The 57,671-nt window shown below is 42.0% G+C and carries 36 protein-coding genes (2 of these 36 cut by a window edge); 31 read left to right on the forward strand and 5 right to left on the reverse strand.

The genetic code is table 11. From position 1 onward, the window contains the following. The 8 genes from E4F24_RS12550 to E4F24_RS12585 form a co-directional block, all read left to right on the forward strand. On the forward strand, window positions 1-508 hold the 3' end of the coding sequence (locus E4F24_RS12550; protein WP_140939319.1) for a FecR family protein. It extends 596 nt beyond the left edge of the window; 508 of the gene's 1,104 nt are visible here — the last part of the coding sequence; the start codon falls outside the window, past its left edge; its stop codon occupies window positions 506-508. A gap of 132 nt (window positions 509-640) precedes the next feature. Further along, a complete protein-coding gene (locus E4F24_RS12555) occupies window positions 641-4,096 on the forward strand; it encodes a TonB-dependent receptor (protein WP_140939322.1) in 3,456 nt (1,151 codons plus the stop codon). Between the two features lie 24 nt (window positions 4,097-4,120). Continuing rightward, window positions 4,121-5,905 carry a RagB/SusD family nutrient uptake outer membrane protein gene (locus E4F24_RS12560; protein WP_140939324.1) on the forward strand — a complete coding sequence of 595 codons (1,785 nt, stop codon included), beginning with the start codon at window positions 4,121-4,123 and terminating at the stop codon, window positions 5,903-5,905. A 31-nt stretch (window positions 5,906-5,936) separates the two neighbouring features. Next, window positions 5,937-6,794 carry a discoidin domain-containing protein gene (locus E4F24_RS12565; protein WP_140939326.1) on the forward strand — a complete coding sequence of 286 codons (858 nt, stop codon included), beginning with the start codon at window positions 5,937-5,939 and terminating at the stop codon, window positions 6,792-6,794. A gap of 43 nt (window positions 6,795-6,837) precedes the next feature. Further along, the gene (locus E4F24_RS12570) at window positions 6,838-9,135 is read left to right on the forward strand and encodes a M60 family metallopeptidase (RefSeq protein WP_140939328.1); all 2,298 of its coding nucleotides are present in this window, start codon (window positions 6,838-6,840) and stop codon (window positions 9,133-9,135) included. 107 nt (window positions 9,136-9,242) lie between these two features. Next, a complete protein-coding gene (locus tag E4F24_RS13850) occupies window positions 9,243-9,641 on the forward strand; it encodes a beta-xylosidase family glycoside hydrolase (RefSeq protein WP_216629181.1) in 399 nt (132 codons plus the stop codon). A gap of 441 nt (window positions 9,642-10,082) precedes the next feature. Further along, a complete protein-coding gene (locus tag E4F24_RS12580) occupies window positions 10,083-10,931 on the forward strand; it encodes a metallophosphoesterase family protein (RefSeq protein WP_140939330.1) in 849 nt (282 codons plus the stop codon). Between the two features lie 150 nt (window positions 10,932-11,081). Further along, window positions 11,082-12,365 (forward strand): Gfo/Idh/MocA family protein, encoded by a 1,284-nt coding sequence (locus E4F24_RS12585; RefSeq protein WP_140939332.1) that lies wholly within the window; start codon window positions 11,082-11,084, stop codon window positions 12,363-12,365. Between the two features lie 160 nt (window positions 12,366-12,525). Here the strand turns inward: E4F24_RS12585 and E4F24_RS12590 are convergent, their stop codons facing one another. Then, window positions 12,526-14,232, reverse strand: a complete 1,707-nt coding sequence (locus E4F24_RS12590; RefSeq protein WP_140939334.1) for an alpha-1,3-galactosidase-related protein — start codon at window positions 14,230-14,232, stop codon at window positions 12,526-12,528. A 5-nt stretch (window positions 14,233-14,237) separates the two neighbouring features. After that, window positions 14,238-16,460, reverse strand: a complete 2,223-nt coding sequence (locus E4F24_RS12595) for a glycoside hydrolase family 95 protein (protein ID WP_140939336.1) — start codon at window positions 16,458-16,460, stop codon at window positions 14,238-14,240. A gap of 228 nt (window positions 16,461-16,688) precedes the next feature. Between E4F24_RS12595 and E4F24_RS12600 the strand changes: the two genes are divergently transcribed. The 11 genes from E4F24_RS12600 to E4F24_RS12650 all read left to right on the forward strand — a co-directional run bounded on the left by E4F24_RS12600 (window position 16,689) and on the right by E4F24_RS12650 (window position 28,895). Then, on the forward strand, window positions 16,689-18,839 hold the full coding sequence (locus E4F24_RS12600) for a glycosyl hydrolase family 95 catalytic domain-containing protein (protein ID WP_140939338.1): 2,151 nt from the start codon (window positions 16,689-16,691) through the stop codon (window positions 18,837-18,839). Between the two features lie 28 nt (window positions 18,840-18,867). Continuing rightward, window positions 18,868-20,697, forward strand: a complete 1,830-nt coding sequence (locus tag E4F24_RS12605; RefSeq protein ID WP_140939340.1) for a glycoside hydrolase family 97 protein — start codon at window positions 18,868-18,870, stop codon at window positions 20,695-20,697. 165 nt (window positions 20,698-20,862) lie between these two features. Next, a complete protein-coding gene (locus E4F24_RS12610; RefSeq protein ID WP_140939342.1) occupies window positions 20,863-21,057 on the forward strand; it encodes a hypothetical protein in 195 nt (64 codons plus the stop codon). Window positions 21,058-21,195: 138 nt separating this feature from the next. Beyond that, a complete protein-coding gene (locus E4F24_RS12615) occupies window positions 21,196-21,732 on the forward strand; it encodes an RNA polymerase sigma-70 factor (protein WP_140939343.1) in 537 nt (178 codons plus the stop codon). Window positions 21,733-22,151: 419 nt separating this feature from the next. Continuing rightward, window positions 22,152-22,526: a transmembrane 220 family protein gene (locus E4F24_RS12620; protein ID WP_140939345.1), complete on the forward strand. Its 375-nt coding sequence runs from the start codon at window positions 22,152-22,154 to the stop codon at window positions 22,524-22,526. A 12-nt stretch (window positions 22,527-22,538) separates the two neighbouring features. Then, the gene (locus tag E4F24_RS12625; protein ID WP_140939347.1) at window positions 22,539-23,234 is read left to right on the forward strand and encodes an EboA domain-containing protein; all 696 of its coding nucleotides are present in this window, start codon (window positions 22,539-22,541) and stop codon (window positions 23,232-23,234) included. Window positions 23,235-23,245: 11 nt separating this feature from the next. After that, window positions 23,246-24,232 (forward strand): TatD family hydrolase, encoded by a 987-nt coding sequence (locus tag E4F24_RS12630; protein WP_140939349.1) that lies wholly within the window; start codon window positions 23,246-23,248, stop codon window positions 24,230-24,232. A gap of 13 nt (window positions 24,233-24,245) precedes the next feature. Further along, entirely contained in the window at window positions 24,246-25,127 is an 882-nt protein-coding gene (eboC, locus tag E4F24_RS12635; RefSeq protein WP_216629182.1) for a UbiA-like protein EboC, read from the forward strand. Between the two features lie 16 nt (window positions 25,128-25,143). Next, window positions 25,144-26,313, forward strand: a complete 1,170-nt coding sequence (locus E4F24_RS12640; protein WP_140939351.1) for a 3-dehydroquinate synthase — start codon at window positions 25,144-25,146, stop codon at window positions 26,311-26,313. A 10-nt stretch (window positions 26,314-26,323) separates the two neighbouring features. Beyond that, window positions 26,324-27,532: a metabolite traffic protein EboE gene (gene eboE, locus E4F24_RS12645; protein WP_140939353.1), complete on the forward strand. Its 1,209-nt coding sequence runs from the start codon at window positions 26,324-26,326 to the stop codon at window positions 27,530-27,532. 1 nt (window position 27,533) lies between these two features. Then, window positions 27,534-28,895 (forward strand): alkaline phosphatase family protein, encoded by a 1,362-nt coding sequence (locus tag E4F24_RS12650; protein WP_140939411.1) that lies wholly within the window; start codon window positions 27,534-27,536, stop codon window positions 28,893-28,895. 119 nt (window positions 28,896-29,014) lie between these two features. Here the strand turns inward: E4F24_RS12650 and E4F24_RS12655 are convergent, their stop codons facing one another. Both E4F24_RS12655 and E4F24_RS12660 read right to left on the reverse strand, forming a co-directional pair. Beyond that, window positions 29,015-31,051 carry a hypothetical protein gene (locus E4F24_RS12655; protein WP_140939355.1) on the reverse strand — a complete coding sequence of 679 codons (2,037 nt, stop codon included), beginning with the start codon at window positions 31,049-31,051 and terminating at the stop codon, window positions 29,015-29,017. Between the two features lie 21 nt (window positions 31,052-31,072). Continuing rightward, on the reverse strand, window positions 31,073-32,509 hold the full coding sequence (locus tag E4F24_RS12660; RefSeq protein WP_140939357.1) for a 3-keto-disaccharide hydrolase: 1,437 nt from the start codon (window positions 32,507-32,509) through the stop codon (window positions 31,073-31,075). A 289-nt stretch (window positions 32,510-32,798) separates the two neighbouring features. Here E4F24_RS12660 and E4F24_RS12665 point away from each other — a divergent pair, with 289 nt between their 5' ends. The 6 genes from E4F24_RS12665 to E4F24_RS12690 all read left to right on the forward strand — a co-directional run bounded on the left by E4F24_RS12665 (window position 32,799) and on the right by E4F24_RS12690 (window position 42,650). Next, complete coding sequence (locus E4F24_RS12665; RefSeq protein WP_140939359.1) at window positions 32,799-35,288, forward strand: ThuA domain-containing protein; 2,490 nt, start codon at window positions 32,799-32,801, stop codon at window positions 35,286-35,288. 40 nt (window positions 35,289-35,328) lie between these two features. Beyond that, window positions 35,329-37,998: a DUF7133 domain-containing protein gene (locus E4F24_RS12670; RefSeq protein ID WP_140939361.1), complete on the forward strand. Its 2,670-nt coding sequence runs from the start codon at window positions 35,329-35,331 to the stop codon at window positions 37,996-37,998. Window positions 37,999-38,567: 569 nt separating this feature from the next. Then, window positions 38,568-39,455 carry an aldo/keto reductase gene (locus E4F24_RS12675; RefSeq protein WP_140939363.1) on the forward strand — a complete coding sequence of 296 codons (888 nt, stop codon included), beginning with the start codon at window positions 38,568-38,570 and terminating at the stop codon, window positions 39,453-39,455. A gap of 6 nt (window positions 39,456-39,461) precedes the next feature. Then, complete coding sequence (locus tag E4F24_RS12680; RefSeq protein WP_140939365.1) at window positions 39,462-40,634, forward strand: enolase C-terminal domain-like protein; 1,173 nt, start codon at window positions 39,462-39,464, stop codon at window positions 40,632-40,634. 16 nt (window positions 40,635-40,650) lie between these two features. Then, window positions 40,651-42,210, forward strand: a complete 1,560-nt coding sequence (locus tag E4F24_RS12685; RefSeq protein ID WP_181182487.1) for an SLC5 family protein — start codon at window positions 40,651-40,653, stop codon at window positions 42,208-42,210. Window positions 42,211-42,218: 8 nt separating this feature from the next. Further along, window positions 42,219-42,650: an L-rhamnose mutarotase gene (locus E4F24_RS12690; RefSeq protein WP_140939369.1), complete on the forward strand. Its 432-nt coding sequence runs from the start codon at window positions 42,219-42,221 to the stop codon at window positions 42,648-42,650. Here the strand turns inward: E4F24_RS12690 and E4F24_RS12695 are convergent. Continuing rightward, on the reverse strand, window positions 42,647-43,522 hold the full coding sequence (locus E4F24_RS12695) for an AraC family transcriptional regulator (protein WP_140939372.1): 876 nt from the start codon (window positions 43,520-43,522) through the stop codon (window positions 42,647-42,649). The two genes, E4F24_RS12690 and E4F24_RS12695, sit on opposite strands and share 4 nt — an antisense overlap. A gap of 422 nt (window positions 43,523-43,944) precedes the next feature. Between E4F24_RS12695 and E4F24_RS12700 the strand changes: the two genes are divergently transcribed. The 6 genes from E4F24_RS12700 to E4F24_RS12725 form a co-directional block, all read left to right on the forward strand. After that, complete coding sequence (locus E4F24_RS12700; RefSeq protein ID WP_140939374.1) at window positions 43,945-47,184, forward strand: SusC/RagA family TonB-linked outer membrane protein; 3,240 nt, start codon at window positions 43,945-43,947, stop codon at window positions 47,182-47,184. Between the two features lie 25 nt (window positions 47,185-47,209). Further along, on the forward strand, window positions 47,210-49,069 hold the full coding sequence (locus tag E4F24_RS12705; RefSeq protein WP_140939376.1) for a RagB/SusD family nutrient uptake outer membrane protein: 1,860 nt from the start codon (window positions 47,210-47,212) through the stop codon (window positions 49,067-49,069). 42 nt (window positions 49,070-49,111) lie between these two features. Then, window positions 49,112-51,805 (forward strand): glycoside hydrolase family 38 N-terminal domain-containing protein, encoded by a 2,694-nt coding sequence (locus E4F24_RS12710; RefSeq protein WP_140939378.1) that lies wholly within the window; start codon window positions 49,112-49,114, stop codon window positions 51,803-51,805. 304 nt (window positions 51,806-52,109) lie between these two features. Then, on the forward strand, window positions 52,110-55,079 hold the full coding sequence (locus tag E4F24_RS12715) for a LamG-like jellyroll fold domain-containing protein (RefSeq protein WP_140939380.1): 2,970 nt from the start codon (window positions 52,110-52,112) through the stop codon (window positions 55,077-55,079). 59 nt (window positions 55,080-55,138) lie between these two features. Further along, window positions 55,139-57,367 carry a hypothetical protein gene (locus E4F24_RS12720; protein WP_140939382.1) on the forward strand — a complete coding sequence of 743 codons (2,229 nt, stop codon included), beginning with the start codon at window positions 55,139-55,141 and terminating at the stop codon, window positions 57,365-57,367. A 30-nt stretch (window positions 57,368-57,397) separates the two neighbouring features. Beyond that, window positions 57,398-57,671: the start of a hypothetical protein gene (locus E4F24_RS12725; RefSeq protein WP_140939384.1), read on the forward strand. The gene runs 2,018 nt beyond the window's last position; the window shows 274 of its 2,292 coding nt (coding positions 1-274); it begins with the start codon at window positions 57,398-57,400; its stop codon lies beyond the right edge, outside the window.

The raw sequence follows: 57,671 nt of genomic DNA on the forward strand, positions 1-57,671 counted from the left end.
AGTACATTTAGACGGAGAAGGATATTTTGAAGTTGTATCCAATAGAGAACATCTATTTAAAGTGCTGGCCTTGGGGACAGAGGTAAAAGTTACAGGTACCAAATTTAATGTACAAGCTTTTGAAGAGGATCACTGGGTCAAGACATCTTTGGTCGAAGGAAATGTTTCGTTCTATATGGATGATAAGACTTATCCGTTACGTCCTGGGCAACAGACTGTGGCCAATACAGACAAAAAAGAAGTAGTTACTCAGTCGTTTGATGCGGACAAGCTATTGTCTTGGAAAGAAGGCTATTTTGTGTTTGATAATATGGAGCTGTTCGAAGTGATGAAAACCGTATCCCGTTGGTACAATATTACTGTAGTGGCCCGGTCTCCGATAACGAATAAAAAAATTGGAGGAACATTTCCTAATAATGGCTCTTTATCCGACTTATTGGCGGACCTATCACTGCTGAGTGGAGTAGAATTTAAAATAGAAGGAAAGGAGGTGCTGATTATCAATTAACGCAACTAAGACTAAACCTGAAATCTATTACTAGGTAGACCAGAAGTGTTGGAAGCACTTCTGGTCAAGACAGCCGAAGCATAGATCTAAAATGTATTAATACCAATTTATTACTATTTAAATCTGAATCAAATGTATAAAAAATATACGGCATATTTCTATTGGTATGATTATGCCTTAATTAAGTATTTCGTTATGACCAAATTTACTGTTCTTATTATTTTATTAATGAGCAGTCAGGTGAATGCTAATGTGTTTGCGCAACGAATAAATATCAATGCAAAAAGCTTAACCCTAAAAGAGATTGTTTCTAAAATTAGCAAACAATCAGGGTATCACTTTTTGTATTTGGAAAAAGATTTGAAGCCGAACGATCGAGTGACCCTGCGCTTAGAAAACGTTTCATTACAACAGGCGTTGGACAAAGTGCTTTCGGATAATGGCTTACATTATACCATAAGAAGTAATCGGATTATTATTGAAGAGGTAAAAGTGGCTGATGTCAAATTCGTTGCAGAACAACGGTTAGAACAACAGCGTACGATTAAAGGGCATGTTGTAGATAGTAAGGGCAATAAACTTGTTGGTGTGACGGTCACGTTACGAAATGGTTTGGCTACGTCTACCAACGGAGATGGCGCGTTTGAAATAGTCGCCAAAGCGAACGATGTTATACAGTTCGACCTTATCGGATTTGAACCACAGGTGTTGACAGTGGGCGAGACCAACAATTATACGGTGACAATGTCCGAAAAAATTGGCGATCTCGACGAAGTTGTTGTTGTGGGGTACGGAACACAGAAGAAAGCTAGTGTGGTCGGTGCTGTTCAGACCATCAAAGTAGATGATCTACGCGTTCCGAGTTCTAATTTATCCACAGGATTTGCCGGTCGCCTAGCAGGTGTTGTAGCTGTACAGCGTTCTGGCGAACCAGGAGCGGACGGTGCAGACTTTTGGATTAGAGGGATTTCCACTTTTAGTGGTATGACTTCACCGCTGATCGTGATTGATGGGGTACAAGCATCGTCAGGAGATTTGAATGCGTTGGATCCTGAGGTTATCGAGAGTTTTTCCATTTTAAAAGATGCGACAGCTACTGCGCTTTACGGAACCAGGGGAGCCAACGGTGTGATGATCGTTACGACCAAATCGGGAAGAGATTTGGACAAACCTATTATCAACGGACGGTTTGAAACATCATATACTTCACCGATCAAAGTGCCCCACTTTGTAAATGGCGTTAACTATATGAAGATGTATAACGAAGCCATTTCGACGAGAAAAACAGGTGAAATACTGTATCCGATTGACAAAATAGATGGCACCAGTAGAGGATTAGATCCTTATGCCTTTCCCGATGTAGACTGGTATAATGAGCTATTTAGGAAAGGTGCAACGACCCAAAATCTGAATTTTAGCGTGCGAGGTGGGGGAAAAAAAATGGACTACTTTAGCAATGTATCCTACAATCGGGAGGCGGGTATGCTGCGTGATGTGAAGGACTTCTCTTACGATAATAATCTTAAAATTAATCGTTATGTACTTCAGAATAATATAAATGTACATCTGACCCCAACAACCCGAGCAACGGTAAAGGTTAATGCACAGCTGAGAGACTATCATGGACCACAAATGAGGGCCACTGATATCTTCGGCTTGATCATGGAGGCCAATCCTGTAGATTTTCCTATGCGTTATCCGAATGATCCGGAATATAGTTATATCAAGTGGGGAGGAAGGAGCGGGGGAGCTTATAATAATGGTTTTAGGAACCCCTATGCAGAAATGGTAAGAGGTTATAGTGATAATTTTCAAAGTACCGTTACGGGGCAGATTGAATTAAATCAGAAGTTGGATTTCTTGACCAAAGGAATGTCTGCCAGTGCATTATTCTCGTTTAAAAATTGGAGTTCGACAAATACCTCGAGGTCCGGAGGATACAATCAGTTTGAAATAGCGAAGTATATCTGGAATCCGGAAGGTACTGCTTTAGATCAATATACTTTACGTCGAGTGGGAGCCGAACGGGTTACTACACTTAATACGAATAATAGTTCGACGGGGGATAGACAGATTTATGTGCAAGGTATGTTGAATTATGACCGCACATTTGGCCAATATCATAATATTACAGGTATGCTCCTGTATAATCAAGAGGAATATAATGTAAATAGTCCATCCGGATTGATTCAATCACTTCCGAAACGCAAGCAAGGGATAGCCGGACGTGCAACTTATGGGTATGACAATAGATACTTAGGGGAGTTAAACTTCGGTTACAACGGTACAGAAAATTTTGCAAAAGGCCATCGTTTTGGCTTTTTTCCTTCTGTAGGATTGGGGTATGTCATCAGTCAGGAAAGTTATTTTAAGAACTTGGTTCAGACTATTACGAATTTGAAAATCAGGGGATCATGGGGGTTAGTTGGAAATGATCAAATTAGTGGAGACCGATACCTCTACTTGTCAGACATCGCGTTGGAAAATGGTGATCTCGGTTATACAACAGGTCGTGATCAGAATATTTCAAAAAATGGACCTAAGTATTTTCGTTTTGCAAATCCCAATATTACTTGGGAGATCGGTGAGAAGATCAACTTGGGGCTGGATTTGAGTATTAAAAATAGCTTCAATGTTACTGTTGATTTTTTCAGAGAGACCCGAAGGGATATTTTCATGGAAAGACGTAGTATTCCTGAATTTGTAGGTATTAGTCCCAAAGACAAATGGATTGATTTAACCACGAAGGTCTATGGTAATTTGGGAAAAGTAAAAAATAAAGGTTTTGATTTATCTCTTGATTATGCTAAACAACTATCAGACAGTTTCTCGGCAAGTTTCAAAGGTACCTTTACCTATGCCAAAAATGTGATATTGGAGTATGATGAACCTTCGTTTTCGAGGTACCCTAATTTGTCGAGAGTAGGACATTCCACATCTACTCCTTTGCTTTATATTGCAGAACGTTTATTTATCGATGATGCGGAAGTAGAGAATAGCCCAACTCAGAATATAGGAGGTTTTATTCGTGCAGGAGATATTAAATACCGAAATATAGCGGATGTCACCGGTATGTATGACGATATAATCGATGCGAATGATCGACGTTATGTAGGAAGTCCAGAGATTCCGGAAATTGTATATGGATTTGGACCTTCGTTCCGCTATAAGAAATTTGATTTCTCGTTTTTCCTTCAGGGAGTTGCGAATACTTCCATTGTGATGAGCGGTTTCCATCCCTTCGGTACTGATGGGACAAGGAATGTTCTAGAATTTATAGCGGATGATTATTGGAGCGAAGGACAAAATCCTGATATCTATGCGAAGTATCCTCGTTTAAGTAAGATGGACAACCGTAATAACACAGTTGCATCGACATACTGGTTGAGAGATGGTGCTTTTCTCAAACTGAAAAACGCGGAGATAGGATTCAATCACCGGATGTTCCGAATTTATTTACGAGGATCTAACCTATTGACTTTCTCTAAGTTCAAATACTGGGATCCGGAACAAGGTGGAGGGAATGGTTTGAGATATCCGACACAACGGGTAGCAAATATAGGCATACAGGTAAATTTCAATAAGTAATATCCATTTTAAAATCGATTTGTGATGAAATATTCAATTATACTATTATTATTTACTTTTTTAGGCTTGTCAAGTTGCAACTATCTTGACGTTGTTCCTGATGAAAGACCCACAGAAGCAGACGCTTTTAAAGATAAGAATTCAGCTGAACGCTTTCTCTATTCTTGCTATTCTTTTATGCCCAAAGAACGTCAAGGAGCCAACCTTTATCAAACTTCTGAAATAGCTGCCATGAATGACTTAGAGTATTTGCTAGGTACATACTCTGCAGCTAATGTGGGTAATTTTACGTTTTGGAGTCGCATGTATGGCGGTATACGCCGTTGTTACACTTTGCTCAACAATGTGGATAAGGTACCACACATGGAAGAAGAGCTTAAGTCAGTATACAAGGCTGAAGCGAAGTTTTTGATTGCTTATTATCATTTTATACTGCTTAAGGCTTATGGTCCCATTATTTTGGCAAAAGATGAATATGCACTGGATATTCGAGCAGGGGAATATCCAAAGCGCAGTCATTTTGACGAATGTGTTAATTGGATTGTTGCCTTGTATGATGAGGCCTTTAATGACTTGTTGGAAAAGCAAGCTACAACCTACTATGGACGAGCTACAAAGACTGCGGCAAAAGCTTTAAAGGGAAGATTGTTGTTATATGCGGCATCTCCACTTTTTAATGGAAACGATGCTTTTTTTGGCAATAGTTTAAAAGATCCCGAAACCGGAGAAGCACTTATGAGTTTAACCAAGGAAGATGGCAAATGGGAACGCGCATACATTGCTTGTTTAGAAGCAGCTAGTTACGCAGAGCAGAATGGATATCTTCTGTATGAGGGTGTTCCGACCGAAGAATTGCCCTACCCTTCAAATGCTACCGAGTGGAGTTTGCGCATGACATTTGTAGACCGTAATTCCAGTGAGGTAATCTGGGCAGATCCTAGACAAGAAGGTTTTTATGAATACCAGAATAATGCAACACCACGTCACCCCACAGATGATGGGGCATCATGGAACAATTTGGCTCCAACACTCACTTCTGTAAAAATGTTCTATACTGAGAATGGTTTGCCGATCGAGGAAGATCCACAGTACTTTACCGCAAATCAATACTATTCTACTGGTCTCTATAATGGACGAAGCACAGCAAACTTACATTTAAAGCGAGAGCCTCGATTTTATGCTTGGATTGCGTTTCAAAATGGTTGGTATGAAATGTCGCGGGATGGTGAGAAGAGAATTGTAACGGAATTTAGAAATGAAGATCCTCATGGTAAGGGGAATCGGTCCAGAAATTACTCGATGTCAGGCTATTTAGTTAAGAAAGGCGTAGGGCTTTCTTACGACACCAGAAATGGATATCCAAACTATCCATGGCCTTTGATTCGTCTGGCAGAACTGTACTTAAATATCGCAGAGGCAGCAATTGAAAGTAATAAACTTGATATTGGAAAGGATTACCTTGATAAGGTTAGAAAGAGAGCGGGAATTCCTACCGTGAATGATGCCTGGGCTTCTGTAGCGTCATTGACGAAGGATAAGTTGAGGCAGGTCGTTCGTCAAGAGCGAGCTATTGAATTATTCATGGAGGGACAGTTGGGATGGGATATCAAACGTTGGAAAGTAGCGGAACAATATATGGGGAAGAATCCGAAAGGAATGAACCTGAATGGTGCAACTGATGAGGCTTTTTTCAAAGAAACTGAAATCGAACAGGCTTGGAAGTTTGTGGCCCCTAAAAATTATCTGCTTCCTATACAAGATAAGGAAATAAATATAAATAATAAGCTTGTTCAAAATCCAGGCTATTAAAAGAAGACAACCCTTAAAAAAAGATCATATTATGAAAGCTATAAGGACCGTATTATCATTTATGGCGCTGCTGGTATTTTTTTCTTGTAATCATAAGGAGGAAGCAGCGTTGCCATCAGATGTAAAGAATTTGAGAGCCGAACCCCGAATAGGAGGTGTCATGTTACGTTGGGATAACCCTTCTGATATGAATTTTATGTACGTAACGATAACCTATAAAATACCTAAGACAGGCCAATTGATAAGAACCAATGTCAGTCACTTTGCGGATTCGTTGTTGGTTGAAAATCTATTGGCAAAAGACGGGGAGTATACCTTTGAACTAAGTACCGTAGGGGAGAGTAAGGGGGTCAGCCCCAATAGCCTGACCGTTAGTGCTACAGCACTCCGTAAGCCGCCGGTGATTACGGAATATTCGGAAAAAATTGATTTTGAAGTTGGTGCCCTTTCTGCCAATGCTTCAGATCCTTCTGAGGGAAATCTGGCCAATCTTATTGATGGAAATCTCACAACTTTTTACCACACCAATTGGCATGAGGTAATTCCCTATCCACATTGGATACAATTCGATCTGAGCGAACCTGTCGAAAGTGTGAAGTATATTTCTTGGAATAGAAGTGGCAGTGGTGGAGGCAATGCGGATGAGGTATCTATAACAGGGAGCAATGACGGCAGTGAATGGGTAGAATTGGGAAGGGTGCTGTCTGACGAGTTGCCTAGTACGGGAGGAGCAAGATTCGAATCATCCATTTTCTCTAAGGAGGGAATGACCTTTCAGAAAATCCGTTATAATGCTATACGTGGACGAGGAGGCAATACTTGGTTTCACATGGCCGAGATAGAGCTTCATAAAGCCTGGTTTGTCGTCGAGGATCCAGAAAGTGAGTAGAGGATTTTATGTCGATAAATACATTAAATAATTTGAAATTGTTATGAACATAAGAATAATATTGTTATTTCTGGTATTGTTGAGCCAACTGGCACAATGTAAAAATAAGACCCCTATTATTGAGGAACCTATTCCTGAAAAGTATGAACCTACGAAACCTGAAGGTATCGAAGGAGATATACAGCTTAAAATAGGAACGGGAGAAGCATCTTCTGCCCAATCAGGCGAGGGGATTGGAATGTCTTTTGATGGGGATCCCGCGACTATTTATCATTCCCCTTGGTCTAATACCCAATTCCCGGTTACACTCACGTATACATTTGAAAAACCAGAACATGTAGATTATTTGGTATATAAACCGAGATCCGGTAGCGATAATGGACTATTTGGTAACTTTGAACTTTGGTTTACAACTAAAAGTAATCCCGAATATAAAAAAATAGGAAATTATGATTTTAAGGAACAGCACAAGCTTTCCACCGTTGTATTTCCGAAAACGCTGGAAGATGTAACATCATTTAAGTTCGTTGTAACATCTGGAAGAAATAATTTTGTAAGCTGCGCCGAAATGGAGTTTTTTAGACGAGGACAGGGCTTAGAAGGGCTTTCCCTTATTTTTGCAGATGCACTCTGTACGGAGCTAAAACACGGCATTACATCCGCGCAGATCAATGCAATGTCAAATCCGTTCTTTAAGACCATTGCCTTAAGCATGTTGTATGATAAATACCCAAAAGATTTTCGAATTCAAGAGTATCAGGCCTATCCTACCTTAGGGAGTACTTCACAGTTGCTGAAAATAAGTGGATATAACCCCTTTGAGAATCCTACAGGTATTTATTTCTCATCGGGTTCGGAAGCAGTACTTCTTGTGGGTGATACCAAAGGAGAGCAAATCTCACTTCGTGTACATGATTTTAATAGCCATACCGATGGGTACTACCATTTGCAAACCGGCTTAAATAAGATTAAAATAACGACTAGTGGACTAGGGTATATTCATTTTTATACGGACAACTATCAAAATATTCCGGCAGTAAAGATCCATATTCCGAATGCGAAAGTAAATGGATATTTTGATAAGGCGAAGCACAAGAGTACCGATTGGGATCGATTACTCAATGCATCCGTATCCAGTTTTTTTGATATAAAAGGAGACTACATCAATCTTGCATATTCTACAGCAGAGCTCAAACAGCACTGTGCTGATGGGCTAGCGTTGATTAACCTGTATGACGAGATTGCCAAAATGGAATACGATATCATGGGGTTGACAAAGTACAACAGAATTCCTAAGAATCACATGTTTGCAAGGACTGTCGAGTCCGGTTTATTTGCCGATGGTTGGGGAGCGGGATTTGCTCGAGGTTTTATGTATGAACTGGCTAATCCGGAGAAAGCAAAAGCTGGCGGTGCCTGGGCTATTGCCCATGAGTTGGGGCATGTTAACCAAATACGTCCGGGATTGAAATGGGTAAGTACTACAGAGGTCACCAATAATATTTATTCTGTATTGGTACGGTACGATTTCACGCCTAACAACATGCCTTTAGAGCATGAACGTGTCAATGATGGAGATGACAACAAAGTATTAGGAGGCCGATTCAACTCCTTTTTGAACTATGGTGTTGTCAAAGGAGAGCAATGGCTTTGTCAACGTGGACAGGATAAGATGGTAGGTTATGAAAATGGTGGCGATCATTTTGTTAAATTATGCCCTTTATGGCAGTTGTTGTTGTACTATCGTATAGCACAAGGTACGCCTTGGCATACCCCCGATTGGTACGCTGATGTGGCCGAGATCGTCAGAAATACAAATGAGTCTGGGATGAGTAATGGTCAGCTGCAGCTTAATTTTATGAAAAATGTTTGTGATGTCGTTAAAGAGGATCTTACGGATTTCTTTATCAAGGTTGGTATGTTGAAACCTATAGACAAGGAAATGGATGATTATAGCAGGGGACGACTTACAATTACACAAGCAGACTGTGATCAGTTGATCCAATATGCTAAAAAGTATAAAAAACCACAAAGCCCGGTTATCTATTATTTGACAGCTAATAGTTTAGATGCTTATCAAAAGCGTCTTTCCGTGTCCGGAAATTATAATCAGGGCATAGCGATGGATGCCATACAAGGTTTCTGTAAAATCAGCCATAGTGTCTGGAAAAATGTAGCTGTTTTTGAAACGTACCAAGGAGACGAATTGGTTAAAGTCGCCATGGTTGGAACCGATTCCGAAGACCAGAGTTCTACCGTGTTGCGTTATCCACAAGGATCTACACGGATAGAAGCTGTGGCTTGGGATGGTCAGCGGACATTGGTATATGGACAACGATAATCAATACTATGAATATAATTAATTTAGTTTTTAGAAGAAAGGGAGTCCTTGTGTATTGTGCTATACAATCACGATATTAAATGCTGGTTATAGTATAAATGAAAAATATGATAGAGAAAGATTACAGAAGGCAGTTATGTCTGCTCCTTAGTTTGGTATTGATGTTGTTCTCTTTTACACAATCTGTAGCACAGCAGGTATGGAGTCCGGATAATGGTAATGGCACATTTACCAATCCTCTGATGTGGGGAGACTGGCCGGATCCGGATATTATTCGGGTGGGAGATAAATTTTGGGTAAGGGCACGTGTTACAGATAAGGAATTTGTTGCCAAGTTTTATTATAGTACGGATGGTGAAAATTTTTATGTAATAGGGAACGAACTAAAGATGCAGTTGGGGTTACCGTGGACAGCCAATCGTTTTGCTTTGTTTAACTATAGTAAGACTAATGAAGGGATAGGTGGCTATGCGGATTTTAATTGGTTTAGATTTACTAACAAATAAAAAATATCCGGTCTATAATACTTTTTCAAATCAAGATCATTTTTAGGAATAAATTTCTATATGGAAGGCTCTGACTATAGAGCCTTCCATTTTTGTTAGATTTTTTTGCCGGAGAGTATGTAGAAAGTATTAAACAAAAAAAGAGAACTAGGGAAACCCTAGGCTGTGTCGTCTTGTAGACTGAGATCAAACAACTGACATCGTTTAAGGATTGGTTGTCGAACGAAGGGTAATCCGTAAAAACAACTTAAAAATCCGTTAAAGTAATTTAAATATTATTTGTAGTTAATGTTGTGTGAGGGTCTCAGTGGATATATGTTTGATGACAGACATACATCAGCGGAATTGTGTTGACCCTGCGTTCTATTGTCGTACTATTTCCGTAATTCAAATGATCTTAAATCCTAATCTGAAGGAAGTATTTAATTGGAAATAATATATATGAAACATTTTTTTTTGACCGTAGCGCTGACTGCAGTTGTTTATCTGACACATGCGCAGCAGAAATTTTCTTTTGCATTTTTTACGGATCTACATCTGAATACGAGTACCGAGACAAAGTGTTTTGATGCGCTTGGTCAGGCAATTCAGAGTGCAAAATCCAAAAAGGTAGATTTTGTTTTAAGTGGTGGAGACAATGTGGATGTAGATGCCTACAAGGCGGAGCAGTTGCCACAGGCCAGAAGTATGTTTCAGCGGTACAAAGATCAGGTGGATGCCTCAAAGCTAAAATGGTATTACAGTATCGGCAATCATGACCGTTTCTGGCATTATGAAGGTAAGCATGGCTCCGGACTGTTTGAATCTGTGTTTGGACAAAGTTATTATAGTTTTGAACACAAAGGTTGGCGCTTTGTCGTGCTCAATTCTACTCAAGTCTGCGATGGCAAGTATTGTGTAGATGACGAGCAGCGCCTCTGGTTGGAGCAGGTGCTAGCGCAGACATCCAAAGATCAGCCTATTGTTGTGGTGACGCATGTTCCATTCTTGTCGTTATACTACCCAGTCTTAGAGGGACGTTATACAGACGCGGACACATTTGCTAATCAAAAGGCGATATTTGACCTATTTGGTAGTCACAATCTGAAACTGGTATTGCAGGGACATCAGCATTTGTATGAAGAAATTAAAGTCAAAGGAGTACAATTTATTACTGCTGGTGCTATCAGTGCGAGTTGGTGGGGAGGCCCTTTCCACGGTACGCAGGAAGGTTATCTCAAAGTCGACTTGGATGGAGATAAGTTTAAATGGGAGTATATCGACTACGGTTGGACTGTTAGTGGAAAATAGTGTAACCTTAATGATATAGTATACGACTTCGTTTTTTTGATATATTTACAGTTGTACCTAGGGTGTGTAATGTTTTGGTATATTAGGTCTATCATTAAGACGTGTTGTGTGTGTCGAAGGGATTCAATTACTATAAATCAAATACTAAATATGGACAGAAGAGATTTTATTGATAAAAGTATAAAGGCCGGCTTAGCCTTTTCTATCGTCCCACGGTCGGTGTTGGGAGGGGCTAATTTTGTAGCTCCCAGTGACCGGATCAACTTGGGATATATTGGTGTGGGTAAGCAATCGTACTGGTTAATGCAGGAGCTTGCCAAATGTAAAGAAGTATTGATACAAGCGGCCAGTGATGTAGACGCTAGAAAATTAGCTAACTTTATTTCGGAAACGAACAAAGTACAAGTCAATCTAGGGAAACCATCTGTCCAAATGAAAGGATATGGGCTGTATCGCGAGTTGTTGGAGAATAAGGATATTGATGCTGTAGTCATCGCTACACCAGATCATTGGCATGCTCAGATTGCTGTGGACGCGGCAAAGGCTGGCAAGGATATCTATTGTGAAAAGCCGTTGGCGCTGACCATAGCTGAAGGTAGGGCGATGGTCAATGCGAGTAGGAAGTATAAACGTGTATTTCAGACGGGGAGTATGCAACGCTCTTCTTTTAATTTCAGACAAGCAGTAGAGTTGATCCGGAATGGTTATATCGGTGAGATAAAGGAAGTCAACGTAGAGATAGGTGAGCCTGTCAAGCAGTGCGATCTACCTTCTATGCCTGCCCCCAAAGAGTTGGATTGGGATTTGTGGGTAGGGCCATCACCGTACAGGGGCTATCATCCTATATTGGCACCCGAATTGGGTGATTCGAGTTGGGCGGGATGGCGTTGGTATCGTGATTTTGGAGGAGGTCATGTGACGGATTGGGGTGCGCATATGTTTGATGTAGTACAATGGGCTTTGGATATGGATAATAGTGGTCCGGTATTGTTCAACCCACCGAAAATGCCCCTTGCACAAAGTGGACTCTCCTACATGTATAAAAATGGGATAAAGGTCAATCATACCAAATGGGGTGCGCATAATGCGATACAATTTATTGGTACGGAAGGCATCATTGAAGTGAGTCGTTCATTCATCCGCAGCAATAAAGATGGTCTGGCATCATTAAAATTTGGTGATCGGGACAAGCGAGTATACTTCAGTGATAACCATTATCAGGATTGGATCGATGCCATCAAAAAGCGGTCGAAACCGATCTGTGATGTAGAGATAGGGCATAGGACGAGTACCGTCTGCAACGCAGTCAATATCGCCTACGAATTGCAAAAGGACCTGAAATGGGACCCAAAGAAGGAAGAGTTTGACAATGAATTTGCAAACCTGATGAGAAGTAGACCCTATCGTGGCGACTGGGACTTCAATGCTTTTTAGAAAAAAATAGATTAGTAATAACATAAAAGAGCAAGGGCTACACGTGCATTAAGTACGTGTAGCTTTTTTTATAGTATATACAGTTACATCTCGTTTCTTATGGCTGAAGCCATAAGAATATTGAGGTTTTATTAGCATTTGGTACGAATAATAACAGGCTTTACTGTTTTATAATTTCCTGGTTACCTTCTATTGTTACATCAATGCAGTCTTTGGTAGCTATGCTTTGTACATCGGCCTTGGGTTTACTAATAAGGTTGTTGTAGATATGGAGGCCTTCAACAGATTTGGCATAAACAGCGGTTTGATTTTTTAACACAAATCTGTTATTGAAAATAGCAATATCCCGATGTACGTACTTTTCAAGCTTACTACTTTCCGGATTGATATAGATTACAGGTTCGCCACATTCAATGAATTGATTGTCATGGATCCTGACCTGATGTACCGGCCCCGATTCGTACCAGCTTCGGGCATCGTTAGCGATGAGAATGGCACTCATTGGTGTTCTGAAAAAAACGTTGTGGCTTATCTCTACGGGTTTTCGTGTAGTAACTAATATTCCTCGTGTAGGAATCCTCGCAAAATAACAGTTGCGGATCGACACATGGGGTGTCCATGTGATATTCTCTACCACCAGTGCTTTTCTTTCTCTGAGTTCTGGCGAAATAGATTTATCCAAGGTCAGGATGATTTCAGTTTGACTGATTTTATTGACCTGCTTTACGGCAAATTCTTTTAAAGCTGTAAGCGATTCAGAATCTACGATTTCGATCTTATCACCTTTAAAAAATGCTTCAAAGCCATAGGATTCAGGGTGTCTAAAAGATACTTTGATCTGCTTATCAGAAATAAATTCATCTATCTTTAAATGCGTTCCATGTATGTTGATGGGATCATCCTGTGCACCTTCGAATCGACAGTTTTCAATTTGGATCAAGCCTTTGCATCCTGACATTTGAACGAAATCAGCAAACCCGGCACAGGTTCGTCCCGAGTTTAGTGCTGGTTCGCAGTTCAGGTTTGACAATGTAATGTTTTCAGAATATTGGCCTACTATTCCGAAGTTCCCAAGAAAATGGAGGTTTATATTCTCCAGTATTATGTTTTTACTCTTCAATATGGAGCCTACCACTTCATCCCGAAACCCATCCCGCAATTGGTAGACCTGACCTGCTCTCACATGCGGGGCTTTTTCATACCATATTTTCAACGTTCCATCTTGACGGTTTTCGATTTTTTGAATACCGCTCATTGGACTTGTACATCGGTCGGAAGTATTAAGATTAGGATCGTATATCTGGGCTATCCCCCCTTCAAACTGCCATTGATGCCCACTCCATATAATTCGGTTGTTTTGGATGGTATACTTAGCAGAAGAGTGAGGCTTCAGCACCAGATAAGTGGATGTCGCCTCCAAAACCTCTGCCTCTACAACAGTAGGGTCAACGGCATCAATACTGAAATTTTTAAGCACAATATTTTCACAACTATCTATAAAAAAGCTGGTCATTTTGCCATGTGTCATGAAAAGAGAATTACCCCCATCTATGGTCAGGTTTTTTATCCCTTTGATATAGATCGCGATATGTTTAATAGCCGATGGATTGTGGTTTTTGTTGGTGGTGTTGGATACAAAATAAGGTTTTTGGACCGTATGCTCTCTGTAAAATTCATACTGCCGCGTCTCAAATTTCAATACAGTAGGTTTACCCTTTCTACTTTTTACCAACCGTAAGGATTCTTCGAGTTGTTGGTGTACATTGGATGAGTGGCTATTGATAAGTAGCGTGTCGCTGCACCATGCTGTTGCGCTCACGAGGCAGCAGCATAATGTAAGTGCAAGACGTTGTAGATAGGTATTCAATGTCATTATTTTTTAGTTATTAAATGATATGTTTTGTGTGCTTTTACGGGCCAGGAAGTGATGTAATAGCCAAATTCATCCAGTTTGGATACTGCATTACGCTGTTTTATCTTTAGTGGTACATTGGTCCTGATGGTACAAATACCATCAACGGAGGCAGTTATTGTTGCGTTGGTCAGTTGCCTCTTGTTCCAGTTCATATCCACGGTGTACCCTCCACGGGATTTGAGCCCCGATATACTACCTTTCTGCCATTCTTTGGGCAAGGCAGGTAGTAAGTGGATCTCGTCCATCTGACTTTGGATAAGCATCTCCGATAACCCAGCTGTAAGCCCGAAATTGGCCTCGATTTGAAAAGGGGGGCCATTGAATAAGTTTTTATATAAGCCTCCTTTTTCCGTATGGGTATCAGCCAGACTGATGGATTTGATGGCTCTTTTGAACAGGGCGTGGGCTTTGTCTCCATCTTGTAGACGAGCCCAGAAGGCTGTTTTCCATGCGAGTCCCCATCCTGGTCCATCATCACCCCGTGCTTCCAGACTTTTTCTCGCGGCTTGTGCATATACAGGGGTTTTGAAAGACGAGATTGCTGTACCCGGATAGAGTGCAATTAAATGGGAAACGTGCCGATGTTGATCTTTGGGATCATCATTCTGAATGCGCCATTCACGCAGTTGTCCCCAGCTTCCAACCGCCATGCCTTTATCAAGTTTGGTATATGCAGCTTGTAATTGCTGTTGAAAGTCATCGTTTAACTGGAGCACCTTTCCGGCGTATAGGGTATTTTGGAACAATTCGTTGATGAGCTGTTGCACATACGCGATACCATCTTCCCACGGTCCGTGTTCGGGAGACCATTCGTTTGGAGCCAATAGTTGCCCATCAGACCCCGTAATGAGTCGATCCAGCCAAAATTCACATGCAGCCTTGAGTACAGGGTAGGCTTTTTGCTGCAGATAATCTCTATTGGGAGAAAAAGCATAGTGATCCCATGTATGCAGGGCATACCATGCATTGGCAGGCCTGTTCCAGTTCCAGTCGGAGTATCCAAAGATATTGTTTTGGGTCTTCATGGTCCATCCGCGGGCCTGGTTTTCGTTGGCCATCTTTCTCCATGAAGGCTGTATCTGCGCTTCATTATAGATGTAGTTGATAAATGGGAGGTGGCATTCGGAGAGGTTGGTCACTTCTACCGGCCAATAATTCATTTGGACATTGATATTGGAGTGGATGTCTGACTCCCATGGTGGTGTATTGCTGTCGTTCCAGATCCCCTGTAAATTGGAGGGTTGATCCAGATTAGGGCGCGAGCTCGCAATACTGAGATATCGCCCATACTGAAATAATAAGATGTCTACCCAAGGGTCGTATTGTCCCTTCCGATAGCTATCCATGAGCCGATCGGTGGTTTGTGTATTTTTTGTGTCACCTAGATTAAAGTGTACACGATTGAAGAGTTTGCCATGATCGGCTATATGTCTTTTTTTGATTTGCTGATAACCCTGTTTCTGTGCCTTTTGAATAGTGTTGGTAAGAGCGGATGCCCAGTCATTGGCGGTAGTGTATGTAGGGGTGATGGGGTCATAACTGGTATTGGCAGCCAAGTAGATTGTCACCTGATCGGCATTGCTCACCTGTATTTTATCGATATCTTTTCGGATACTGCCTCCCTCCGGTACAACAGTTAATAGTGCGGTATAGTCCAGAATGGTCAATTTGCCGGAGAGTGTCATTTGTTGATCGCCAACTGCCACCACTTCGTTGTGATCTCCCTTGAGCCGGATGGCAAAATTGAGTTTACCCTTTTTGTTTGCTGACAGCCGGATTGCGATGACATCATCTGGGTAGCTGGCAAGGTACTCATGGGTATATTGTACATCGTGTATGGTATAATTGACATAAGCAATGGCTTTTTCGAGATCCAGACTTCGGTTGTAGTTGTCTACGGTGCCGATGTGGTCAAAATTCAGTTCGATACGTCCAAAGCTTTGATAGGCACCTCTTTGGGTCGGACTGCCGGTCCAAAAGGATTTATCATTAAATTGAATAATTTCGTGGACGGGATCACCGTATATCATAGCACCAAAGCGGCCATTGCCTATGGGGATTCCTTCTGTCATTCCGTGCTGTGCAGGCTGGTCATAGCGCAAGGCTAGGTTCTGGCCTGATACGGGAATGATACTCCATAAACATGTTAGGATAGGAAGTAACTTTAGGATAGATCTCATAAAATAAATATTTGTATTTTAAGTTTTGCACCCATTGACAGAGGTTATTAACTAATTAGTCGACTCAGAAGGGGAGAGCCCTAGTGTGTTACTCTTTTTAATTTTAAAGGTTACATTTTCAGTCCATCTAAACATTCGCTAGGGTTAAACACGGCTGAGTCGTCTTGTAGTACAAGGTCGGTGCATCGACAGTAACCATTGGAAAGTTATATAAAATAAATCCTTCAAATGAAAAGATACTTTATTATTTTGATTTCACTGTTCCTTGCAATCCCTGTGTATGCACAACCAACAGCTTATAAAAACCGTTGGGAAAAAGCTCCTTCCCGTATTCCGCACAACAGTTCTGTGGATGCTCCGCTAATGGGGAATGGAGATTTGACTATGAGTGTCGGATATAAGAATGGAAAATTAAGTTATTACTTGTCAAAGAATGATTTTTGGCGTTTGCGCTCCAAAGCCGATGGCTTATCAGGGCCACGGGTAGTTGGGATTCTTGACTTAAAGATTGAGGGGTTTAATGATGCGAGTTTTTCTGCCGAGCAGTTATTGAACAATGGAATTACATCCAGTTGGTTGAAAAATCAACAGCAAGGATTAGAAGCAAAGTCGTGGGTGTCAGCAACAGATAATTTGATATTTATTGAACTCACAGCTACTGGAAAAGCAGTAAAAGTTTCAATAGGATTGACGGCACCAGACAATAGTATGGCTAATTTGAAGACCGGGAAATCAGAAGGTATTGATTGGTTGAATCGTTCCTTTCAGGATCATGTAGACATTTCTACAGAAGTAGCTGTCGCCATAAAGCAGCTTAATTACACTTCAGATACGATTAATATTGAGCTGGGAAAGCCATTGATTCTAGCTCTTGCTGTAGAAAGTAATTTCAAAGCGAAAGATCCGCTAGCCCATGTGCTTAGTCAAATTAAAAAGATTAATACGAGGTCTGTTACTAAAATAGCACAAAAACACAATCAATGGTGGGAAAGGTATTGGAACCGATCTTCGGTAATGGTTGCGGATAGCGTTTTAATGAAAGCATATTACCAAGGGTTGTATACCATGGCAGCTTGCAGCCGTGATCCTAAATTTCCGCCAGGCTTATTCGGTTGGGTAACTACTGAGACCCCTATGTGGAACGGGGACTATCATTTGAATTACAATTTTCAGGCTCCTTTTTATGGATTGTTTTCAGCCAATCGTTTAGATCAGGCGATACCGCATGATGCGCCGCTTCTGGACTTTATGCTTAGGGGTGAATGGTATGCAAAAAACGTGACCGATACCCGGGGGATATTGTATCCTGTTGGGATTGGTCCATTGGGTATTGAAGTAACAAGGGATTTTGAACAATATATGCATGGTCCCAACTTTGAGAAAGGTGGTCTGTTTTTCGGACAACGATCAAATGCGGCTTATGGTCTTCTGAACATGGCCCAACATTGGCGTACCACCCATGATGCGTCTTATGGAAAAAAGATATATCCCTATGCACTTGCAGTTGCAAGTTTTTGGGAAGATTATTTGAAGTATGAGGGTGGTAAGTACGTGATTTATGGTGATGCGATCCATGAAGGCTCAGGCAAGGACAAGAATCCGATTTTATCTCTTGGACTTGTCCGAAATACATTTGATCTGATGATTGATTTAAGTTCTGCTTTAAAACTCGATGAAAAGCGGCAAGAGAAATGGAAAGATATTTTAAATAAGTTAAGTGATTTTCCTGTTCAGACCCGAAATGGGGTGAAGGTTTTCCGCTATACCGAAGAAGGGACGGCTTGGTGGAATGATAATGGTTTAGGGATACAGCATATTTATCCGGCTAATGCTATTACTTTGGACGATAAGGATGAATTGCTGACCATTGCGCGTAATACCATCGGGGAAATGAAAAGATGGCATGATTCAAACACAAGCAATAGCTTTTTTGCGGCAGCGATTCGAGTAGGTTATGATCCAGTTGTCATCATGGATGAGTTGCATAAATATGCTTTAAGAACCTATCCAAATGGTTTTGATTTGAATAATCCTCATGGTATCGAAAATAGTTGTACAGTAGCGAATGCGTTAAATGAAATGTTGTGCATGAGTGCCGGGAATGTGATCCGTTTGTTCAATATTCCGAAAGGGCAAGATGCAAGCTTTAAGAATATCCGTGCATGGGGAGCTTTTTTGGTATCTGCTCGTTTGGATAAAGGTCAGGTTTCTGAAGTTAAAATCAAGAGTGAAAAAGGAAAGCCCTGTATGATTATTAATCCATGGCCAGACAAGAAGGTTTTGTTAATTAGAAATGGCAAGAAAGCCGAAGTGCTCTATGGAAATCGAATTTATTTTAATACAAAAATTAATGAACTTATAGAGATGCAATCATTATAATCGATATAAATATATAGTCAATTCCCAAATGAAAAAAACAATTACCCTTATAGTTATGCTTTTTGCCTTGCGAATGGCGTATGCAGCAGAAAGGTATGCTGTCAAATCTCCTGACGGCTCTGTCTCGATTGAAATTATGATTCGGAACCATGATCTGTATTATAAAGTGTTTAAAGAAGGTATGCTCGTCATGGATAATTCTAAATTGAACTGGATCGTTGATGGCCGGGAGCTTGGAAGCCAAGTGAATGGAATTGAAGTTTCCAAGAAGTATAAAGGGAAGAATGAATATCAACTATTAGGAGGACATTCCCTTGCAAAAGATCATTATCATGGGACAACCTATCGGATAAGTTCAGCATCGGTTCCGGGCTTTGTACTTGAAGTGAGAGCGTTCAATGATGGGGTCGCGATTCGGTATTCGACCGAAAATCAACGTACGGTAGAGGTGGGAGATCTAACGTCGTTTACTATTCCCACAAATACGAAGGTATGGCTGCAAGAAAACACAAAGCATTACGAAGGCGATTACAAGAAAAGCGGTGTGGAGACGCTTGCTATTGGACAGGTCGCCGGTCCTCCGGTTGTAATAGAATATCCCGAGTCAGATTTGTATGCAGCCATTACCGAGGCGGGCTTATATGATTTTGCCGGGATGTCATTGCAGGTTTCACAAGAGCGTACCTTCGAAACTCGGCTTGATGGTAAGACCTTTAAATCTGGTCATATCCAGACTCCTTGGCGCGTTATTATGGTCGGTAGCCTTAATACCTTGGTCAACAATGATATTATCACGAATTTGTCGGACAGTCCTCCTGTTGGGCTTTTTAAAAACTCCGCCAATTGGTTGAAACCCGGAAAATGTGTTTGGAGTTGGCTTACGGGGACAGGTGTTTCATTTGAGAACATGAAAAGATTCTCAAAACTGGCCAGCGAGCTAGGGATAGAATATAATTTGGTTGACGAGGGTTGGAGCAGTTGGGAAGAGGGCGGTAAAGATGGATGGGAACTTATGCGGGAGCTTGTTGATTATTCCGCGGAGCGAAATGTAAAAATATGGGCTTGGAAAGCTTATCCAGATAGAAAGGGTATCCCAGGGCTGCAGACACCAGAAAGAAGGAAATCGTTTTTTGAAAAGTGTAAAGAAATAGGTGTTATGGGACTGAAGATAGATTTTTTTGATAGTGAAGCGGCCGACATCACCACCTACTTTAAAGAAACGCTGGAAGAAGCTGCACAATATGGATTGATGATCAATTTTCACGGCTGCAATAAGCCAACGGGATTAAACAGGACATATCCAAATGAAATGACCCGTGAGGGTATAAAGGGATATGAGTATGGCATGAGCATCGATTGCAATGTCACACTTCCATTTACACGATTGCTGGTAGGGCATGGCGATGCCACCCCGTTAGTTCTAAATCCGGGACAGATGAAAGGGACGACTGAATCCCATCAGATAGCAAGCGCGATTATCTATTCATCACCCTTGCTATGTTTGGCGGCACATCCAACGGAAATTATTGAAAATCCGAATAGAAAATTTATATCCGAATTACCTGTTGTTTGGGATGAAACAATCGTTTTGCCTCCAAGTAAAATAGGGGACATCGCTTTAATGGCCAAGCGTAGTGGAAAGGATTGGTACATCGCAGGCATGACAAAAGAAGCAAAAGTGCTCTCTATTGATTGCGCATTTTTAGGAAAGGGCAAATACACGATACACAAAATTCAGGATGTAACAGGTCAGCAAAAAAGTGCTTCGGCCGGGGAGCTGACCATCACTAAAAACGATAAATTTCAAATAGAAATGAATCGAGGAGGGGGGATTGTAGCCAAAATATCTCCTTTGTAATCTTAAAAATGGAATAATCCGCTCAAGCGTGAATTGAAAAATAACCCGGAGGACAATATATGGAAGGATTGCCTTTTGATCACAAAGTGATAATACAGGCATTTTTTTGGATCCACTAGGGCACACTTTTGATTAATCGTCTTAGCGCATACGAATGGAAATCTAATGGAACAACTTTTATTAAGATATATTAGTGGGATAGCCAGTCTTCAGGAAAGGCGTGAAGTGATGGTCTGGATAGAAGCCGATCCGAAACACAAGGTCGAGTATGAAGATCTCTTGACCGTGTATATACTGTCAATTTGGAATGATCCAGACACGTGCAATACACCTCCGCCCGGTATGGAAGAAACTCTTTAATACACTAGCAGTCGTTTGGGCGTTCAAGGTCTTTTGCAAATAAAACATAAGTAATAGTCAAATTATGAGTAGATAAGTAGCCGCTATATTTGAATCTTTACAGTAAACAATTTATCCTTTATTTCTTATAATTGTGTAATGGAGCGGATAACACAGGATTTTAATCGATTATTTAAGGAATATCATCAGCGATCTTTTCTATTTGCGAGATCTTTCGTACATGTGAATGAAGTAGCAGAAGATATTGCTTCGGATGCGCTGATCGTGCTATGGGAGCGGACGAGGATAGAGGTCGTGGAGTCTCCAAAGAGTTTCCTGTTCAGAGTGATTAAAAACAAAGCCTTAGATTATCTAAAACATCAAAAGATTCATCGGAAATTGATTTCATCTATAGACGACTGGGACGGAATAGACTTGCAGTTGCGTATAGATACCTTAGAAAAAATGGATGAGGAATTTCTTTTTTTTAAGGAAATACAGGAAATAACACAAAGAGCTTTGGACTCTTTGCCCAAGAAGACCAGAGAAGTATTTGTATTGAGCCGGCAACAACAACTCAGTGGCAAAGAAATAGCGGAGCAGTTGGGGATTACGGTCAAAGGGGTGGAGTATCATATTACAAAGACACTTAGGGTGTTAAAGATCAATCTTAAAGATTATTTGAATGTCTTGTAATTTTATTTTGGCTTCTGTTGTAAATTCTGATCAAAGTGACTGCAACATGCTTACTATATCACCGGAAGGAGGGAGCCGAGTATAGATCAATACCTTCCGTAGATGTCCCGTACAAGATGATACAGTAGCGTGCAGTGATACGGATTAATGAAATTTCAAAATGTGTGCCACTTATCAGCCGACTATTTGGAAGGGATATTATGTTTTTTTACGTCGATGCTTCAGGTTGTAAAATGGTATTTTTAAATCTAGGTGTCAAAGCTAGAATAAATGGGCTGTATATGAAGGCGGAATCTCCAATGCGTAATACACTTATTTTTTGTCATGTTTTTTTTGTAATTTGAACGCATAAATCAGATTAATAATCTGTTTATTTGTGTTAATTTAATAATAGAAATTCATTGATTCAGCCTGATACTATGGTGTTAATTGTTTTGAACCTTATTTTTTGCCTTGCATTTATTGGATTTGCGTATGTAAATCTCAATGATAAAGATTCGTGGCTATGGATACCCATCTATATGTTGGCTTCCATTTGTTGCGGATTAGCTGTTTTTCATTTTTATTATCCATTGATTTACTTGGGTGCCATTCTATTTTATCTTGTTTATGCCATTATTCTCTTTTTTGCCAAAGATGGTGTATTGGATTGGTTGATGAAATATCGTAGGCCAAGTCTTGTTGAAAGTATGCAAGCAACTAAACCTTATATTGAGAAAACGAGGGAATTTTTTGGTCTGCTCATAGTTAGTGCTGCACTGGGCATGAACTATTTTGTTGCTGTTAATTTATAAAAAATCAAACCTGTGGTCGATATAGAAAAGAAGAAAAAACTTGATAAGCTATTCCAACACATCATCCAACAAAATCTCAGTTCCGATGCGTGGGCTTGGTTGGCCGATAAAGCGGAGCGTATCAAAACTGAAGAAAAGACACTACAGTTAAATCTGAGTTTTGCGCGGTTGCCCAGAATGTCGGGTAAAAGTAACCTGATCGTACAGCCTGAAGACTTGGCGAAAATAGCTGCCTTATTACCCGGCTTTTCTTTACAGGGATGGACAGTTGATCGGCTGGCCCGTGTCTGGTTGTTGATGCAGCTACCGGATGTGGATAAGATGGTGTACCTGAAGAAAATCAAAAACTTATTTACGGCAGCGGAGATGAATGAACTGGTTGCACTCTATTCGGCTCTTCCTTTCTTACAGTACACCGAAGAGTGGGTCAGCCACTGTGAAGAGGGCATTCGTAGCAACATAGGTACAGTATTGGAAGCTATAATGTATCACAATCCCTATCCGGCTCATGCGCTTTCAGCAGCTGCATGGAACCAAATGGTTTTAAAAGCTTTTTTTACCGAAAAAGATGTCGATCAAATCACTGGATTAAAGGAAAGAGCAAATCAAGCCCTAACACAGACGTTGAAAGATTATGTCGAAGAACGTTTGGCTGCTCATAGAACGGTTCATCCGAAAATCTATGAATTATTAGAATTAGGGAAATAAAAGAGAGAATTATGTGCTGTAATGACAATATACAAGAAAGAAATGCAGGAGAAAGAGACCAAAGCGCTCTGGATTTAAATGATATTAGTGGGATGCGTTTTTTTGACCCACATATCCACATGACCGCTCGTACTACGGATGACTACCAAGCTATGGTGGATGCAGGTATCATCGCTATTATAGAGCCCGCTTTTTGGTTGGGACAGCCCCGTACGGGAGTGGATAGTTTTAAGGATTACTACAGTAGCCTGATCGGTTGGGAAAGATTTAGGTCTTCACAGTTTGGTATTAAGCACTATTGTACAATAGGCCTCAATTCGCGTGAGGCCAACAATGAAGCACTAGCAGAACAGGTGATGGAGCTATTGCCACAGTTTATTTTCAAAGAAGGAGTGGTGGGAATCGGAGAAATTGGTTTTGACGACCAGACGGCTGCCGAAGAAAAATATTTCAGGCTGCAGTTGGAGCTTGCCAAAGAGGCTGGTTTGCCTGTGCAGATCCATACGCCACATCGAGATAAGAAAAAGGGTACGCAACGTAGTATGGATATTGCGATCGAGCACGGTCTCTCGCCCTATTCGGTCATTGTGGACCACAATAATGAAGAAACAGTGAAAGAAGTGTTGGACAGGGGTTTTTGGGCTGCATTTACGATTTATCCTTTTACAAAAATGGGTAATGAGCGTATGGTGGAGGTCGTAAAGCAATATGGTTCCGAAAGGATCATGATCAACTCCGCTGCCGATTGGGGGATTTCCGATCCATTGGCTGTACCTAAAACTGCCGCATTGATGAAAAAATCGGGTATTGCGCTACCGGATATCGAATTGGTGAGTTTCCGAAATGCAATTACAGCTTTTGGTCAAAGCGGGCAGATCAATGAAAACGATTTTATTACGGTAAAAAATATAGATCAGTCTCAAAAATTTGAAAGTAATTCGATCTTGCGAGGTGGTCAGCAACCTCGCATTGATAAAAATTCGATCATCATCAAATAATTAAGCTACTGTATTGAAAAAGTTATTAGGCTATATGAGGTTGATGCGGCCTGCAAATGTCGTTACGGCGATAGCCGATGTACTTGCAGGTGTCGCCATATCGGGCTATCTATCAACAATGGGATGGTCCCCATTACCAATATTACTACTCTGTATCTCAACCATAGGTATGTACAGTGGAGGCATTATCTTTAATGATGTCTTTGATTTAGAATTAGACCGAGTTGAACGCCCCGAACGGCCCATACCAAGTGGTGTTATCAGCAAAGGAGAGGCCACTGTATTTGGAATTTTATTTTTCGGAATGGGGATAGGAACCGCCTATTTACTAGGTCTAACTTCGACGGTACTAGCTATCGCGATTATGTTGGCTTGCCTCCTATATAATAGGTGGGCAAAACATCATGTACTGTTAGGTCCACTTAATATGGGGCTTTGTCGTGGATTGAACCTGTTACTGGGTGTCAGTATCATAAGTAGTGAAGTAAGTCAATGGTGGTTTTTGGCAATAGTGCCTGTCATCTACATTGCATCCATTACGATGATTAGTAGAGGTGAAGTGCACGGAGGAAGTAAAAGGATGCTTTATGTTGCAGGCATACTTTACGCTGCTGTTATCGCTAGTATCTTGTTTTTTGCTGGGATAAGAGGAAATATGTCCATCACTATATTGTTTATTGTTCCGTTTGCATGGATGATTTTTAAACCGCTTATAAAAGCGATAGATAATCCCATAGGACCCAATATAGGGAAAGCTGTTAAAGCAGGTGTGATTGCATTGATTTTAATGAATGCAGCTTGGGCCAGTGTTTTTGCAGACTGGAAAATTGCACTGGCCATTGTTTTTTTATTACCATTATCCATTTTACTAAGTAAAGCTTTCGCTGTTACTTAATTAGTGAGTTGCAATTATGAGTTTTTTAGAACAGTCTTTTAGTGTAAAATTTGAATATAAGATACATTTTACTCAATCGTTATTTGACATCAGTAATCCTACCTTGGCAAACTTCTTTAAAGAGAGTCAAACAGGTGTAGTACGTAAAATATTTTTTGTACTCGATCAAGGCGTTTCTGATGCACACCCAGGTCTTGTGTCTAGCATTCAAGCATATTTTGATCAATATCAAGAAATTCAGCTGATTCAGGAGATGTTGATTATTCCCGGAGGAGAAGCGTCCAAGAATGATACTGCACTATTTGATCGTTTGGTTGAGGTGGTAGATCGTTTCGGTATTGATCGACATTCTTATATTGCTGCAATTGGTGGAGGTGCGGTGCTCGACCTTGTGGGTTATGCCGCTGCGGTATCACACCGTGGTATCAAGCATATTCGCATACCTACTACAGTGCTTTCACAAAACGACTCAGGTATAGGTGTTAAGAATGGTATAAATTACAAAGGCAAGAAAAACTTTTTGGGCACTTTTTCCCCGCCTGCAGTGGTGTTTAATGATGATCGGTTTTTATCAACATTAGCCGATAGAGATTGGCGGTCGGGGATCTCGGAAGCTGTTAAGGTAGCATTGATAAAAGACCCGGCATTCTTCTCTTGGATTGAGGAGCATGCGACTCAATTGGTAGCCCGTGATTTGGATACCATGAATTACTTGATTGTACGCTGTGCCGAATTGCACCTGAACCATATTGCATCTGCCGATCCATTTGAGATGGGCTCAGCGAGACCTTTGGATTTTGGACATTGGAGTGCACATAAATTGGAGCAGTTGAGTAATTTTAATGTTTTACATGGTGAGGCCGTTGCGATGGGGATAGCGTTGGATAGTGCCTATTCTTTCCTGACCCGACTATTGAGCGAAGATAAATTATTGCGGATATTGAATCTGTTGCTTCGTTTATCTTTTGATCTTTCTAACCCTTTAATCCGGATCCAGAATGAAGAATCGCCGATACTTCGTGGCTTAACGGAGTTTCAGGAGCATCTTGGCGGAAAACTGACCATCACTTTGCTGACCGATTTGGGGACTGGAAAAGAAGTTCATGAAATGGATCATCAAATGTTGATCCGGGCAAGTCAATATGTTTCGGATTTTACGCGTAAAGCAACTGTTTTACCTCTTTAGTAATAACAAAATGAAAGTTAACACAGGCCATTTGACTTATTGTACCAATATCCATCCCGGAAAAAATTGGGCGGATGATTTCAAGGCGTTAAAAGATAATTTTTCGATTATCAAACAGTCCGTTTCGCCAGATAAGCCGCTTGGAATAGGACTTCGGCTGTCCAATATATCGAGTTTAGAGCTTATTCAGGAAGATAACTTAACAGCATTCAAGCATTGGCTGACGAAAAATGACGCCTATGTCTTTACCATGAATGGTTTCCCTTATGGAGAGTTTCACCATACAGTAGTCAAAGCGGATGTACATACGCCTGATTGGACTACTGAAGCACGGAAAGACTATACCATACGACTGTTCAGTATTCTCCAGTCGTTATTGCCTGAAGGCATGATTGGGGGGATTTCTACCTCTCCGCTTAGTTACAGACATTGGTTTACCACTACGGCTGATGTAGCGGAGGCAAAGAGAAAGGCGACTTTAAATATAATCGATGTCATCAAAGAATTGATTTCAATTGCTAATAGCACGGGTAGGATTATGCACCTTGATCTCGAACCTGAGCCAGATGGAATATTGGAAACAGGGAGAGAATTTATCGATTGGTATACCGATGATCTGCTCTCTATGGCAGTTCCGGATATTGTAGCTTCATTTGGAGTCTCTGCTTCGGAGGCAGAATTGTTAATTAAGCAACATCTTTGTCTTTGCTATGATGTCTGTCATTTTGCGATTGGTTATGAAGAGCACGCCATGGTGTTAAATGAATTGAAAGAAAAGAATATTCAAGTCGGTAAGATTCAGATATCAGCGGCGTTGAAAGCAGATCTGGATCAAGCTGAGGTACAACGTACTGCCGTGAAAAATAGTTTTCAAAAGTTTAATGAGCCAACTTATCTGCATCAAGTTGTCGCTTTAAAAAAGGATGGCGATTTGATTCGTTATCCGGATCTCACACCCGCACTAGCTGATTTTGAACATCAAGATGTTGTCCAGTGGCGAGCTCATTTTCATGTCCCTATATCCGTTCATGATATCGGTGCGTTACAGTCAACACAGCAGGATATCATTGAAGTATTGCATCTACAAAAGAACGAACCTTTTACCGAACATTTGGAAGTGGAGACCTATACCTGGGAAGTATTACCAGAGCAATTAAAAATACCAATTGCAGCGTCCATCAGCAATGAGCTGGAATGGGTCATTAAAAGTAATGTATAAGATGAAGAAAACGGTTGTGATTGATGTAGTGGGCTTATCCGCAAATTTGATAGGAAAGTATACGCCATTCTTAAAACAGTATATAGAAGATAAAAATCTGGCAGCTATAGCACCTATGTTACCTGCGGTAACGACCAGTGTACAGTCTACTTATCTGACAGGTAAACAGCCAACCGAGCACGGTATCGTGGGAAATGGTTGGTACGATGATGTAGATGCTGAAATCAAATTCTGGAAGCAGTCCAATAAATTGGTTCTTGCTGAAAAGATCTGGGACAAAGCCAAAAAAGAAGATCCAAATTTTACCTGTGCCAATCTATTTTGGTGGTACAATATGTATTCCGATGTGGACTATAGCGTAACACCTCGTCCTAACTATCTGGCCGATGGTCGGAAACTGCCCGACTGCTATGCCCAGCCCGCCGAACTGCGTGATATTTTACAGGAAAAGCTTGGTCAGTTTCCGCTGTTTCAATTTTGGGGCCCGGGAGCCAATATCCAATCCAGCAAATGGATTGCGGAGGCATCCATGATCACCGAAGAGCTTTACGATCCAACACTTTCGTTGATCTATTTACCACATTTGGATTATTGTCTGCAGAAATTTGGAAATGATTGGTCTAATATCGGTAAAGAACTGGAGGAGATCGATACGTTGATAAAGGAGTTGGTGGCGTTCTATGAGAAAAAAGGAGCTAATATCATTATTCTTTCCGAATACGGTATTGTACCTGTAGACCATCCCATACATATCAACAGGATATTTAGACAAGCCGGATTATTGCAGGTACGTGTAGAGCGTGGTTTGGAATTATTAGATGCAGGGGCTTCCCAAGCCTTTGTCGTGGCCGATCATCAGGTAGCACATGTTTATATCAACGATAAGTCGGTTCTACCTGAGGTGAAAGAAATCCTGGATAAAATACCAGGGATTGCGCTGGTGCTTGATAAAGAGGGGAAGAAGGCGTATGGCATAGATCATGCGCGTGCCGGAGATTTTGTGTTGGTTGCCGATCAGAAAAGTTGGTTTACCTATTACTTCTGGCTCGATGATGCCAAAGCACCTGACTATGCCAGATGTGTCGATATCCATAAGAAGCCGGGATATGATCCTGTAGAAATGTTTATGTCTTCGAAGTATCGTGCATTATATAAACTCCTGAGAAAAAAAGCAGGATTTCGCTATGTAATGGATGTAATACCTTTGAATGCCAATCTGGTAAAAGGTTCACATGGCAGCGTCAATACACCTTCCGAATTTCATCCTGTTTTGATTACAGATACGGATTTAAATAACAGCAATATACAGGCAACGGAGGTTTATGGATTAATTTGGAAATCTTTGCATAGCGAAAAGAATTAATGCTGTTGGCAATTTTATAATATAATCAAGAATCTACAAGATTCTTTCCAATACAAACAAAGCCATTCCCTAAAACGAATGGCTTTGTTTGTATTAAAATATTGATAATTATCAACTCATTATCTCAATGAGTTGATATAAGCTGCCATTTTTAAGCCGTCAGCTTTAGATACCTGTGGCATAGGTGGCATTTCCGTCGCATAACCCGGCCAGTTTTCTGGTTGTGGGTTATAGATGAGTTGCAGAATTTTTTCATTTGAATATTTGCGTTTAGCAATTTCTGTAAAAGACGGCCCTATTTGCTTTTTTGTAGGGTGATGACAAGCCAAACAAGTATTACGGGTTAGTAAACCACTTACTTCTTGGTAAGTTGGAGCTTTCGCAACCGCCGATTTGACTTCGCTGGTTTTCGCAGCAGGTTTAGCTTCGTTTGCTTTTGCAGTTCCACTCGCTTTTGCTGTTCCGCTTGCCTTTACTTCCGTCGTTTTTTTGCTAGCAACCACTTTGTTGCTACTTGGAATGGCTTTTTCGACCGGAGCTGGAGTTACCTCCACCACGGCGTCATTTGTAGAGTTCCGGGTACTCAGTGTAGCCAAGGCTAACTTCTCACCTGTAGGTATCGCGTTCAATGTATAATAAGCGTCAGGATGAATAATAGAGTAGAAATTTTGCTTCTCCCGTATGCCATCCACATTAATGACATGGATATAGTTCTCACGGAGGCCATCTACTACGATTCTTGCTCTAAGTCCATCGGGAGATACCTTGACCCCTTTTATGTTTAAGGTTTCGTTATTAACCGGAGGTGAACCATATACCGGGTGATATTTGTAGATAAAACTTTCAACACGATACGAAGCCAAATCTTCTGCCGAAGTCAGGTCTATCGGTTGGGTAAATTCGATTTCAAAACCATCAGGCATTGCCCGCACGGCTTTCATATCAAATGGGATTTTATTGTTGTACACCAGACGTTCAAGACCTTCATTTGCATCACCGGCAGAACCCCAGCCACGGTTGGTTTCACCAACAAATAAAGATCCATCTTGTCCCCATGCCATTCTCAACACCCCTGACCGAAATCCACTTCTGAATAGAAATGCGGCTCCCTGTTCCTCACCATTTACAGTCTCTAAGAACACCCGAGAGATGATACTCATTCCCTGGTCGCCAACTAATAATTGACCTTCAAACGGTCCGAATGTACCTTTAGGGATTTTTACGGGCTCAGAATTTGAAATACCAAGGATACCATGCGGGAGCCATACCGCAGGTAAGCGGATTTCCGGAATTTCTTTTTTCATTTCAAAAACCGTTTTGAAATTCTCGTTGACTCTGTTTTCAGGCTTGATGTATCGTCCTTGTTCGTTTTTGATGCGACGTTCATCTACTTTAGAATAGAACGATTCAGAAGACAATTTCAAAGGCGAATCAGGTCTTTTTGTCCATGTTAAGCTGGCAGGATGTCCCATAAAGTCACCTTTACTTACCTTCCATAGACCTCCGGAACCAACCCAGTCGCCTTGGTTTTCGGTGTAATAAAGTTGGTCATCTATGACATTGAGACCTGCAGGTGATCGTACACCTGCAGCCCAGGGCTGCATTTTGCCATCTTCTGTAATATTCATAATCCAGCCACGCATAGGGACACGGCTTTCTGCACGCCACCATTCTTCGTCCCCGAAAGCCACATTTCCGGATACGAAAAATGTTCCATCTGATGCTATTTTAGGTCCGAAACTGTACTCATGATAATGTCCGCTAAGTGGCCAAGCATATACAGTTTCATAGACATCTGCTTTACCGTCCATGTTTTTGTCGATGAGCTTCGTTAACTCACCTCTTTGTGCCACATACAACGCACCATCTTTGTAAGCCAGGCCCAAGATCTCATGAAGACCAGTTGCAAATTTTCGAAAGTATGGTCTGTTGCTTGTTGGGTTTTCTACAATAAATACATCACCCCGACGGGTGGATATGCCTAGATCTCCGTTAGGTAAAGTAACCAGTCCGCCAACCTCTAAAACAGGTCCTTCGGGCATTCTTACTTTCATGATCTTAAAAAAGTCTTCTTCTTTCGGTGTTTCTTGCGCTTGGGAAACAGTATAACCAAAGCTCAAAGCTAGCATTGCCAGCATTCTAAAGGTGTGTTTCATATAATATCTGTACGCTCTCAATTAGAATGAAATAGAATAATTTAATTGTTTGTCAAGGAGGATGATTAGTTCTTTTCCTCCATTAGCATCTCGGATAATAGGTTTTGGAGCCCCTTTATCAAGTTCAAGGTAATAAGATTGCCCATCTACGAGATAGTAACCTTTTGTTAGTTCTTCAATTGAGCTTGCATTAGCCAATAAAAAATAAAGGTTTGCTACAGGCTTGTCAATCTTTACGGATCTGCTCAAGCTTTTACCATTGTTGGATACCGTGATGATATCAGTCACCTCTGTACCATAGATATTATATTTAAATTGAGGTCTATCTTCATTATCGATGACATAACCCTTCGTTCTAAATCCGGTACCAGTGCTATCTGCTGGCCACGATGCCTGATTGTTTGTTAGCTGAGCCAAAGCCGGAGTAGGGGTCTTTACAAAAGAAGTTATCGCTCCACGAGCTTTAGAAGTACCGTTTCCTCTACCGTCCCACATTGGTGTAGCGTCAATAAATTCACCATGCCAAGCTTGCAATAGTAAACCATTGTGCAGATCATAACTATAATGTGTTTTTAACGGACTGCCTACTGATATTGCATGTACAGCAATTTGTTTTGGAGCATAATTAACAAAACTTCGAATCATCGTATTGGATGGAGCATCTATATAGATAGGGTCAGCACCGCCACCAGCTCTGTTGTTTCCATTGAGCAGTTCTTCCGGAAGTTTTGATATTTTAATATTTCTAAATGCAACAGAGCCATGGTCTCCTTGAAGACGTAGCGGTCCTAAAGGTTTTTCTTTATCAGCAGCCCCGCGAGTTGGTCCGAACAATTCAACATTATCCTGTACGATCACCCCATTGAGCTCGACAGCTAATATTCTTGCATTCGCAGTTTTGTTTCCTGTAGCATCAAATTGTGGTGCTTGAAATGCAATTTTCAGGTGCTGCCATAGGCCAGGTGCTTTGCTGGCATTTTGACGAGGAGCGTAACCCTCGAAACCTTTAGCGCCTTCAGGTCTCGTGTCATCCCAACGTTCGTAAATACCACCATTGTCAGATGAGAGGGGATTCAACACACCCCAGGAATCTTTAAGTTGCACTTCATAATTTCCTTGCAGGTAAATACCTGAATTTGAATTGTTAGCCATTAAATAATCCAGCTCGATAATTATGTTTCCGTGAACTGCATTCGTTAACAGGTCAGATCCCTTCACTTTATCGGAGGTGATGTTGACGAGGATACCCGATCCTTTTGAAGATCTTAATCCGTTTTCATTTTTAAGATCGGCTACTACATTATCTGCAATAGACCAGCTTTTGCTTGCAGCATGAAACGCTGAAAGATCATTAAGTTTAATTTCTGATTGATCGGTTAGCTGTTGAGCGAATACCAATGCTGTTCCATAAAAGTAGCATAGTGCGGCTGTACCGAATTTCAGGTAGTTTGATTTCATATTATTAGATTTAGGACATCGATATATACCATATAGTTTTGGATGAATAATATTCTATTTATGATTTAGTGCTTATATATTGAATTGTTAAAGTTAATAATTAACCTAGGTTTAATGAAAGGCTAGTATTCATTTATGATTGAAACAGCAAAATTACATGTATTTTAGTTAAAATAATACTACTTTAGGCAGTGCAATAATTGGAATCTTTGAAATAGTATTGAGATCGCTAAATTAGCGAAGTGATAAAACAAAAAGAATACAACCAAATACGAATAAAATAAAACTAATGATGATTAAAACATTTTTATCAAAGATCTTGTTATTGCTGATTTCTATAGCAGTGCTAAGCTCTTGCCAAGAAAAGCGGTCTGGAAAACCCAGGATATTGGTATTTAGTAAAACAGCCGGCTTCCGTCACGATTCAATTGAAAAAGGAAATGCTGCACTGCTAAAGTTGGGTCTCGAAAATAACTTTGATGTAGATACCACAACGAATGCAGATTGGTTTACCGAGGATTCGTTAAAGCAGTATTCAGCAATCATTTTTTTAAATACGACCGGCGATCTTTTGAACCATTATCAGGAAGCCGACTTTGAACGTTATATACAAGCAGGCGGAGGATTTGTCGGTATCCATGGCGCTGCTGACGCTGAATACGATTGGGGATGGTATGGCAGGCTGGTAGGAGGATATTTTGTAACGCATCCTGAAGTCAAGGAAGGAAAGTTGACCATCTTGGATAAAAAACATCCGGCCACAAAATCTCTTCCGGATACCTGGGTACATACGGATGAGTGGTATGTCTTTAAAAAGTTGTATAAATCGACCAATAAATTGATGAGCATAGATAAAGCGGTATATGCCAATCCGGAAGAAATGGACGAGACACCCATGGCCTGGTACCATGATTTTGACGGAGGCCGATCTTTTTATACTGGTTTAGGCCATCAAGATGAAGATTATACAGACTCCTTATTTCTGAAGCATATATTAGGTGGTATTGAATACGCAATCGGCAATAATTACCAATTGGATTACAGTAAAGCCAAGACAAAACGGGTTCCCGAAGAGGAGCGATTTACCAAAGTGCCATTAGCAGTAGGTGAATTTTTCGAACCAACAGAAATGGCTATTTTGCCCAATCTGGATATTCTGGTCTCTCAACGCCGGGGCGAATTATTACTCTATAGTCAGGATACAAAAAAAGTGAGTCAAGTAGGCTTGTTGGACGTGTACCATAAAACAGAAGCGCCCAATGTGAATGCGGAGGAAGGTTTCATGGGCCTGGTTCTTGACCCGGACTTTGCCGATAATCACTATATCTACACATTCTATAGTCCTAAGGATACTTCCGTTAACCGTTTGTCCCGATTTGAGTTTAAAGACAATAAACTGGACATGGCATCGGAAAAAGTTGTTCTTGAATTCTATTCCCAACGGGATATCTGTTGCCATACAGGTGGTTCTCTCGCTTTTGGAAAAGACAGAATACTCTACCTGTCTACGGGTGATAATGCCACACCATTTGATGAAAAAGGTGAAAAATTTGTCAACAATGGTTATTCTCCACAGGATGATCGCCCCGGGCATGAGCAATATGATGCAGCACGTAGTTCTGGCAATAGCAATGATCTGCGCGGAAAAATATTAAGGATAAAGCTGAAAAAAGATGGTTCATATAAGATTCCAAAAGGAAATCTATTTGCGGAAGGACAAGCAAATACAAAGCCTGAGATCTATGTCATGGGTAACCGAAATCCCTATCGGATCTCGGTCGATAAGAAAACGGGTTTCCTTTATTGGGGAGAAGTAGGCCCGGATGCGAGTGGCGATAATGACAGCAGGGGCCCAAGAGGTTATGACGAGGTGAACCAAGCGCGGGAAGCCGGTTTTTACGGATGGCCATTTTTCGTGGGCAATAATTACGCATATCATCCGTACGATTATGCAACAGGGGTGAGTGGGGTATCTTATAATCCCGATAAGCCAATAAATAACTCCCGCAATAATACCGGTATCAAAGAACTACCTCCGGCGCAGCCTGCTTTTATCTGGTATCCTTATGGTAATTCCCCGGATTTTCCGCAAGTGGGTTCTGGTGGACGCAACGCCATGGCCGGCCCTGTGTACTATTCGGATATGGCACCAAAAGAGAATCGTTATCCGGATTATTATGACGGGAAATTTTTTATGTACGATTGGATCCGGGGATGGATCAAAGTCGTGACAATGCTGCCAAATGGCGACTTTGATAAGATGGAGCCTTTTATGCCGAACACAAAATTAGCTTCGCCGATCGATATGGAGCTGGGACCTGATGGGAAAATATATATATTAGAATATGGTAACGGTTGGTTCAGTAAAAATGCTGATGCAGCCCTGTCGAGAATTGATTATAATGGAGGCGCGTTGGCTTCACAACGTGTTGTTAAACCTATAGCAGCAAAAAAATCACCTGCCGATTCCATTTATAAAGATATGGATAAAGCCAATGGAGAGTTGGGGCATAAAGAGGGCACCGGTACACCCAAAGGAGAAGCCTTGATATTGGACTCCGACTGCAAAGCATGCCACGCCACGGATAAGAAATCTGTAGGGCCTTCTTATAGAGAGATCGCCAAGCAATATAAAGACAATAAAGATGCCTTACCTTTGTTATCCGGGAAAATTGTCAAAGGTGGTAGTGGTGTTTGGGGCGAGGTGGCCATGCCGGCACACCCCTCGTTAAAAGAAGAAGAAGTAAACGAAATGGTAAAATGGATCCTATCCTTATAATGGGTAGCGCTATCTATTCAAGTAATAACAATGCATTAAAATGAAAAGAACACTAAATTTAATCCTCTTCCCATTATTATTAGGGTTTACCCATCTGGGCGAAAACCCGGAACAACAAGTAATAAAAAAAATCGGGAATTATTCCTTTACCCGACAAGCACAAGATAGCCTGAAGACTTTATCTGGAGCTCCGGCAGATTTAATTATGACACACTTTACAGGTCCGGACCTAACCCCGAGCCCGGCTTGTTTGGCGGTCGCACCTACGGGCGAAGTTTACGTTGGAGTAGATATGATAGGCTCATTGGGGAAAGATATGGGAAAAGGGTTTATCCGCCGATTTGTAGATACCGACAACGACGGGAAAATGGATAAGCATACCGATTTTGCCCGCGTGGATAACCCCAGAGGTATATTTGTCTTAGGCGACCAGATTTTTGTATTGCATACCACATTCAATGCCACGACAGGAATAGCGACGGGAATGGACCTGGTTGTTTTTGAAGATAAGAATCAGGACGGTGTTGCCGATGGAGCGGCCAAACCACTTGTTGTCGGCTTGAGCAACGCCAAATACATCCAGGAGCGCGGTACTGACCACGCGACCAATGGGATCAGAATGGGGATCGATGGTTGGATATACATTGCTGTTGGTGACTTTGGATTTCACAATGCAACGGGTACCGATGGTAAAAAACTGACCATGTTGGGCGGGGGTATTTTACGTGTGCGTCCTGACGGTACGGAAATGGAAGTATATACCCATGGTTTACGTAATATCTATGATGTAGCCATCGACCCTTATATGAATATTTTCACGAGAGACAATACCAATGATGGTGGCGGATGGGATATCCGTTTCTCCCATCAGATTCAATCGGGAGAGTACGGTTATCCGTTATTATTTCAGAATTTCACCGAAGAGATTATCCCGGCTTTAGCCATGCTGGGTGGTGGATCGGGTACGGGTTCCTTATATATGGACGAAGATACCTGGCCAGCGAAGTACAATAACGTGCCGATGATGGCAGACTGGGGAAGAAGTTTCCTATACCTGCACCATCTGACGCCGGATGGACCGAGCTTTACGCAAAAAGAAGAAGAGTTTATCAAGTTGCCACAAATTACCGATCTGGACGTAGACGGTTCGGGTAGATTATATTTGGCAGCCTGGGATGGTGCCGGTTATTCAGGCAATCCGGATAGAGGTTATGTGGCTCGCGTCGTTCCGAAAGGATGGACGTACAAAGCATTCCCTGACATGAAGAAAGCTTCTGTCGCTGATTTAGCAAGCTTGTTGAAATCAGGGAGTTCGACAGCCAGGCTTTACGCTTCACAGGAGCTTCTTTCCAGACCAACCGATGAAGCCGCTACTGCCGCACTAAACATTGCAAAGGCTAAGGACTTACCGTTAAGCGCGCGCGTAGCAGCCATATATACCTATGCGCAAGTAGCGAAAGAAAAAGCAATTCCTGCTTTGGTTGAACTGGCAAAAGAAGAACAGGTTCGTGAATTTGCTTTACGTGCACTGACCGATCGCAAGGGGATATTGGAACAGGTTCCGGTCGATCCGTTTATTGATGGGTTAAAAGATCCATCGGTGCGGGTAAAAACAACGTCCATTGTAGCTTTAGGTCGTCTTGGACGTATCGAGGCAGCCAATGCGTTATTACAGACAGCAGTTCCATCTTCTTTTGTCGCTCCGGCAAAGGGTGTCGAAGGTCCACATGATGTGCCCAATGCAGCGATTATTCCTGCACACCTAGCCGTTCAAGCCTTGGTTCGTTTAAATGCGGTCAATGCAAGTGTAGGGTTCTTGGGGACAGAAAGTCCTGATCTGGCTTTATGGGCTTTGCGTTATATGCATGATGCCCGGGCGGTTGACGGTTTAATCGCGGCTTATGGAAAAACCAAGGACCAAAAGCTGAAGGATAAAATCTTAATTACTTTAGCACGACTATATAAACAAGAAGTGGCTTATGATGCCTCGTGGTGGTGGGGTACCCGTCCGGATTCACATGGTCCGTATTATAAAGGTGTTGATTGGGAATCATCACCGGTCATAGAAAAATTCCTGAAAGCAGAAAGCGTAAAAGCAGGTGCGGCAAAGAAACCATTTTTTGCAGCGTTGAATGATAAATTCCGCATGGAAATAGCTGCTTTCAACGTGGTAAAGAAAGAGACGGCAGTAAAGGCAGTAGCCGAGCAAAAAGTTGATTTAGAGAAAATCAAAAACCAAAAAGGACAGGTTGGTAAAACCTCCATAGAGGATATTATGTTAGCTCTTGCTAAAATAAAAGGCGATCCTGTAAAAGGAAAAGCACTCTATACTAAACAAGGCTGTTTTGCCTGTCATAGTATTAGCAAAAGTGAACCTATGAAAGGACCATTTATGGGGCAGATCGGATCAATTATGAATCGCGAACAAATCGCAGAATCCATATTGAAACCAGATGCTTCTATTTCTCAGGGCTTTAAAACAGTATTGGTCAGTACAAAAGACAAAAAGAGTTATATGGGATTTGTGACACAAGAAACTGCAGATAAAGTCGTATTGAGAGATATTGCAGGTTCGGTTACGACCGTACAAAAGAGTAACATCGCAACAAGAAAAGAAATGCCTAACTCCATGATGCCTGCAGGATTGGTAAATTCACTAACTGTGGAAGAGTTTGCATCACTTGTCGCTTATCTCGAAAAGCAAAAGTAAGTAATATTGCAGATCCTTAGTCGTTCAATGTAGGTTGTCAGCACTTCATTGCAGGCCTGCAATAAGGTGAAGAAAATGATTCGGGTCAGAGGGGCTCACCAGGGGGGATACAGTTTGTAAATTCTCCAGGTGAGCCCCCTTTTGCTGTCTTTAGATTGCTTGTTGCAGTTAGACATCGTATTATAGCCACTTCGTCTTTCCGTTATTAAATTCGACCATGATCCTGTTGGCCTTCAACTTGAAAAAGTAGTGGAGCATCTTTCAATATTCGGTGTATGTTAATATAGACTATGTCGTTGATCAACGGCATACTTATCGGTCAAGTCCAAGCCTTGTCTGAAAAATAATGGTAAAAAAACATATATTTTTGTTAAAATATCGTTGGTTTTAATCGGGTTTTAATAACAATTTTACAAATAGCTAACATATTTCTACTGCTGAAAATTATCGAAAGTGTACGTGGATAGTACAAAATGTCCAATTGAAATAATCTTTCATTATAGAAGAACGAGCTAAGGTGTATTTTGGAGTAAGTAAAGGACGCTAATCTGTAAACGTAGAACTAAAGAATGTACAATCCGGGAATAGATAAAATAATATTAGGTACCGCCGGCTTGGGAGGGCTATGGGGAGAGGTGAATGCCGACGAATCCATCGCCACTATATGGAACGCGTTGTCTCATGGCATTGTTGCTTTAGATACCGCCCCGGCGTATGGGGATGCTGAAGAGTTTGTCGGTCGGGCACTGGCACAGTGGGATGGAGCCCGGCCTGCAATAAGTACCAAAGTTGGCCGACTGAAAAGTTATAGGGCCGATGAAGGCCACTATGATTATACGAATGACGGTATGCAGAGGAGTCTGGACAACAGTTTAAAAACCCTTGACACTTCGGTAATCGATGTTCTTTTTTTGCATGATCCATCGGCAATAGCCCCCGATACCATCGAAGGGGTAGTGAGACAGATGCAATATTTTAAAGCACAGGGATTGACAAGGAAAATCGGGATAGGAGGAAATATGCCGGAGTGGTTTGCGCCTTATCTGGAGGGGGATGTATTTGATGTTGTTATGGAATATAATAAGCTCAATGCCTGTTGTATAGAGGCGCTTAGTACCACTGTTGTCAGTTGTTGTCGTGCGAACAAAGAATACTATGCCGCGAGCCCCTTGAATATGGGCATGTTAGGGCGTAATTTCCAAAGCTTTTCAAGTTCTCCTCCAAGTTGGCTCGATCTGAAGACGATTGAACAGGCGCAAAAGGTAAATGCAATCGCCGAGCAGCATAGAATGCCACTCGATGTGTTGGCGCTTAGATTTCTCTGTACCGTGCCGGCGCCATTTAGAATGGTACTTGGGGCAGCAGACAACGAACAACTTGCTAGTTCGCTCCATGCGATAGAAGCAGGGGCATTGTCCCCGGATATTTATAATGAAATCCTTCACACACTTAATTGACAATAGATGAACGGAATAGATAATGAGATTTTTAATATCAAGAAAATCAGCATTAGAGTTTTAGAGCCGGTGGCTACAGTCACATCCTTTCAGGACGCAACAATGGGGCCTTTCCCGTACTTTGGGCTGTCCATTATTTCGATAGAGGATGAAGACGGACAGGTCGGTGAAGCGCCTGTTTATAATAGCTATACCAATATTTTAGAAACCTGCTTGTTTCCCATCCTGTTTCACAGTAGAGGGGTTCCCTATAAGGAGTTTTTTCCTAGACTATACTGGTCTATTCGAAATGAAGGATTTAAAGGAGCAGCATCAGCCTTGCTGGGACAAGTCGATATGGCTTTATATGATTTGGCAGCTAGACGCCAAAAGATGCCGTTGCACCGTTATGTCGGAGGTAAGAGAAACGCAGTAAAGCTGTACGGAAGTGGCGGAGGAACTAATTATACCTTGAAACAGCTGGAGGATGAAGTGCGTGTGTTTATGGATGCCGGAGTGGACTGTTACAAAATGAAAATCGGGAAGGACTTTGGAACAAATATGCGTGAAGATATTGAAAGGGTGAAGCATGTTACGCGCTTAGTGGGCAATAGGATGAAGGTTGCGGTAGACGCGAATCAAATATGGTCGTGCACTGATGCGTTGAAATTTATAGATGCTATTGGAGAGGAGGAGCTGTGTTGGATAGAAGAACCTATACACTCAGCCGCCTACGATCAAATCGAAGAACTCTGCAAACAAACCTCCCTGATTGTCGCTTATGGAGAGTCAGAGCGTACTTCGAAGATTTTTCCGATGTTGGCCAATTGTGGAATTAGACATTTACAACCTATACCAACCCAGTTTGGAGGAATGAAGGAATGGATGGACGTAAGAGACCTGTGCCAAAGTCGTGATTTACAACTCTCTTCCGGTGGTTATTCCTTATATTCGACCTTTCTAATGACAACGGCTCATGAAAATAGCATGATAGAATACTTATATTCGCTCATGTATGGGTTGGAGAAGTACTTTTTGATTTATCCATCGTTGAGTCAAGGTCATTTCCATTTACCTGAATCGGAGGGATTGCCGGTGCGGATCGATTGGGAGTATTGTTATAGAGAGAAGAAAGTAATAAGGGAACAGATGTGGGAAAGACATAATGTACCGAATTACAGTCCATTAGTAACCATGTAATAAAAACAGCCTTATTGTGAGTTTATCATTCAATTATATTGATTATTTAGTTTTAGCATTATATGCTACGGTCCTGTTATATGTCGGATTTCGCTTCAATAGAAAAGAAAAGAATCAGCAGGATATATTTTTAGGTGGACGTACACTAAAATGGTGGCAGATCGGATTCTCCATCTTTGGCGCCAATGCCGGCCCCATGATGTTGATCGGGTTTGCCAGCATAGGATTCACCCATGGTATCGTAGCCAGTAATTTTGAACTATTGGCATGGGTCTTTCTGATGTTGCTTGCCATGATTTTCCTGCCGTATTATTTGAAGACCAAGATTACGACCATCCCGCAGTTCCTGTTGATCCGATTCGGCAAGCGGTCCTATAATTTTTTGATTGTATATAGTCTGATTTCCATATTGGTCGTTTGGTTGGGTAGTGCGTTGTACGCCGGCGGTTTACTCATATCAGGGATATTTGGCTGTACGCTTTTTACCGCAATTGCGGTGATAGCGGTTGTAGCCACCAGCTTTACTGCCATAGGAGGGTTGAAAGCCGTTGTGCGCACCGGCGTATTTCAGTCTGTCATCATTATCATCTCATCCATAGTACTTACCGTTCTGGGGTTCCAAAAAATAGGTAGTGTCGATATGCTGGTTAATCAGACCCCCGAATCCTATTGGAAGCTCTTTCTGCCTGCGTCTAACTCCGAATACTCGTGGGTAGGGATTTTACTGGGGTACCCGGTAGTGGCCATATATTATTGGTGTGCCGATCAGACTATTGTGCAAAAAGTGCTGGCTGCCAAAAACCTGAAAGAAGGTCAGCGTGGAGCTATCTTTATCGGCACACTCAAGATCATTATGCCGATTATATTCATTCTTCCCGGTATCATGTGCTATGTGTTATTTAGAGATACAGCTCCGGACAATGCGTATATCACCATGATTAAAGAACTGATGCCTCATGGTTTGCTCGGGCTGAGCATTGCGGCATTGATCGCTTCGTTAGTGGATACCGTATCCTCCAGTCTTAACTCATTTTGTACGGTATTTACATTGGATGTCGTTCAGCAATTCAAAGTACTCAATCGCGACCAACAGGTGCGCATGGGTAAATGGGTCACTGTGGTAGCGGCTATAGTAGGTGTCGGCATAGCGATGCTGTTTTCCTATTCAGGCAAGGGATTCTTCGATCTGACCCAGGGATTGGTTTCTATCCTTTCGCCACCATTAGCCGTTGTTTTTCTGTGGGGAGTAGTTTGGAAGCGGGTTAATGGCATTGCGGCCGAAGTGGTTCTTTACGGAGGAGGGCTCATTTGCTTGGTATTGGGTGTATGCCATGTGCTCAACTACCCTTATCATGGATACTGGCCACATTTTCTAATGCTCTCTTTTTATATTTTCGTAGCGTTGAGCATCGTGATCGTAGCCGTGACCTCGTTTACCAGATCCTACGTGAATCCGGAGATTCCGACCTTGTTTGATGTCAAGAATAAAGAGATAGCGAGTAGTTCCAGGTCCATTTGGATCATGTGGGCTGCACTTGCTGCCGTGATGGTTGCCATTTATATTTACTTTAATTGATTTTAACTATGAAAGCTATAATCCTACGTGTAATGTTATTCAGCTGTGCAGCACTATTTATAAAGTGTGGGCAGTCTGATACCTGTCAAGTGGCACCTGCTTTTGAAGAAAAGGTATTTGTCGTTAATACGGTAGATAATGATGAGAAGTTGAAAGAATACCTGGCGTATCACGAGCAGGTATGGCCCGAAGTAGAGGCCGGGTTCAGGAAGGCCGGCTATAAACGCATTGCACTATATCGATTCAACGATCTTGTAGTTATGACGATCTTGGTACCTGTTGGTGCCGATCTGGATGAGATGGGGCGCGTGGCTGAGTCGTATAGCCCGCGATGTGCAGAGTGGAATACTTTGATGAATACCTATCAAAAGGGAGTCAAAGGTACTACCGAAGGACAGAAGTGGGTAGAATCTATTCCTTTTTATGAGTTTAACAATTAAATGGGCTCAGTAACGGTTTTGTATTTCTTTACAAAATCCCGCGGTGAGCTACCTTTTACATCTTTAAAGTGTTTGTTAAAATTAGAAATATTATTGTACCCGCTTTTGTAACAGATCTCTGTGATATTATGATTGCCCTCCATCAGTAATTTGGCGGCATGTCCCACGCGTATTTCCTTTATAAATTCTACCAAAGTCCTGTTGGTCTGCATCTTGAAAAATCGGCAGAAAGCCGAAGACGACATAGGTACGACAGAAGCCACATCCTGTAGCGAAATATCTTCTTTAAAATTCTTAAATATATAGTCGAAGACCCGATTTATTCGATTGGCTTCTGTCGATGTTTCGATGATATTAAAGGATGGCGAAGATAACGTCTTGTAAGAAGTGGATAATGCCAGTTTGTTCAGAAGTTGCAGCATCAGTACGGCACGCGATAGACCTGTCTCATGCAGCATCTGAATAAGGATTTCTTTGGCCTGTGCTACGATAGATCCAGAAAACAGCACACCTTTTGACGCATTGGTAAATAGCTGATTGAGATGTACGGCTTCCGGTTTGGTCAGCAGGTCATTTCCGAGAAAATCCGGATAGAAATGAACGATCGTGGCACTGGCAGGCCTCTTGCTGTTGATCGTATTATGATACTGCCAGCAATGAGGTAGATAGCTTCCCAAAAGGACGAGCTCAGCGCCATTAAAATCTTCAATGTGATCACCTACAAAACGCTTTCCCATACAGTTTTCTAGCAGCACAATTTCAAAATTCACATGTGATTTTAAAGATGTGTATTTTTTTACCTCTAACTCTTCGGTGCGAACAGTAAATGATTGGTCGGGCGGAAAGGTAAAGTTTTCATAAATGTGTTCCATAACGTTTGTAAAAGGTTCTGAAAGAATAAAATATGCTAAAAACGGTCTTTCTAATGTAGCTAAAGATAATAATTTCTTTTACAAAAAAACGAATAAAATTGATCGACAAAAAAAAATAAGGATTGGGTGCAAAATAACATTACAAAAAATCAAATTATTGGTAGTAATTCTTTTATATTGTCTGTAAATTTATTGTTATAAACAGTGGTGCGGAATTGCATGGCTGTGCATTCGATAGTCGGATACCCAAATATACTCAAATAAGGAGTGTATCGTAAAGAGATAATAACCAGTTGATAACAAAAAAAAACACATTGCCTATGCTAAATGAATATTAGAACCATGAAAAGAAACAATGAAGGGATGTGACTCCTTTATTGTCCGGTATTTTTTTTAATCCTAAACAAAGAAAACACAAAATTATGAACAATGTTAAATTACCGCACTTTCTAAATTTTGGTAGAAATACCAGAAATCTAGCGTTATTGTGCGCGCTAGCCGTGAATACTAACCAAGTTCAAGCGGAAACAGAATCGTTTTCATTAAGCGCAAGCCATACAATTAAAGGTGCAATTACTGAAATCGAAAAAAATTCAGGACAAACACAGCAGGAAATCGTTGTCTCCGGTCGGGTGCTGGATAAGGACGGTAATCCCATTGCGGGTGTATCTGTCTCTGAGAAAGGAAAACGTAACTCAACCGCTACAGATGGAGACGGTCGATATCAGCTAAAGTCGGCCTCCTCCGGGACGCTAGTCTTTTCCTATATTGGACATATAATCGTTGAACAGCAAGTACAGGGGAGAAGTACCCTGAATATTACTATGGTAGCGCGTATAGAAGATTTGGACGAAGTAGTGGTGGTGGGTTATACAAGCCAAAAGAAAGAGCTTATGAGTGGATCAGTAGCTACTGTTAAATTTACAGAAACAGATGCTGAAATCCCGACCACATCAGTTGGTAACTTATTAGCGGGTAGAATGCCCGGCTTATATGTTTCTACCCCTAGTGGCATACCCGGGGCAATGCCCGGCCTGCGTATAAGAACGGCAAGCTCATGGGTTACAGCGCCGACTTTATTTGTTATTGACGGAAAAGTCACGAATGACGCAGCAGAATTCAACAATTTAAGCCCTAATGAAATCGAAGACGTAACCATATTAAAGGATGCGGCTACTACTGCGGCTTATGGTGCTCGTGCGGGTGGCGGTGTTATGTTAGTCACTACCAAACGTGGTAAAGCAGGTAAGGCATCTGTAAACTACTCGGTAAACACCGGAAAAGATATCCGCGGAAAAAACATGGAGCTCACAAATATTATGGAATGGGGAGCTATTCATAACAGAATTTGGGGGGTAGGCAATCCTGGCCCGGCCAACACGCCCTGGAGTCCCGAAGCAGAGGCCTATTTCAAAGATACGGACTTTGGCGGAGGCAAGGGGTATGGTTTCAACCTCTTAAAAGACGTTTATGTAAATCCTTCTATTACTACACATAATTTAAGTGCATCAGGAGGTACAGATAAACTTCAGTATTTTATTGGGGCTTCTTATGTAGATCAAGAAACGTTTATTAAGAATACCTACGAAAAAAAGTACAATGTTAGAGCAAATATAACGGCTAACCTTACCAAAGACATAAAGGTTTTTGGAGGTCTTAGTGTTAATAATAATAAATTTGATGCACCTCTGGGCGATTGGTCGGGCGATATGTACCCTAAACTCCTGGTATGGCAGCCTTACATGCCATCGTATAGTGCATCAGGGTTACCGGTATCTTATTTTTGGATTACCAATAAATCAGCTGAAGCCGATGGATTGGCAGGTTACAACAAGAGTGAAAACCTTAAACCTGTTATTAACTTAAATGCGACATACACTGCACCTTTTTTAGAAGGGTTAAGTGCTAAAGTTGGGTATATAAAGAGCTTTAACAATTTTAATCAAAAAATATTTTCGCGTCCTTTCACCTATTACGAGTTAAAACAGATTACGCCCGTTATTTGGGATTTGAATACCATTGTAGGGAAAAGTAATTCTCAAATTCCGGCTGCTATACAAAAAACGTCGTCCTGGAATCAGGAATATCAAGTGAACTTTCAATTAAATTTTGAGCGGGATTTTGGTCAGCACAGCGTAAATACGGCATTGGTGTATGAGCGTCAGGAAAGGAGTGCCGATGGTGTAAGTGCCCAAATTCAGGGGTTCCCTATTTATGTGACCGATCAATGGTGGGCTTCTACCGGAGGAGCTGGTATTGTAAATAATAACGCTACTAAACAAGTTAGTAATACCTATGGTTTCTCACCTACAACTGGTCGTAAATCGTATGTTGGACAATTTGCTTATGATTATGCCGATAAGTATATTACTACTTTTACGTTTCGCTATGATGGTTCGGCAACTTTTGCACCCGATAAACGTTGGGGTTTCTTCCCTTCTGCGTCAGCGGCTTGGGTCATTTCCAAAGAAAATTTCTTTAGCAATGTAAAAGGAATTGAATCATTAAAATTAAGAGGTTCTATTGGACGAACAGGTAATGATAATATTGAAGCTTGGCAATATGAAGATAAATATCTCCCCGGAGCCAGCGCGTTTTTTGGCCAGCCAACACCTTCACTTAATCCGGGGATACGATATGGTGTATTTCCAAATGAAAACGTTACCTGGGAAAAATACGAGAACAAGAACATCGGTATCGATATCAGTTTCTTAAAACGTTTTAGTGCTACGGCAGAATATTGGCATACCTATACTTATGATATCTTAGATTCAAGGATCGGGACTACGCCACCGACTTTTAGTCGCCCATTACCAGCCGTAAATTATGGTAAAATGAAAGCAGATGGTATTGAACTTAGTTTGAATTACCATAATAACGTCGGCGAATTAAACTATAATGTAGGTGCGAACTTCACGTATGGCGATTCGTGGTTTATAGAGAGAGATCAAAACATCACTTTCGATTATCAGGATAGACTTAAACCTGGTCGTTCTGCCAATTATATTACGGGTTATACGGTTGATAAGATGCTTAGAACCCAAGCCGATGTTGATGCTTTACTTGCCGCTCACCCGGGCTATACGTTCAACGGCATTGCTCCTCAACCCGGACAGCTTTCCTATAAAGACTTTAATGACGATCATAAAATCGATGCTAACGATATTACCGCGTTGTATAACAGCAACAATGCGAAAGCAGTGGGCTTAAATCTAAGTGCAAATTGGAAAGGGATCAGTATTACGGCTAATTTCAACGGATCATTCGGTTTCAAAAAATCGTTTAACGATCTGTCGGGAGGGGTTGAGTGGAACAGGTTATGGCGTTCATGGTACGATCAATCGTGGACTCCGGAAAACACGGATGCCTGGTTGCCGTATCGCTACAGCGCCAATGATGGTACACGGTCGGTTAACACAAGTGGAAGTGATTTTTGGTATGCAGACGGAAGTTTTCTGCGCCTGAAGTTTTTGAATGTCGCGTATAATGTGCCAAACAAATTGTATGGTAAATATTTAAACAATATTCGTCTTTATGCATCCGGATCTAATCTTTTTGTGATTAGTAAATTCAACAAAAAATTCTATGATCCTGAAATGGGTGGCGGTACGGCTTTTCCTATTGTTAAATCATTCAATGCCGGACTTAGTGTAACGTTCTAAATTTTAACATTAAAAGGAGATCAACATGAAATATCTAAATCAAAATAAATTTATCCTATATATCGTCCTAATTCTGTTAGGTTCGTCATGTAAAAAAGGATTGGATTATGAAAATACGAATGCCATAAATCCAAGTAATGTGTGGACTGATTCTGTGTTAATTAAGGCGTATTTGAACGATATTTACGGAGGTAGTATGCCTGGCTGGCCACTTGGAAGTGGAGCGAGTGCCGACGAGGGTATTAACTCGTCCGGGGCAAACTTAGGTAACTTTCAGCGTGGTATAGTCGATGTGGCAACAAATTTTACCAACCTGAATTATACCAATATAGATAAAGCCAATTATTTTATAGATCAATTGGCAGATATTCCCGAATCTGTGATAAGTTCAGGTACCAAAAACAGGTTAATTGGTGAAGCCAAATTTTGGCGTGCCTGGGCTTATTGGGGTATGGTAAGTCAAGTTGGAGGTGTGCCATTGATCTTGAAAACACAAGATGGTAACGACAGAAACTCATTGAAAGTACCTCGTAGCAAAACATCAGAATGTGTGGCACAAATTATAAAAGATCTGGACGAAGCCGCTCCTGTATTGTGGCCTAGCTACAGTGGAGCTGATTATGGCCGGATTAACCGTGCTGCTGCGCTTGGTTTTAAGGCAAGAGTACTTATGTGGTGGGCAAGCCCGTTGTTTAATCCAACAAACGATCAAACTAGATGGACAAACGCCTATAATGCGGCTAAAGCTGCCGTACAAGCGGCCGATGCCGCAGGTTTTGGCTTGTTTGCAAACTACAAGTTAATTTGGTATTCGAGCAACAAAGAGCAGATCATGGTCAGACAGTACTACTATCCGGATAGTTACATGAACTTTAACTCCATCAGACCATTACTGTTTACAAATGGTGCTACCAATACCGATCAGCCTATATTGCCGTTATTGCTAGCCTATCCAAAACGTGATGGTAGCCCGATGCAGTTTGATCAAGGTCAATTGTCTAATGCTGCATATAATCAACAGTTTTTAACAGATTTTTACACCAATCGCGACGATCGTTTCTATGCAACAATTTGGTGTGGTGGTACCGTGTACCCTACACCTGATGTAAATACGATAGGCATGACAGCTCCAAGATCCCATTCTTACTGGCAAGCCTGGACGTGGCAACCCACGGCTACACCTAGTACTGTACTTCCGGCAAGAGATAATTCGGTATTCCGTGGTATTTCTCCGCTTGTCCAAAATGGTGATGAAAACGCTGTAACCGGATTTTTCCAACGTAAAGGCCTGGATACGATTTTAGACCGATCAGCCTTAGTGGGGGTAGCTACCGGAGCCAAAAGCTGGTTCTCGCCGATGCGTTATGCTGAACTACTCTTAAATCTTGCTGAATGTGCCAATGAAGCAGGTCACGGCAGCGAGGCAATTACTGCTTTATCGGCTATTCGTCAACGTGCAGGCATTGCTCCCGGTGGAGATTCGAAATATGGTATTACGGCAGTTTCACAGGTCGATATTCGCACAGCGATCATGAATGAGCGTATGGTAGAGCTTGCTTTTGAAGGGTTTAGGTTTAGTGATTTAAGAAGATGGAGACGCTATGATATTCTGAATAGCCAAGGCACTAGAAAAGGTTTATTCTTGATGCTCAATCAAGGCGAGGCATTGCCAGGTAACACGGATAATATCATGACTGCTTCTGTAAGGTCCAAATTCTCTGCGGTTATTGTATCCAATCTGGATAAAACAGCCTCAGCCGATCATAGCTACAACTTGAGTCTTAATCACTGGTTTAACTCTTTAAATCCGGCGCAGATTTCTATTGTACCTGATGAGTTGCCACAGAATAAAGAGTGGGGTGGCACTTTTGATCCATTGCTGTAATGATAGCGATATCAAAAAAGCGTATCTTTTAAATACCTATTGATGAACTTAAAAATCGCCGATAAAAGTAGCGTTTTTTTGAAAAGTGGTTATGCTGCTGTCTTCTTATCTCTTTTGCTGTTTGGCCAAGAGGTAAGGGGGCAGCAGCAGCCATTTTCGCCTATAGTTGTGCCCGGGCATCCGGGCAATTTACTACCGGGACAAACGGCCCCCGGTGTAACAGATCTGTGGGTAGTGTTTAAAACGCATTGTGATCTTGGGTACACCATGTCCGCAAAAGAGGTGTTGAAAGATTACCGAGAGGGGATGATGGACAATGCGATCCGATTGATTGAAGACGACCGGAGGCTCAGTAAACCTTCCGATCGGTTTAAATGGAGTATCGCTGGTTGGCCGATGATGGCTAATATTTTGGGTAAGGAGCAGGCTTCGGCACGAAAACTCAAGATTGAACAAGCATTACGGGAAGGTTATATGAATGTCCATGCTTTTCCGGCTACCATGCATACCGATGTCTTTGAACCCGAAGACTATGTAAGAGCGCTAGGATTTTCTTCCCAGGTAGCCCGAAAATATGGTCAGGAATTGCCTGTCGCCGCTAAGATGACCGATGTACCTGCACATAGCTGGTTCTTACCAACACTGTTACATCATGCGGGTATCAAATTTTTGCAAATCGGCTGCAATTATTCAAATCGTGGCCCTATACTACCGAAACTATTTTGGTGGGAAGGCCCGGATGGATCAAGGATACTTTGCAATTATACGGCCGAATATGGCTCTGGTATTAGGCCTCCTGCTGATTGGCCTGCTAAAAATTATCTGGCCATCTCAATGACCCACGATAATGAAGGTCCGCCATCACCGGAGCAGATTCAAAAGGTTAGGAATGAGGCAGCCGAAATCAAGGGAGCCCAGCTTCATATCGGCACTTTAGATGACTTTGCAAAGGCTCTCTTAGCTGAAAACCCCGACCTGCCTGTTATAAAAGGCGATATGGTGGATCCCTGGATCCACGGTGTAATGGCGATGCCCCAAGAAACCAAAATAGCCCGAAATATACGACCTTTGATACCTGCTCTGGATATTCTGAACACGCAGATGAATGTGTGGAAACTTAGGACCGAATCCATTGCAGAGCCATTGGCCTTAGCATACGAGAACAGTATGCTGTATGGCGAGCATACATGGGGCGCTATGACCCCCGGTTGGGGATTTTTTTCCATGGATGGAAAAAACAGGGGAATAGAACGGTACTTATATGGGGATGACTTTGTGCAGGCCAGAAAGGAAGGGTATTATCAGAAATTTGAAAATAGCTTTGACGAACATAAGCGTTATATACACATTACGGATAGTATTGTAGCGAATGAGCTAAACAGCAGATTGAAAACCCTTGCGCAAAATGTGAAAGCGAAGGAAGGAGAGATCATAGTCTATAATACATTGCCCTGGTCAAGAAGCGGTGAGTTTCAATTGGACGGTGTAAAAATATGGGTCAATGATGTACCGGCCAATGGATACAAAGTCCTGAAAAATGAACCTTATAAATCTATTCCTATAGCGCATGATGCCTCCCTTATCCACACGAAATATTTTACCCTCCGGATCGATACGGTTCGCGGAGGGATCGCTTCCCTGATTGAAAAATCTACCGGCAAAGAACTGGTGATGCAGCAGGATGGGTTTGTGCTCGGGCAGTTTTTACATGAGCGGTTTGCCTACGATCAGACCCTCGATTACTACAATCGCTATTGTACGATGTCGAATTCATTTAATGCCTCCGTGAAGCCTAATATGCCTAAAGACGTGCCGTATTCGGCAGTAACACCACGGCACTGGAAAGTGGAAGTAGAACGAACGGCTTTCGGTGACGAGATTGTGCTCCGTTCAGACAACACAGATGGAATTGCGAAGTCCGTAGCTATAAAATTCACCTTTCCCAATGCGCAGGCATTTGTAGATATAGAATGGAATATAGTGGATAAAGTGCCTAATACACTGCCCGAAGGAGGGTGGTTGTGCTTTCCGTTCAATATACAGCATGCTAAGGTTCAAGTGGGAAGATTAGGAGGGATAATGGATTTGGAGAAAGACCAGGTTGTGGGCGGAAACCGTTTTGTGTACGGTGTGCACACAGGCGCAGCGTTAACAGATAAAAGTGGCTTTGGTATGGGGATCTGCGCGATAGATGCTCCGCTAATGAGTTTCGGTGAACCCGGGCTTTGGAAATATGATTACGATTATTTACCTGAGAAATCAGCCGTTTTTGTAAATCTTTATAACAACATGTGGAATACCAATTTCCCATACTGGACCGAAGGCTCCTGGAGTGAGCGGGTCAGAATTTGGGGGATCGCGCAACATGAGCATACAGCAGAAAACATCGCCATTAAGTCTTGGGAAGCAAGAACACCATTATTATCCATCAAGGCTACAGGCAAAGGGAAGCAGCTTTCAAGCGAGAAAGCCGGAATCTCCTTATCCCGTAAGGGCGTGTTGGTTACGGCTTTTGGTGCTGATCCCGACGGCAATGCAGGCACGCTGTTGCGGGTATGGGAGCAGACCGGTACAGATGGAGAAGTCAAAATTAAGCTGCCCGGGGAGATGAACGCAAAATTTGTTACACGGGTCAATCTGAGAGGAGAAATTATCGGACATAGAGAAGTCATCAAGAATAATGAAATAACCACCAATCTAAAGGCATACCAACCGGTCAGTTTTATATTGAATTGATTCGGCGAACCAGTCCTGTTAGATGCTAAACAACTTCAGGTTGTCAAAAGGCCAGTTATCCTGTTATAACTGGCCTTTTGTTATAAAAGATAGTCCATTCGATTACCGAGTACCGTAAACATAAACCAGCGCAAAATAAACATAGTAAAATAGCAAATTACTGGTAGTTATATCTCCGGATTATGCTGATATTTACCTTTGAATCTTTTATATAAAGTATTTAATATCAGGCAGCAATCTGGTCTGATATTTTGAACTGACTCTAAATCTCTTTATCGGTATGTTAAGGAGGAAACTATTGATTATGAAAAAAACGCACATATTTTTATTTTTTATTGCACTTCAATTTTCTGTACAGGCTAAGGTGAAGCCTTTAGTGCATGTTAATTTCGGTAAAGCCGGAAATATAACTTTTGCGGTTGCGCCGGAGACGATCAAGTCGGATAAAGGGAATTTTACGCTAACACGAGTCGGCAGGCCCTTATTTTACGCAGATGCACCTTCGGATAAAGCCCAACAGGGTGAAGGCTCTATACTATTCAATGGTACAGCTGATGGATATCGTACCTCGGTGAGTGTGGCTGGCGCGGAAGAAAATTTTGTCTTTGAAGTATGGGTAAAAGCGAAAGAGGTCAATCCGGAGGATAGACAATTGGGTATTGTTGCATTACATGGAGCCACAAAGGAGGGCTACGCGTTTGCACAACGGGGTAAAGAATGGGTGTTTATCTCCGGAGGGAGGGGAACAACAGTTATCGGTAGTGCCGTCAAAGCGGAATGGATCCACTTGGCTGCTACTTTCCAAAATGGCAAAGGAGAACTTTGGATCAACGGGAAAAAGACAGGGAATTTCAATCCGACAAAAAAGATTGCGACTAATTTTTCTATCGCGATTTCGGACGAAGGAAAAGACGCATTTAAGGGAGAGATATATGAGGTAAGGTGGAGTACTTTTGACCAACAGGCTTTTGACTCCCAAGCTGATTTTTTACTGAATTACAAAAAGAAGAAGGAACAAGACAATAATAGGACAGCCGCTAGGACAGCGTTGATAAAACATATTGGGCAACCCGGGATGGGCAAAAGCTTTGTTGACGAATTTGAAAATAAGCCTCTGGAAACGGATTGGTTGATTAAACAAGTGCAAGATGTTTGTCAGTTGTTGGTTAAGAAGAATCCGGGTGATAACATCGCCAGCTTTCAGCTTAATAATGGTCTGGTGTCGCGGACATTCTACGTTTCGGACAACTTGGCTTGTATAGGTTACAAAAACCTGAGCAATCAGGCTGAATACCTACGGGCTGTAAAACCTGAAGCCCGCGTGATGATCGATAGTGTATGGTATGAGGTGGGTGGACTGAAAGGACAACCTGAACAATCGTACTTGCTCGAAAGCTGGTTGTCTCAGATGGAAGGGGATGATCAGGCCTTTGTACTTGCCGCTGTAGAGACGGGAGCACCCTTGGAGCGTTACCCATGGCAACAAAAGTTTAATGCCGTAGCTACGGATTGGCCGGCAAAGGGGCTAAGGCTTATACTCACGTTCAAGCCTTCGGATAGAATGAAAGCTGTGAAAGATGTTGAAGTAAAGGTTAATTATGAAATCTATCAAGGCCTTCCGGTAGTGACCAAATGGGTAGAGGTAACGAATAGTGGGAATGAAAAGATACGTTTAAACCAAATCGAGACAGAGGTGTTGGCGGTCAATCAAGATCAGGTGGACCGTATCCATGTCGAAAGCGATTTTTCTTTTGCGTTGGTCAATGCCAATTTAAAAGGAAGCGCACTGATGCACTATCAAGGTGACAAGATCGAAGCTTATCAGGCTGGAGAATCAACGACTAAATGGGTAGTAGACAAAGCGTACCATACCTGGGCAACACACAATCAAGCAGAAGATAATTTTTTGAATTTCCCGCATCGCAATCTGCTCTTGAGTTATCTGCCGATGGGGCCGGATGTGGATGTATCCAAAGCGACCCCTTTCAAATCGTACATCACTTTTGAATTGCTGCAAGACAGTGATGACCGGGAGAGAAAGAGTTTAGCGCATCGCCGCATGTATAAAAAGCTAGCTCCCCAAACGACCGAATCGTTGATTACAGGAGGAATTACGTCACACGATGAGAAGACCTTGAAGAATTTTATAGATCAAATGGGCGAGCTTGGCATGGAAAGACTGGATATCCAGGCCTGGCCCGGAATCAGTCATGATAATCTGGAAGAGAAATATGTGTCCCTATGGAAAGACATAGCTTCGTATGCCAAGGCCAAGGGAATAGTAATGGGAGGATATGAATTACAGGTAGCTTCCCGTGGACGTGGCGAAGACGTGGATTGTGTACATCCGGTTACGGGAAAGCCCGGTAGCGTATTTGGGCAAAGCGTATGTATCGCCAGTTCTTGGAAAGATAGCTACTATGCCAAAATGTGGGAGTTTTTTGATAAGACGGGGTTAATGACATATAATATGGATGGCCCTTACCATGGCGACCCATGTGCATCTACCGAACACCCGCATCACCATGGGTTGCACGACTCACAGTGGGAGCAGTGGAAAAGCCAGGTGGAAGTGTTGCATGAATTGCAACGACGCAATATGTATGTGCCGATACCGGATTGGTATTTTTTAAATGGGCAGTCGGCTACAGGAATGGGTTATCGGGAAGCTAGTGCTAATCTGACACCCGACCAACAGATGTTATTGGGCAGACAGTATATTTACGATGGAACCTGGCACAAGTTGCCAACGATGGGATGGATAGGCATGCAGCTGGTCGGGTTTTATTCCAACGATCCAAGGATAGGGTTAGAGCCCTTGTCCCAGAATCTAGATCGTTATGAGCGGCAGTTGATACAATTCTTAGCCAGCGGTAGTCAGTTTACGATTCGTGGAAATCGTCTTTATGATACACCTGAAACCAAGGCCATGGTCTCCAAATGGATCAATTGGTTTAAGAAGCATCGCGAAATCCTGACTTCGGAGATTATCCATGTGAGTCGTCCGAATGGCCGTGATATTGATTGTATGCTTCATGTCAATCCATTTATTGCAGAAAAAGGAATGGTTGTATTTTTTAACCCAACGGATAAAGTCGTTAAAAAAGAGATGAAGTTGCCCCTATACTATACGGGGATAAAAGGAGAAGCAAAATTGACCGGAGCAGACGGGAATACGATAGTTAAAGCGATGGATGCTAAATCTGACATTACGGTGCAGGTCGAAATCGCACCGGGGGGTACAGCCTGGTACGTTATCCAGGAAAGCAAGTAACGTATTGATAGCAGGAGTATTAAGAAACTAAATGTTGAACGCATAGATATATAAAAGAAATGAAGAAAATGATATTGACGATTTTGGTGAGCATGCTTTCCGTGTCGGTATTTGGACAGAATTGGTTGCCACAGGAGCAAGATAATCCGGGAGCATTTCGACTGTTGGACTGCCAATATCAGGAAGCTAAATTACTGAGAAGTCAACAGATAGGAGCAGATTCGAAGAATTGGGAGGTTAAGCAAGAAATTGTCCCCGGAAAGAATGGCAAGGGAGTGACATATCGCTTTACATTCAAGGCCAGGCGTACGATGTCCGATGTGGGAGTCGCCGTAGCTTTTGATGAATATAACTGGACGAGTGACAATTTTGTCATGATACCATCTATTGTGTATAATGGGAATAGGCAGCGTATTGTGAATCGCGAATATGCAACTGGACTGGACAAGACAGATTACTACAGAAAAGACCTGGCTTTGACATCCAATCCAATTCCACAGCTATCCCCCGAATATGGTGCCAAATCACGCTTGGAGGTCAATATCAGTAATACATCCACACCTTTGATCGCATATTTGGATAGAAAGGCTCAAAAGGGGACTTTCCTGTTTACCGATCAAGGGATAGATTGGAAAGGAACGGTAAAGGATCATGCCTTTATCCTGGAAGAAACTCCGGATAGGCAGGTGGCCAGTTTTGTCATCAGTGCGCCGGGCGTGCGGGAGCGTAAACCCGAGTTCATCGGATTCAGTAAAAGTCCGGATAGAGGGCTTTCGGTAGTCGCGGGCGATGAGATTACGATCCGGGTAACCCGGATAGACTTTGAAAGTAAAGACGTTGTTACCCTTTATCAACACTTTATGCGCGAACGAAAAGCTCACGTTGAGGAAGCAAAGCCAAGGAATCTGATGCCCATGAGCGAAGTCTTGACCAGGATGACCAAAAATATTGATGATCGCTATTATGTAGGCGATGGTGTTGCATACTACTGCCCGGAGAATGCCGACTGGATGTCCTATGGTTGGGTCGGCGGATTGATGAATACATTCCCGATGTTAGCCTTAGGCGATAGCGATCATCTGGGGAAAGTAAAAAATACATTTGATTTTGCACTGTCGAGAGGCAAGGGAAAGAGTGGCTATTACTATGATGTGTTAGGCGCAGATGGAAAGGTCATCAATAGAGATGCCGCGAAATGGGTTCCCGGAATCGGCCTGACCCGAAAAAATGCAGATGTATTATATTGGATGGTCAAACAATTCATGCTGCTAGAGAAGCAAGGTAAATCTACAGATGTAGCTGAAGACTGGAAAACGAATGTGCGTCTTTTAGCGGATGCTTTTGTAAAGACATGGAAAGAAGAGGGAACCTGGGGCAACTACTTTGATATCGAATCAGGCAAAGTAGCAGCCTATAATACGACGAGCGGAGCCATGGCTGTGGGGGGCTTGGCACTTGCTTCGTTGTATTTTGATAACGACGAGTACTTACAGGTAGCTCGCGAGGCCGCTGCTGATTATTACCGGAACTTTGAAGTCGTCGGATTTACCTCCGGGGCCTGCGGTGATATCCTGCAGAATGCAGATTCAGAAACGGCTATAGCGTTGACTACATCTTTGATGACCTTGTACGAGGTGACCGGAAACGACCAGTATCTGCAACAGGCGAGGCATTTGGCCAATTATACGGCATCGTGGACAGTTTCGTTTCCTTACCGCCTTCCGGCACATACCCCCTTGGCTAAACTTGGAGCGAACCTGACGGGTGCAGTATGGGCGAGTACCCAGAATAAGCACGGCGCTCCGGGCTTCTGTACACAATCCGGCGATGTACTCTTTAAGCTGTACCGTGCAACCGGAGATAGCCTGTATGCAGATTTCATAAGGGATGTGATCCATGCCCACGCCGAGGGCGTTCAGCCCAACGGTAAGATTACGGAGCGTCTGACCTATTGTGACGCTGATAGCCGGGGATCACGCGGTGACGGCGGGCAAACGGGGTGGAACGAAACCAACGGAGCGATGATGGCGATCGAGATTCCGGGCGTGTACATCCGTAAGGACCTGGGCAAAGTATATGTATTCGATCATCTGGAGTTAAAAGATGTGAAGAAAACGAAGTCTGGAATGACCTTGACACTGTACAATCCAACAGCTTTTGACGCTATTGTCACGCTAATGGCCGAAGAGGAAAGTCAAGCCATGCGACCACTTGGTGAAAACGCATTCTTGGATTGGAAGCAAAAAGTCACCATCAAAGCCGGAAAATCGGCTACGGTAAAGATTTAATGAATTAATTTATTTAGTAAATTTATACAGATGATACACCATGCTAAGAGTTTTATGAAGCGTTGTATATTGATCTTACTCCTGTTAGGAATAGGACAGAGCATATCTGCGCAAACAGTTTTACAAACGAATTATTTTAAAATCGTGATCGACGGGAGGGGCTATATCACGAGTATGCAGAATATAACCAAACAGCCCTATCGGGAATTTAGTCCGGCGGATAAACCATCACCGCTGATGGTACTTTATAACGCCAAGAAAAGGATCTATTCCTATCCTGAAAAGGCCAGCTATTCAAAGAGTG

Source organism: Sphingobacterium lumbrici (assembly GCF_006476045.1).
Taxonomy (GTDB): Bacteria; Bacteroidota; Bacteroidia; order Sphingobacteriales; family Sphingobacteriaceae; genus Sphingobacterium; species Sphingobacterium lumbrici.

Bases quoted from the DNA above. Each gene is read 5' to 3' on its own strand.
- E4F24_RS12555 (WP_140939322.1), top strand. From the start codon at position 641: ATGTATAAAAAATATACGGCATATTTCTATTGGTATGATTATGCCTTA.
- E4F24_RS12560 (WP_140939324.1), top strand. From the start codon at position 4,121: ATGAAATATTCAATTATACTATTATTATTTACTTTTTTAGGCTTGTCA.
- E4F24_RS12565 (WP_140939326.1), top strand. From the start codon at position 5,937: ATGAAAGCTATAAGGACCGTATTATCATTTATGGCGCTGCTGGTATTT.
- E4F24_RS12570 (WP_140939328.1), top strand. From the start codon at position 6,838: ATGAACATAAGAATAATATTGTTATTTCTGGTATTGTTGAGCCAACTG.
- E4F24_RS13850 (WP_216629181.1), top strand. From the start codon at position 9,243: ATGATAGAGAAAGATTACAGAAGGCAGTTATGTCTGCTCCTTAGTTTG.
- E4F24_RS12580 (WP_140939330.1), top strand. From the start codon at position 10,083: ATGAAACATTTTTTTTTGACCGTAGCGCTGACTGCAGTTGTTTATCTG.
- E4F24_RS12585 (WP_140939332.1), top strand. From the start codon at position 11,082: ATGGACAGAAGAGATTTTATTGATAAAAGTATAAAGGCCGGCTTAGCC.
- E4F24_RS12595 (WP_140939336.1), bottom strand. From the start codon at position 16,460: ATGAGATCTATCCTAAAGTTACTTCCTATCCTAACATGTTTATGGAGT.
- E4F24_RS12600 (WP_140939338.1), top strand. From the start codon at position 16,689: ATGAAAAGATACTTTATTATTTTGATTTCACTGTTCCTTGCAATCCCT.
- E4F24_RS12605 (WP_140939340.1), top strand. From the start codon at position 18,868: ATGAAAAAAACAATTACCCTTATAGTTATGCTTTTTGCCTTGCGAATG.
- E4F24_RS12610 (WP_140939342.1), top strand. From the start codon at position 20,863: ATGGAACAACTTTTATTAAGATATATTAGTGGGATAGCCAGTCTTCAG.
- E4F24_RS12615 (WP_140939343.1), top strand. From the start codon at position 21,196: ATGGAGCGGATAACACAGGATTTTAATCGATTATTTAAGGAATATCAT.
- E4F24_RS12620 (WP_140939345.1), top strand. From the start codon at position 22,152: ATGGTGTTAATTGTTTTGAACCTTATTTTTTGCCTTGCATTTATTGGA.
- E4F24_RS12630 (WP_140939349.1), top strand. From the start codon at position 23,246: ATGTGCTGTAATGACAATATACAAGAAAGAAATGCAGGAGAAAGAGAC.
- E4F24_RS12640 (WP_140939351.1), top strand. From the start codon at position 25,144: ATGAGTTTTTTAGAACAGTCTTTTAGTGTAAAATTTGAATATAAGATA.
- eboE (WP_140939353.1), top strand. From the start codon at position 26,324: ATGAAAGTTAACACAGGCCATTTGACTTATTGTACCAATATCCATCCC.
- E4F24_RS12650 (WP_140939411.1), top strand. From the start codon at position 27,534: ATGAAGAAAACGGTTGTGATTGATGTAGTGGGCTTATCCGCAAATTTG.
- E4F24_RS12655 (WP_140939355.1), bottom strand. From the start codon at position 31,051: ATGAAACACACCTTTAGAATGCTGGCAATGCTAGCTTTGAGCTTTGGT.
- E4F24_RS12660 (WP_140939357.1), bottom strand. From the start codon at position 32,509: ATGAAATCAAACTACCTGAAATTCGGTACAGCCGCACTATGCTACTTT.
- E4F24_RS12665 (WP_140939359.1), top strand. From the start codon at position 32,799: ATGATGATTAAAACATTTTTATCAAAGATCTTGTTATTGCTGATTTCT.
- E4F24_RS12670 (WP_140939361.1), top strand. From the start codon at position 35,329: ATGAAAAGAACACTAAATTTAATCCTCTTCCCATTATTATTAGGGTTT.
- E4F24_RS12675 (WP_140939363.1), top strand. From the start codon at position 38,568: ATGTACAATCCGGGAATAGATAAAATAATATTAGGTACCGCCGGCTTG.
- E4F24_RS12680 (WP_140939365.1), top strand. From the start codon at position 39,462: ATGAACGGAATAGATAATGAGATTTTTAATATCAAGAAAATCAGCATT.
- E4F24_RS12690 (WP_140939369.1), top strand. From the start codon at position 42,219: ATGAAAGCTATAATCCTACGTGTAATGTTATTCAGCTGTGCAGCACTA.
- E4F24_RS12695 (WP_140939372.1), bottom strand. From the start codon at position 43,522: ATGGAACACATTTATGAAAACTTTACCTTTCCGCCCGACCAATCATTT.
- E4F24_RS12700 (WP_140939374.1), top strand. From the start codon at position 43,945: ATGAACAATGTTAAATTACCGCACTTTCTAAATTTTGGTAGAAATACC.
- E4F24_RS12705 (WP_140939376.1), top strand. From the start codon at position 47,210: ATGAAATATCTAAATCAAAATAAATTTATCCTATATATCGTCCTAATT.
- E4F24_RS12710 (WP_140939378.1), top strand. From the start codon at position 49,112: ATGAACTTAAAAATCGCCGATAAAAGTAGCGTTTTTTTGAAAAGTGGT.
- E4F24_RS12715 (WP_140939380.1), top strand. From the start codon at position 52,110: ATGAAAAAAACGCACATATTTTTATTTTTTATTGCACTTCAATTTTCT.
- E4F24_RS12720 (WP_140939382.1), top strand. From the start codon at position 55,139: ATGAAGAAAATGATATTGACGATTTTGGTGAGCATGCTTTCCGTGTCG.